Genomic DNA, 51391 nt, shown 5'->3' with positions numbered 1-51391 from the left:
CGCCGAGATCATCGCGTTCCCGCACATCACCCGGCTCGGCCCGGGAACCGTCGCGGACAGCCCGAGGCTGCGCGACGGCCTGGCGCGGGAGGAGCGCACCGGCGACTACCTCCGCTCCCCGGTCTTCAACGGCGGCAAGGAGGAGTTCTACTTCCCGGTCCTGCGCCGGATCTGGGGTGAGGACGTCCTGCGCCGCCGCGGCGACCTCGACCTGATCCTCTTCCCCGCCCTGGACCTGAGCCTGGAGAAGGCGTCCGCCCGGCCGGTTCCGGAACCGGAACTGCGCGAGCGGCTCGTCAGGTCCCTCACCGACGACCCTCCCCTTCCCGACTGGCAGCCGTTCACCACCGCCGAGGAGCTGCGGAAGGCGGTGTCGGCCGCGGCGGAGTCGCTGGCGGACAGCCGCCCGGCGGCGTACGAGGTGCACTACGGCACGAGCGCCACGGACCCCGTGGCCGCGGTGGAGGAGGTCCTGGGCCTGCGCCCTCGTCCGCGAAGTCCGTACACGTCCGGGCCCTCACTCGAAGGCGTCCGGTCGGGCACGCCCTCAACACGACAGGAGTAGCAATGGCGGAAGAAACAGGCACCAACGTCCACGGCACGTTCAAGGTGAAGCGTGGTCTCGCCGACATGCTGAAGGGCGGCGTCATCATGGACGTCGTCACGCCGGAGCAGGCCAAGATCGCTGAGGACGCCGGGGCCTCGGCGGTCATGGCGCTGGAGCGGGTGCCCGCCGACATCCGCCGGGACGGCGGCGTCGCGCGGATGAGCGACCCGCAGATGATCGAGGGCATCAAGGCCGCGGTGACGATCCCGGTCATGGCCAAGTGCCGCATCGGCCACTTCGCCGAGGCGCAGATCCTCGAGTCCCTGGGTGTCGACTTCATCGACGAGAGCGAGGTGCTGACCCCGGCCGACGAGGCGCACCACGTCGACAAGTGGGCGTTCAAGACGCCCTTCGTCTGCGGCGCCACCAACCTGGGCGAGGCGCTCCGCCGCATCAGCGAGGGCGCCGCGATGATCCGCTCGAAGGGGGAGGCGGGGACCGGCAACGTGGTCGAGGCCGTCCGGCACCTGCGGTCGATCACCGGGGACATCCGCCGGATCACGCAGGCCGACTCCGCGGAGCTGTACGACTGGGCCAAGCAGCTGCGCGCGCCGGTCGAACTGGTCCGGGAGATCGCCGAGACCGGCGCGCTGCCGGTGCCGCTGTTCTGCGCGGGCGGCCTCGCCATCCCCGCGGACGCGAGCCTGGTGCTCCAGCTCGGCGCGGAGGCGGTCTTCGTGGGCTCGGGGATCTTCAAGAGCGAGAACCCGGCCGCCCGCGCGCGGGCCATCGTCGAGGCGACCACGCACTACACCTCGGCGACCATGGTGGCCAAGGTGAGCCGCGGGCTGGGCGCGGCCATGCCGGGCCTGGAGATGGAGCAGCTCGACACCAAGCTGGCCGAACGTGGCTGGTAGACCACTCGTCGGCGTCCTGGCACTGCAGGGGGCGTTCCTCGAACACGAGGCCGTGCTGCGCGGCCTGGGCGCCGACACGGTTCAGATCCGCACCCCGACGGACCTGGCGGGCATCGAGGCTCTGGTGCTCCCGGGCGGCGAGTCGACGGTGATGTCGATGATGCTGACCTCCACCGGGCTCTGGGAGGCACTCAACGTCCTCGATCTCGGGGAGCTGCCCATCCTGGCCACCTGCGCGGGCGCGATCCTGCTCGCCAAGGACGTCCTGGACGGCCGGCCGGACCAGGGCTCGTTCGGGCTGGTGGACCTGTCGGTGCGGCGGAACGGCTACGGCCGCCAGATCGACAGCTTCGAGAGCCCGGTAGAGCTGGACGACGGGCAGCCGCCGTTCCCGGGCGTCTTCATCCGGGCCCCGATCATCGAGCGCGCCGGCCCCGGCGTGACGGTGCTGGCCCGCGTGGCCGGTCCCGCGGGACCGACCCCGGTGCTGTGCCGTGCGGGCAATGCCGTCGTGGCGACCTTCCATCCCGAGCTCACCCGCGACGGCCGGATCCACCGGCTGGCCTTCGGGTCGCTGCTCGGAGACGCGCCGCCGGCCTCCGGCGCGGCGCACGGGACGAGCGGAAGGCTGTGATCTCTTGGCCCGGTCCTTCGTCCAGTCAGAGGCCTGGTCGGCCCGCGCCGACCGGGTGATCCCCGGCGGTGGCCAGACCCTCTCCAAGGCGCCGAGCCAGTGGGCGGCGGGCGCCCCCTCGCTGCTGCGCCGGGCCGAGGGCGGCCACGTCTGGGACGTGGACGGGAACGAGTGGGTCGACTTCCCCATGGCGCTCGGCCCGGTGGTGCTGGGCCACGCCGACCCGAGGGTGGAGCAGGCCATCGTCCGGCAGCTGCGCGACGGCATCAGCTTCACGATGACGCATCCCCTCGAGGTCGAGGTCGCCGAGCGGATCGTGGAGCTGTGCCCCGGGGTGGACGCGGTCCGCTTCGCCAAGACGGGGTCGGAGGCGACCACGGCGGCCGTCCGGCTCGCCCGCGCACGCACCGGCCGCGAACGCGTGCTGGTGTGCGGGTACCACGGCTGGCACGACTGGTACGCGGCCGTGACCCCAACGGCCAAGGGGGTCCCGCGCCACGCGGCGGAGCTGGTGACCCCGTTCCCGTTCAACGACCTGCGGGCGGTGACCGAGGAGCTGCGGGCGGGCGACGTCGCGGCGGTCGTCCTCGATCCGTGCGGGCCGGGCCGTCCCCGGCCCGGGTTCCTGGAGGGGGTGGTGGAGGCGTGCCGCCGGGCCGGCGCGCTTTCGATCTTCGACGAGGTCGTCGCGGGTTTCCGCGTCGCACCGGGCGGGGCGCGCGAGAAGTACGGCGTGGTCCCCGACCTGTCGTGCTACGGGAAGGCGCTGGGCAACGGCATGCCGCTCTCGGCGGTCGCGGGCGGCCGGGAGACCATGCGGGAGTTCGGCGAGGTGCTGGTCTCGGGCACCTACGGCGGTGAGACGCTCTCGCTCGCCGCGGCGCGCACCGTCCTCGACGTGGTGTCCGAGGGTACGGTGCTGCCGCGCATCGGGCGGCTCGGCGAGCGGTTGCAGGCCGGGATGGACGGCAGCGTCCGGCGGCACGGGCTCACCGAGCTCGTCACCGTGGGCGGCGAGCCCTGCCGGCCCGTGGTCGGCTTCGGCGGCGACCAGGTCGTCAAGAGCTGGTTCCAGCAGTGCTTCACCGCCGACGGGCTGCTCTTCACCGGCACCTTCAACCTGTGCGCCGCGCACTCCGACGAGGATCTCGACCGCGCCCTCACCGCGTTCGAGCGTGCCTGCGCGGCGCTCGCCGAGGAGGGTGACGCGACACGGCTGCTCCAGGGCGCGCCGGTCACACCGGTCCGGCGGTTCGCCGGGGAACCCGCCGGAGCGGCCGAGGCCGGGGGGTCACGGCTGTGAAGGAACGGAGCCGCACGACTGTGAAGGGAGGGAGCAGCGCCGTGCCGTGCTCGGCTCGGGCGGGCCGGTCCCCGCGGGGTGCGCGGACGCGGCGAGGGGGAGCCTCCGCGCTCCGGCCCGGCCGATCGTCAGTCCTTCTCCGCGACCGGCGCCCGCCGCGCCGCCGGGACCCGGTTCGGCCGGGCGGGCTGGAACCGGTGGCCGGTCGCCGCGGAGAATCTCCGCCGCGCCCGCTGCAGGTCGTCGTAGCGTTCCATGACCTTGGCCGCGAGACCGAGGTCGCCGCGCTCCTGGTGGGCCTGCGCGATGATCCGGTACGGCCATTCGCTGAACTCGTCCACCCGGATGCCCGCGGTCGCGTGCTCGACCGCCGGCATCGCCTCGCCGGCCGCCATCATCTCCTCGGCGACGATCTGCAGGGCGGTGAAGCGCAGATGGTCCCACTGGAGCTGGGCGGCCCGGCCGGTGGCGCAGTCGCAGTCGTGATCGGACATCAAGGGCAGGGCGAACAGGCGCCAGACGGGGGCGCCCGGTGAATCCGCGCGGATGGCCCCCGACGAGACGACCGCGCGCGCCTCCGCCTCGGCCGTCTCCCAGTCCACCCTCACGTTCGGCAGCAGGGAGATGGTGAGGTCGTTGACCTCCAGCAGCGGGACCTCGGTCGCCGACCGCAATCGCCAGAGGATCTGGCGGAGGCGTTTGGTGGCGGCGGCCGCGCCGAGTCCGGGCCACAGGATCTGCGTCAGGCGGCGGCGGTCGATGGTCCGCCCGTTGACCGCCACGTGGGAAAGAAGTGAGCGCGGGATCGCGGGAATCTCGATTTCCTGCCCGCCGACCCGGAGGCTGAATATCTCGAGGATGTTGAGCGCTGGATCGTTGGTGGACGATAAGCCGCTACTCACGTCGCACTGCCCGGTGAACTCGCACTGCCCGGTGAACCGTCTGCTCGGATCGTCAAAGGCCCTGTTCGAGCCTTGGATAAGGGCACGGCCCCCGGCGAGTCGGTCAACGGACCGTGATCACCCGTGCGTGTGTTGCCATGATTCTCATTGAATCCCATTTACACTTCAACCGTTCCTAGGAATGTGCAGCTCAGCGGATCGTTTGTGGTAAATCGGAAAGGGCCCCGTGACGTTGCGTGCTGCCCCGCATACGTTGACGAAAGCATAATCGGAGCATCTACGGCTCTGTCAAGACCTCATTCAGAGATTTCGATACCTGGTCTTGACATCCTGTTAACGTCTCCTTAGTCTCAAGGTCATCTCGATCGATGGTCGATGGTTTCCCAGGTGCGCCGCCATCTGAAGCCGCCCCCGATCGGCCAACTGGGCTCGGTCAATGCATTTCTGCGACCGAATGCTGAGGACGGTGGGAACTCGGTGCCCCCGAAGGGCGCAAGGAAGACAGCTTGTCCGGTTTGTTGATCCATGTCCTGTGAACTGTGTTGAACGGGGGAAGTGTCGGCATGGAGGGAACGTTGAAGATCGCCGTGGTCGATGGTTACTCCACGGGCAGGGTGCTCTCCCGCAGGCTCAAGGAGCGTGGCGCGCGGAGCTTCCACGTGCAGAGCAGGCCGGATATTCACCCCTACTACCTGAAGGGTTTCCAGCCCTCCGACTTCGAGGCGGACCTCGGTCACGACCCGGATATCGAGTCGCTCGTCACGCGGCTCGGCGAGCTGGGAGTGGAGCGCGTGGTCCCCGGCACCGAGTCGGGAGTCCTGCTCGCCGACCGGCTCAGCGACCGTCTCGGCCTGCCCGGCAACCGCGCCGACCTGGCCGACGCCAGCTGCGACAAGACCCGCATGGCCGAGGTGGCGGCCAGCGGCGGTGTCGTCGTCCCACGTGGGAGGTCCTTCCGGGACGCGGAGGAGGCCGTCGGCTGGTACCGGTCCGCCGGGCTGGCCGGCGTGGTGGCCAAGCCCGTGGCCAGCGCGGGGTCGGACCACGTCTACTTCTGCGACGACGCCGAGAGCCTCCTTCGGGCATGCCGGTGGGTGCTCGAAACGGCCAACGTCTACGGGGACGCCAACGACAGCGTCCTGGTGCAGGAACGCGTCTTCGGCACCGAGTACTTCGTCGACACCGTTTCCTGCGAAGGCCATCACAAGATCGCGGAGGTCTGGCGTTACACCAAGACAGTGAACGCCGACGGGATTCCGCTCTACGACTATCAGGAGCCGGTCACGCCGGGGTCGCCCGAGTGGCTCCGGTTACGTGATTTCACCCGCACCGTTCTCGATGTGCTGGGCATCAGGAACAGCCCCGCGCACACCGAGGTCATGCTGACCGACTCCGGGCCCGTGCTCATCGAAACCGGTGCGCGGCTCGGCGGCGGGACGCTTCCCGATGTCGTGGACAAGCAGTGCGGATTGTCACAGACGACGATGTACGTCGATTCGCTGTTCGACCCCGGATGGCTTATCGGCTACGACGACGCGGCGGCCGAGCTCGATCGCGCCGTACGTTTCGTTGATCTAAACAACCGTTTTCCCGGGGTGGTTGCATCGCTAGAGTGGCGCAGGGCCATCGAGGCACTGCCGACGTTCGCGGGCATGGCCACCGGTGCCGTCCCGGGACACGAGTTGGGCCCGACGACGTGCCTTCTCGACTCCCCCGGCTTCGTTTATCTGGCGGCCGACGATCCGGACCAGGTCGTCGCCGACTACGACGCGCTCCGCACGTTCGAGTCGCAACCTTTCTACACCGCGTAAGGCGCACTCCCAGACGAGCCGAGCGGCCGCCGGGGCTGAATGACGAAGGTGCATGATGCTTGAGCTGACCAGTGTTTCCGAGGTCCACGGCGTCGTCGCGAAGGTACTGCAGGAATGCCAGAACGGACTCGCCGGCCGGGCCATTACGGTGACCTTTCCGGGGGTGGCCGATCGGGGTGCCGCATTGCGCGCGGCCGTCGAGGCGGCCGGCGAGCACGCCGCGGAGGTCGGCGCCTCGGCGCGGCGGCACCGCACGGGGATCGATCTCACCGTCCCCCTCGCGTTCGTCACCGTCGCCGTCGACGCCGACCGGCTCGTGATCGCCGGCCACCACCGGTCCGGCGAGGACGGCGCGCGGCAGGCGGTCCCTCTTCCCACGACGACCGGGACGACCGGGACGACCGACCAGCCCGCCGAGTTAGATGACCAGTCCGCGGAGTTATGGGACACCGCGGACTGGATCCTCGGGCTGGAGCCGCGGCGCGTCTCGCCCGCCGACGGCGACCGGCTGCGCGCCCTGCTCGACGGCGACAGCCGGCTGCTGGCCACGGCCGCGGCCGACGCGCTGAACGCGGCCGGGGACCCCGCCGTCCCGCGGTTCGTCGTCGAGCACCGGCCCGACGAGGTCCTCGGGGCCGCGCAGCCCTCCGACCGGCGCTTCAGCCAGAGCTGGGAGAGCCGGGTCAGCGTGGACGAGTACGCGCTGTTCGAGGCGACGCACCCGGCCTACGCGGCACAGATGATCATGCTGGGGAGGATGGTCCGGGCGCACTCGGCCGGCACCCCGGACCGGATCCTCGACGTCGGAAGCGGCCCTGGGCTGCCCACGGTCATGCTCGCCGAGCTCTTCCCGCACAGCAAGATCGACGCGGTGGAGCCGAGCCCGGCCGCCTACCCGTACCTGTGCCACAACGTCGCCGGATGGCCGATCAGGCCGCACCACGCGGGGATCGAGGAGTTCACCGGCGACGGCGGCTACCCGCTGGTCGTCTCCGTCGGCACCTCGCACCACCTGGACACCCGGGTGTTCCTCCGCTCGCTCGCCCGGCTGGTCGACCGGAACGGCCTGGTGATGGTCGCCGACGAGCTGATCGGGGCGTTCGAGACCGAGGAGGAACGCTCCAGCAACATCGCCCGGCACCACATGGTCTACATCGACGAGGCACTGGCCCACGTCCAGGCGGACCGGTTGCCGCAGGTGGAGAGCGCGCGCCTGCGCGCCTTGCGGAAGGCTTCGAGCCTGCCGCCGGACGCGCTCGCGGGCCTCCTCGCCGAGGTCCGGCGCGACCGGCCGGTGCACGTCGGCGCGGCCGGGGGCTGGCAGCGGGTGCGATTCGCCGTCCTGGAACTCGAAGCGCTGGTGGCGGGGATCGCCTACGACGTGGAGCGCAAGACCTATCCGGCGAACTTCGTCCGGATGGCCCGCGCCGAAGGCCTGGAACTGGTCGATCACCGCAGGGTCTACGGGACCGTCGGCACGCGCCCCGGGGATGCCGGAACGCATCTGTTCGTCCTGCGTCCCGCCGACCCGGCGTGAGACGCACCTTCCTTCACCGACAGGAGTGGAACCGCATGACGTTCGAGCCACCATCACTGGAACTGCGCTTCGGCAGCGGGGTCGAGGTCTCCGAGGAGAACCGCCGCGCGCTCGCCGGGGAGCGCATGTCCGCCGAGCTTCCGACCTGGGCGGACGTCCTCAAGTACTTCCCCGACTTCAGCGGCGCGACCTCGGCGTTCGTGGCGGGCTCCGTCGTCCTCGGGTGGGGGCACGCGGCCAGCGACCTCGACCTGTACGTCATCGTGGACGACCCGATCACCGTCAGCCCGGGGCAGGAGGCGTTCACCCGCGACGCCTCGACGGCGGATCCGACCATCAACATCGTGATCGGTGAGCTGAGCCAGTACCGCGCCGACGCCGAGGTGTGGCGGATCGTCCAGATCGACGAGATCATCGGCCGGTTCAGCGGGGAGATCCCCGACCAGGAGGCGCCCGAGCTCGGGAAGCTCGAGCAGGACATGCTGTACCGGCTGGTCAGCGGCCAGGCGCTGCACGGACGGCCGTGGTGGGAGGAACGCCGCTCGGCGATCCTGAACTCCCGGTACGGCGCCTGGCTCGCCGAGAACCGCAAGCTCAGCGCCGAGAGCTATCTGGAGGACGTGGGGGGCCTGCTCCAGTCCGGCGACCTCGAGACCGCCGTCCTCGCGGCGCGGGAGGCCTTCACCTTCGCGCTGGAGGCGCTGCTCGCGGTCAACGGGGACTTCTCGATCAACCGCAAGTGGCTCTACCGCAGGCTTGCCACCACCCCCCTCCGGGAGCTCTCCCTCGACGAGGGCTGGGCCCTGCTGAACGGGAAGGGCGCCGCCGAGGACCCGCGCGGATGGTCGGAGAGGGCCGCCCGCTCGGCGCAGCAGATGCTGCTGGTGGTGGAGGAGCGGAGCGCGTGATCGGCGACGACTGGAAGCCGCTGCGTTCGCTGGGGGTGTTCACCCGGCGGTCCGGCTCGGAGATCCTGCTGGAGTCCTACATCGACGCCTACTCGGTGAACGAGACCGGCGCGTACATCTGGTCCCTGGTCGGCGGCGGCCGGGCGGTGAAGGAGATCGTCGACGCCGTCGCCGAGCACTACTCGGTGGACCGGGCGAAGGCGGACGAGGTCGTGAAGTCCTACCTGGGCACGCTCCTCGAGCGCGGTTTCATCCAGGCCGATCCGGAATCCGGCTGAGCGCATGACGGCGGCCGCGGGACTGAGAACGGTGGTCGTCAGCGACGACCTGCTGCTGGGCCACGGCGCCGTGGCGGTGCTCGACGGGCTGCCGCCGGTGGAGTCGGCCCGGCTGGTCGCGGCGGGGGAGGAGTGCCGGTGGGCCGACGTGGTCGTGGTGATCCCTCCGGTCCGTGGCCGCCCGATCGTGCGCCGGGCCGCCGCGACGCTCGTCCTGCTGGCGGATCCCTCGTCGGCCACCGCCGGGGAAGCGCAGGAGTGGGTGAGCCGGGCCGACGCGGTCCTGCCGGTGAAGGGCCTGACCGCCGCGGATCTGGAGCGCGTCCTGAGCGAGCTCTGCTCCCTTCCGCCGAGCCGGGTGCCCGATCAGGTGCGCGCCATCCTGACACCGCGCGAGACCGAGACCCTGGGGAACCTCGCCCGGGGGCTGACCAACCGCCAGATCGCGGTCCGGATGGGGATCACCGAGCACGGCGTCAAACGCAACGTGGCCATGGTCATCGCCAAGCTCGGCTCCACGAACCGCACCTCGGCCGTCGCGGCGGCCATCCGGCTCGGGATCATCGACGCGAAGGGCAGGGTCCTCGGCAGGGGCCGGCTGGTGAACTACGGCGACCCCTCGCACAGCGGCCTGCGTGCGGAGAGCACGGTGATCACGTCGGCGGGGCGGTAGGCCGCGGGCGGGTGGTGGCCGCTGCGGGAACTCGCGGACCAGCGCGCGTGGACGGGTGCCGCCCCCGCGGCCCGGGCGCAGCCCAGGTCGGTCTCGGAGTCGCCCACGTACGCGGTCTCCGATGCGGAGACGCCCAGCAGGCGGCAGGCGTGCAGAAGGCCGTCCGGAGCGGGTTTCGGGTCGGCGACCTGGTCACCGGTCACCACGACGGGGAAGTAGCCGTCCAGGCCGCTGCCCGCCAGCATCGGGTCGGCGATCCGGCGCGTGGCGCTGGTGTAGACCGCGAGGAGGACGCCGTCGTCGCGCAGCGCCCGCAGGAGTTCCCGGACGCCGGGGAACGGGCGGGCCGACTCGACCGCGGCGGCGGCATGCTCGTAGAGGCGCTCCGTCTCATCGTCGGTGACCGCCCTGCCCAGAATGTGCGCCAGCAGCGCCGGAGCGGGGCCGAGGTGCCACATTCCGACCAGCTCGTCGACGGTCAGCTCTGGGCCGCCCAGTTCGGCGATGGCCGCCACGTAGGCTTCCGGCAGCGATGTCATGGTGTCGACGAGGGTGCCGTCCAGATCGAACACCACCGCCTGAACTCCGATGCCACCGTCGTCGTGCCGTCTCATCGAGCACCGGCGGCGTCGGGCGGGGCATGTCGTTCGGCTCGCACCCGAGCATGATTCCACACGCGCATCGGGCTGGCCCCCGCGCCGGCCGTCGCGCTCGACTTTCGGGGTAGCCATTCTGCTACTGGTAACCGCGTGCCGGCTGCGATTTGATAAAGAGCGATATCTTTCTCGGCAATCGTCTGGTCTGGATAATGCTGAACATTCTCTCGGTCGAATGGATGGCGATGGGCGCGACCCGGCTCGCGGTGGCGGCCAAGGAGCGGGGGGCGGTGCTGCATGTGTTCGCCAAGAATCCCGGTCGCTTTTCCCATGACATTCAGCTCAGCGGGCCGTGCGATGCCCTGATCCTGCACCAGGTCGACACCGGCGACCCGGAGGCGGTGAAGAAGGCCGTCGACGGGATCGGTGAGATCCATGGCCTGGTCACCGTGACCGAGCACTGCGGGTGGCCGACGTACGAGTACCTGTCCTCCCTCGGGCTGCCCGGCCAGAACGTCGACTCCATGCGTCTGCTCCGGGACAAGACGGCGCTCCGCAAGCACCTCCACCGGACCGGGCACTCGAGCAGCGCCGGCATCGGGGTCAAGGTCGCCGAGGCCGGCGGCTCGACCTTCGCGGAACTCGGCGACCGGCTCGGCCTGCCGTTCCTGGTGAAGCATTCGGCCGGGGCGGGGAGCAAATTCGTCTGGCTGATCCGCGACCGGGGCGACTTCGACGATTTCCTGCGGGAGGCCCGCGAGGGAATGCCGGACGGGGAGGTCGTCGCGGAGTCGTACTTCATCGGGACGCTCTACAGCGCGGAGACGATCACCTGGGAGGGCGAGACCAAGATGCTGGGCATCGCCAGCAGGGTGCTCTCGCCCGAACCCCACTTCCGCGAGGAGGCCTACGGGTTCCCGGTGCTGTTCCCCGAGGAACGCCAGGCGGAGATAGAGGCGTGGATCCGTGACGTCCTGGCGGCCACCGGCTACGACAACGGGCTCACCCACACCGAGTTCATCATCACCAAAGACGGTTTCGAGATCGTGGAGATCAACGCCCGCATCGCCGGGACCGGATTCGGTGACATGCTGGACGAGGTGTACGGCCTCAACATCTACGAGGACATCATCGACATGGCCCTGGGCGTACGCCCCAAGGTGATGGACACCGAGCTGGTCCCGCGCAAGGGGACGGCGATCATCTTCCTGTACCCCCTGACCACCGGCGTCTACCAGGGAACCGACGGGGCCGAGACGCTGGAGCGCCATCCGGGCGACCCCGTCCTCCACCAGGACCGCCCGGTCGGCTCCGAGATCGTCAGCGTCTACGACCAGTACGGCACCACCGGCTGGCTCCTGGCCGGCGGGGAGACGACCGAGATCGCCCTGCTGAACGCGCTGTCGGCGGCCGGGAAGCTCCACTTCCGGATGGGAGCGAACGGCTCGGGCTGAGCCCCGGCGGCGACGTTCGTGTGATGTAGGTCACACCTGATCGGCCGGTTCCATCGGCCCAGGCCACGTGATCTCCGTCACGGATTCCAACGGCTGTGGTCACACGCGGTCAGGATCGCTTGTTGACATGCGATTCTTGTGAATTTAATATCTGGATATTGAAGTGTGTTATCACTCAGGCTTAATCCGGGGGTGTGATCAACGGGGTGTAGATAGCGATGTCCTGTCCAGGCCATGCCAAGCGTCCCGGGAACTGATCGGGACGGGCCTTGTGGTGGGGCTGGGGTCCGGGCCACAGTGATCTCATTATTGGGAATCTCGATATTGGGAATCTCACTATTGAGACTTGCCGCCGACGGATGCCGTGGGGAACCACTCCGAGGGGGTAGCTCGCGGACGCCTGCGACGCGGGGCGCAGCCTTCAGGCCCTCGCGGTCCGGGCGATGCGGCGGGCGTGCGAGCGGGAGCCGGTTGCAGACCTGCCATGGTCAGGGCTTGACGTCGACGTGCCCGGTCATCATCCGGAACGGCTTGTCAGACGAACCAGGAACATCGATGACCGCTCGACAGGGAAGCGACGATGAGATTCCTGATGCTCGGCAACCTCGAGGTGTACGACAAGGACGGCCGGGGCATCCGGCTCAGCCGGACCAAGCACCGCCAGCTCCTCGGGCTCCTGCTGCTCCGGGCGAACCACGCCGTGTGCGTCGACCAGCTCGTCGACGGGATGTGGCCCGTCGACCCGCCGCGTTTCGCCAGGGGCAACATCAAGACCTATGTGTCGGCGCTGCGGCCCGTCGTGGACCAGGCGGGAGCGCTGATCGAGACCGTTCCGCGCGGCTACCAGCTGACCGTGCGGTTCGAATACGTCGACGTGCTGAAGTTCGAGGAGCTGTTCCAGGCGGCGGTCGGTCCCAGCGACCGCGACGCGGCGGAGCGGGTCGACCTGCTTCAGCAGGCGCTCGGTCTGTGGCGGGGCGAGGCGCTGCAGGACCTCAAGGGCGACGGTGGACCGCTCCGCTACGCCGCGACCCGGCTGCAGGAGAAGCGGATCGTCGCGATGCAGAACCTCGCGCGCCTGTACCTGCGGCTCGGCCACCACCACGACGCGATCGACCGCCTGCGGATGGCGTTGAGCTGGGAGCCGTTACGAGAGCCGCTCTGGCGGCTGCTCATGTTCGCCCTCTACCGGGACGGCCGCCAGGCGGAGGCGCTGTCGGCCTACCGCGAGTTCCGCGCCATCCTCGTTGAGAACATCGGCCTGGAACCCAGCGGAGAGCTGCAGGCCCTGCACTCCATGATGCTCTCCGGCGACGTGCCGCTCACCGTGTGACCTCCAGGTTCACCGCCTCCAGTTTCACCGTGCCTCCAGGTTCACCGTGATGGTCTTGGGGCGCCGGTACTCGGCGAGCGCGAGCGCGCTGAGGTCCGTTCCGGTGCCCGAGTCCGCGCGGCCGCCGTGGGGCAGCTCGGCGGTCTGCACCAGATGGCAGTTCACCCAGACCTCCCCGGCACGCAGTCCCCGGGCCGTCTTCAGCCCGGATTCGATGTCCCGGGTCCACACGCTCGCCGCCAGGGCCTGCGGGACGCTCCCGGCCATCCGGAGCGCCTCGCCGATGTCGGCGGCCGGCTGGACGGTGAGGACGGGCGCGAACACCTCCTCCCGGATCACGGGGTCATCGTCGGGGACGTCGGCGAGCACGCACGCCGGCCGCCAGAAACCGCCCGCCTCGGGCTCCTCGACGGTGACGGCGCCGGCGCTGCGCACGCCCGCCTCCGCCTTGCCCACCAGCCGGTCGTACCGCTCGGCCTGCGCGGGGTTGTTGAGCGGCCCGAAGTCGCGTCCCGCCGACCGGGTGGCGAGCGCGTCGGCCAGCCGGTCCACCGCCTCCCGGTGGCCGCCGCCGACGGTGATCACCCGGCTGGGCCCGGCGCAGCTCTGCCCGGCGTTGTAGGTGACCGCGTCGGCGAGCGCCGCCCACGTTCCGGGCGGGGCGTCGGGGAACACGATGACGGGGCAGTTGCCGCCGAGCTCCAGGCTGATCCGGCGCACCCCCGCGCGGCGCGCCACGTCCAGGCCGCCGGGCACGCTGCCGGTGAACGCGATCGCGTCGACCTCGGCGTCGACCAGGAGCCGCCCGCACTGGCGCCCACCGGTCAGGGTGCGCAGGACCCCGGGCCCGAGGATCTCCGCGGCGTCCTCCGCCAGCCGCCGCGCCGAGTCGGGGGTGGACTCGGCCGGCTTGAGCACCACGGTGTTGCCGGCGGCGAGGGCGGGAGCGCACCGCCAGGCGGCCATGAGGATCGGGTAGTTCCACGGGACGATCGCCGCGACCACCCCGCACGGCTCCCAGCGCACCCAGCTCTCGTGCCCGCCGATCAGGCCGCCGGCCGCGGGACCCGTCTCCGCCCGCGCCGCCCCGGCGTAGAAGCGGAACAGGTCGGCGGCGAGGCCGACCTCGTCCAGCGCCTGCTGCCCGGGCTTGCCCGTTCCCGCCTGTTCGAGGCGGGCGTAGGCGGGTGCCTGCTCCTCGATCCTGCCCGCCAGCCGCAGCAGGCGGTCCGCGCGTTCGCGCACCGTGAGCGCCGCCCACCGGCCGGCCGCCGCCCGGGCCTCCGCCACGGCCGCCGCGACGTCCCGGGCGTCGCCGTCCGGGCAGGACCCCCGGACGGCGCCGGTGCGCGGGTCCACCAGATCCAGCGTGCTCATCGCAGCCCCGCGCAGGTGCTGCAGGGGCAGTGCGGGCAGCCGAGATCATGCGGCATCTCGGGAGCGCCGGCCGACAGTCCGCAGATGAGGCATTCCAGGTCGCCGTCCGGGGCCAGCACCTCGGTGTAGGGCACCAGCTCCATCCGGTCGTGGGCGTCGACGGGCTTGTGCGGCGCGCCGATGGCGAGGATCAGGTGGTCGGTGATGGCGCCGACGGCGTGCGGGACATCGCCTTCGATGAGGTAGACCTGCCCCGCCCGCGTCTGGTGGATCCGGCCTCCGTAGGTGATCGTGCCCATGCCCGCGATCACCGTGAGGACGTGGTGCCCCGGATGCGTGTGCGGGGCGAACCCCGCACCGGCGGCCAGCCGGATCACATCGGCGCCGATGGCGGTCCCGGAGCGGACCATCGCCTCGCCCGTGGCGTTCACCGCGCCGGCCATCGTGACGGGGCGGGGCCGGTGCGGAACCGACAGGCGCGTCAGATCCTGACCGATCTCGCAGTCCGCCCAGTCAACGATCTTGAGATCCGGTTTCCGGACGGGGGTCGTCATGAAGCGTCCCCGGCGTTGAAGAAGTCGTTGTTCTTGGCGATGTACGACTCCCACTCGGCGGGTACCTCGCTGTCCCGGTAGATCGCGTCGACCGGGCAGACGGTCACGCAGACGTCGCAGTCGATGCAGCGCTCGGGGTCGATGAAGTACTGGTCGGCCTTGTCGGTGGTCTCGATGCAGTCCGCGGGACACACATCGACGCAGGCGCCGTCCTTGACGTTCTCGCAGGGCTGGGTGATGACGAAGGCCATCGGCGGTCACCTTCCGGGTTCGGGCAGATTCGGGCAGGCCGGTCCGCGGAGCCGCTCGCCGGTCCGGACGTCGAACGTGGCCCCGTGCCAGGCGCAGCGGAGGAACGGGCCGTTGAGGTAGGCCTGGTCGAGCGGGGCGCCAAGGTGGGGGCAGCGTTCCGGGATCTCGTACTCGCTCGTCCCGTGCCGGACCACCAGGCGGCCATCGGGCAGGCGGACTGGAGCGGCCGTCATTTGTCTCCCTCCGGCCGGGTGAGCTTCTTGCCGTAGGTGCGGTCGAACTCCAGGCCGCGGGCATAGGCGGCGTCGGCGATATGGCCGAGCCAGTCGGCGAGCCTGGAGGCCAGGGGAACGTCGGACGGCCGGAACTCCAGGTGCTCGCGGTAGAAGGTCCGGTTCAGCCTGACGTCGGCGAGCCCCTTCCAGGTGAGGCCGTTGTAGTGGATGTAGGTGGGGATGCGGCAGCTCAGCCTGATACCGGCCGCGCGGTGGCCGCCGTGGTTGGCGTCCTCGGCGACGGCGATGTCGGGGAGGTTGAACGACTGGGCCTTGAACCGCCGGAGCAGCGTGTAGTTCTGCGCCTTCTTGACCACGTTGTAGCGGAGCCGCTGGCCGATGGCGTTCTGGATGCCGATGTGGTCGAACGGCACGCCCTCGGCGTCCCGGTCGAACCCCTCGTTGAAGCCCGTGTAGCAGAACACGTCCTCGTACTCGAACTCCCACGGGGCGTCGAGCTTGACCCCGATCGGCACGGTGAAGATGGCGTAGTCGACGGGGAGCGAGGTGTCCGAGGCCGCCCAGTGCGCCAGTTCCTTGAGGACGTCCGTGGGGGTGAGGCCCGCCGCCGCCGCGCCCTCGACCGCGGTCTCCCAGACCTGCGGCCCGTCCCCGCGCAGGCGGACGTCGAACCGGTCCTGGAGCCGCTCGCGCAGGTCGTCCGGCATCCGCAGCACCGCCGAACAGGCCGAGCGCGGCACGAGGAACTCGCGGCGCTCCCAGTTGCTGCCGTCGAACTGCAGGCAGCGCAGATGGTCGCGCTCGATCCGCACGCGCAGCCGGCCGAGCAGCTGGGCCAGCTCGACCGGGGACTCGGGCGGCTCGGCCGGCGGAGCGCCCGCCGAGCCCTCGTAGTGGCGGATCCGCTGGACCACGAAGTCGAACACGAGCGGGAGGGAGATGATCGACTGGTTGAGCTCCTGGAGGCAGAACCCGGACTCCCGCCATATCCAGGCGATCGTGGCCGTGGCCAGGGCGGCCTCGTCCCACTCTTGCGGGTCGGTGCGGGCGCAGTCGTAGAGCAGCGCGGCGACCTGCCGGTTCTCCAGCAGCTCGCCCCGGACGTAGAACCTGATCTGCTCCAGGCCCTCGATCCGCTGCTTGAGTTCGAGGAGCAGGACGGGCCGTTCCTCCTCGCGGAGGCCCGTCCACGAGGACAGGACGCGTTCCCGCAGGCCGGCGTGGTAGGGCCGGGGCAGCGCGGACCGGAACGGCGCCCGGGCGAGCACGGCGTCCGCCAAGGCGTCCAGGTCGCCCTCGCGGGCCTCGCCCGCGAGACCGAACTCGGCGCTGAGGACGGCGACGGGGTCGTCCGCCGCGGCCATTCTCTGCAGGACGTCGCCGTGGAGCTCCAGCGCCTTGGCGGTGTCGCCCCCGGCCTTGCCGAACGCGAGCGCGAGCGCGTACCAGGAGTCCAGCGGCGCGTCTCCGGACGGGATCCGCAGCCGGTACCACAGGTCGTACAGCGCCGCGCGCCACTCGCCCGCCTGATCGAGAACGGTCTCGAGGGCGGGCCGGTCCAGGAGCGCGGGATCCGTCACCGGGGTGGCGGCGATACCGGTGGCGAGCAGGCCGAGCGCGACCGCGCGGTCGTCCAGCTCCGCGTCGTCGCGGATGAGGCGGAGCCGGTACTCGACGTCGGAGTCGATGGCCTGGATGGCGGGTTCCGCTTCTTCGATCACGAAGCACCTCCGACGGGCTGGGCGGCGAGCGCCCGGATGGTGGCGGCGTCGAGCTCGTAGACGTTGAACTCGCCGGGCCCGGCGACGCCGTCCGGCTCGTCCAGGTGGCCCGCACGGGCCGGGCGCAGCCCGACGCTCTGCACGACGCGGTTGATGCCGACGTTGCGGGTCCGTGTCTCCAGGACGAGCCCGTCGATCGGGTATTCGCTGAGCACGTGGTCCGCCAGCACGGGGAGGCTGTTCCAGAAGATCGCGGACAGGATGCCGCGGCGCCGCACGGACGGGTCGGTCAGATGGACGTGCAGGTACCCCTTGGGCCGGCCCAGGATATTGATATTGGTATAGCCGATGACCGCGTCGTTCAGGCGGAAGGTGAAGCCGATGGCGCCGTCCTTCGGCTCGCCCCGGTGGCACAGGCCCAGAAAGCGGCGGCGGGTGTCCTCCCGGCCGCCGAGTTTGGCCAGGTCGATGCCGAGGAAGTCGAGGTCGGCCCCGCCGTCGTGCCAGTACGAAACGAATGACTCAATGTCCGGCGGCTCCATGTCACGGACGCTCAGCCAGTCGTCGCCGAATGCGAATCGCAACAATTCCATCCCTGTCGGACGCCCCCTTCGATGGTTGGCCATGTCTCGATGGTGGGACGCCGTGGTCCGCTGCCGGTTCGTGGCCGATTCACGGGAGGTTCACGGACGGTTCATCGGTTCTGCGGATCCCGGCCGGGGTCTTGCCAGCCCCCGGCCGGGATCCGCAGAATCAGGCAGCAGCAGGGCTGTCCCAGGGCAGGTGAACCGGAGAAGAGGTCAAGTTGATCACTCTGGAAGAAGTCCTCGGAATGATCAGGAAGAAGCTGCGCAACAAGCTTCCCGAGGACGTGGAGTTGAATGGCGAGACGGAATTGGACGGGCTCGGGCTGTCCAGTCTCCAGATCGCGGATATCGTGTTCTCGCTTGAGGACAAGTACGACTTCGAGTTCGACCTGCACGAGGCGCTGGGCATCACCACGATCAGCGGGATCGTCGAGGTGGCCAATGAGGCGCTGTCCGAATATTCGGACTGAGCGGGATCGGCCGCCGGCGCCACATCTCAAACCCGGTCTCATAGCTGATAAGGGATGATGACGGTAATGTCTAACCTCGGCCCCGAGGGGCCGGAAGACCTCGTCGGCCTGGCGGGAAGCTGGGCCGTTCCGGTGGGTGGTGACGCGCTGTTCACCTGGGATTACGACCGGCGCTCCGAGCGCCTTCTCAGCCTCTACACCAAGGGGAAGCAGCGGCAGTGGGACGCCGACAAAAGGCTCGACTGGAGCCATGAGGTCGACCCCGGCGATCCGCTGGGCATGCCCGACGAGCTGATCTGGATCGCCGACTCGGAACTGTGGGACCGGCTGCCGGAGAAGGAGCGGTCCGTCGTCAGGACGCACACCGCCGGTTGGATGTACTCGCAGTTCCTGCACGGGGAGCAGGGCGCGCTCGTGTGCGCCGCGCAGGTCGTGCGGATGGTGCCGGACATCGACGCCAAGTTCTACGCCTCCACCCAGGTGATGGACGAGGCCCGGCACGTGGAGGCCTACGACCGCTACCTCCGGGAGAAGATCGGCGTCCGGTACGGCATCACCGAGTCCCTGCGGGGCCTGCTCGACACGATCGTCCGCGACGGCAGGTGGGACTTCACCTACCTCGGCATGCAGGTGCTGATCGAGGGACTCGCCCTGGCCTCCTTCAGCATCCAGCGCGACCTCATGACCGACCCGCTGGCCAAGGCGTTCAACGCGTACGTGCTGGAGGACGAGGCCCGGCACGTCGCGTTCGGCCAGCTGGCGCTGCGCCAGTACTACCAGGACCTCACCGACGCCGAACGCCGCGAGCGGGAGGAGTTCGCGGTCGAGGCGTGCCACGTGCTCAGCGAGCGGTTCGCCGGGCAGGAACTGTGGCACAACCTCGACTACGGCGCCGAGGAGTGCATAGCGCTGACGCGCCAGTCGGCGGCCTTGCGGGTGTTCCGCTACCGGCTGTTCTCCCGGATCGTCCCGGCCCTGAAGAGCATCAACCTCTTCGGCCCGCGCATGCAGCAGGGCCTGGAGACGCTGCGGCTTATGCGGTTCTCGAAGATGGACCCGGACGAGACCTCGGCGGCCGACGAGGCCAAGGCGCTCGAGATCGAGCAGGAGGAGCTGCGCCGCAGGAGCAGGCAGGTCGAGGAGGCGATCGCCGCCGGTCGCGGGGAGCCCGCATGACCGGGAACACGAACGTGCGTTCACCCCTGACGTCGCCGGAGTTCCTCGTCTTCTACGGCATCACCGGCCGGGGCACGCTGCAGCAGGACGAGCTGTTCAGGTTCATGGAGGGCACCGGCCCGCAGTGGTGGCTGCCGGTGTCGGGGATGACCCGCGAGGAGTTCTGGCGCTCGCGCATGCACGCGCTCGTCGCCCGGAGCACGATCGTGCGGATCCTGGAAGGCGGCTGCCGGCCGAGCGACAGGGTCACGGTCAACCACGTGATCAGGCACGGCCGGCGGGCACGGCCGAACCGGCGTCCCGAATTCGGATTCGTCGACTTCCTGGAGGTCGTGCGGGACTCCGACGGCGCCGTCCTGGCGGACCTGACCTCGCACACCGTCTGGGTCGACTTCAGCAGCGGGACGCCCAAGGTCGCCGAGTCGCCCCCGTCCGGGCTCGACTGCCCCCTGGAGGACCTGCCCGAGATCGATCCGCTGCCGACCCTCACCACGCCGGTGGCATCCTCGAGCTTCCGGTGGACGCCGCGGGAGTGCGACGTGACGAACAACCACGTGTCGTTCCCGAGCTACGTCGAGCGGGCCGAGAACGCGCTCGCCGACGCGGGCCTCGCGCTCCCCGAGAGGCCGGTCTGGCAGGGCTGGTACCGGCTCGAGTTCCGCTGCGACGAGCGCACCACGGTCAGGATCTGCGAGGAGGAGGACGGCGGGCTGCTCTTCGGGTTCTGCAACGAGGACGAGCGCCGGGCGCGGACCTTCGTCCGGCTGAGCGAAGCCGGCCCGTGACCGGGTACGAGGCGCCGGCCCGGCCCGACGAGCGGCTGGACCCGACGATCAGGGCGATCCTGGCGCTGGGCGGCGGGTTCGGCAACGGGGCCGCGGGCTTCGACGCCGGGCGGGCCCGGGCGGGGTTCCGCGCGCTCACCGTCGAGGCGCGGTCGCCGCGCGCGGTGGCGCCGGTGCGCGGGACGGAGGACCGGGTCGTCCCCGCCACCCCGGAGGGCCTGCCCGTCCGCATCTACCGGCCGGAGCGGGACGCGCCCGTCGCGACCGTCGTCTTCTTCCACGGGGGCGGGTTCGTCACCGGGGATCTGGACACCCACGACAACCACTGCCGGTGGCTGTGCCGCGAGACGGGCGCGGTGGTCGTCAGCGTGTCCTACCGACGCGCGCCCGAGCATCCGTTCCCCGCGGCGGTCGAGGACTGCCTCGGCGCCGTCCGCTGGGCCGAAGCCGAGCTGGACGCGCTCGGCGGCCGCGCGGCGGGACTCGCGGTCGCCGGGGACAGCGCGGGCGGCGCTCTGGCCGCCGCCGTCACCCAGCTCTGCAGAGACTCCGGGGGTCCGGAGCTGCGGGCCCAGCTTCTCGTCTATCCCGTGACGGACCTCGCCGCCGAGGACGAGTACCCGTCCCGGGTGGAGTACGGCTCGGGCTACCTGCTGACCGCCGACGCGATGCGCTGGTTCCGCTCCTGCTACCTGCCGGGCGGCACGGACCCCGCCGCGCCCGCGGCCTCGCCGATCCGGGGCCGCCTGGACGGCCTGCCCCCGGCGGTGGTCGTGACCATGGAGTACGACCCGCTCCGGGACGAGGGGGAGGCCTACGCCGCCGCCCTCGCCGCGGCGGGCGTGCCGACCCGCGCCCACCGGTTCGCCGGCCTGATCCACGGCTCGTTCGAGCTGCCCATAGTGACCGGCGGCAGCGCGGCCGCGATGCGCGAGGCGTTCGGCGCGTTCCGCGACCTGCTCGCCGAGGAATCCGGAGGCACGCCATGAAGCTGTTCCGCGGCAGGGACACCCGGGGCCGGGTGCTGTCGCTGCTGGCCAAGTCGCAGCCGGGGCTCTCCGCCTCCGGGCTGCGCGGGGACCAGCGGCTGCAGGAGGACCTCGGCCTGGACTCGCTGTCGGTCGTGGCGGTCGCGGTGCGGCTCCACGAGGAGCTGGGAGTCGACCTCGCCGCGCTGGCCGAGCGCGCCCCGTCCGTCGTCACCGTCGACGACCTCGTGAAGACAGTGGAGAGCCTGACCGATGGTGCTGAGTGAGAGCCGGACGGCCCTCGGGCCGCAGACCCTCCAGGATCTGGTTCCCCGCCTGCAGAGCCTGGAAGACGCCGCACTTTTCCATCTCGACGGCTCGAAGCTGGTCCGAACGCCCTACCCGGAGCTGCACGCCGACGTGCGCCGCGTCCAGGAGCGCCTCAAGGCGTGGGGGGCGGGCGAGGGCGTCCGGGTCGGTATCTGGGGTGCGAACTCCTACGCGTGGATCGTCCACGAGCTCGCCCTGCTCGACCTCGGATGCGTCACGGTGACGTTGCCGGTGGTGGAGCTTGCGGGCAGCACGCCGGTCTCCCTCGCGGAACGGTACGGCCTGGAGCTCCTCCTGGCGGACGAGGGCCTGCTCTCGGAGGAGGGCGGCCCGGGGGAGGGCGCCGAAGCGGCGGAGTGGGCGGCGCCCATGACCATGGAGGGCACCGACCGGGAGATCCGCCCGCGCGAGCGTCCGGAGCCGCTGGACCCGGACGTCTTCTCGATCGTGTTCTCCTCCGGCACCACCGGGACGGTGAAGGCCATCCGCATCAGCCGGGTCGCCACCGAGGACTGCCTCGCCGAGTTCGGCGGACACCACACCTTCCGGTCCGACGACCGGATCCTCGTCGGCCTGCCGCTGTCGACGTTCCAGCAGCGGATCATGATGTACTGCGCGATCTGGTACGGCTTCGACGCGGTCGTCGTCGAGCCGTCGCCGCTGATGTTCGCGGTGCTGAAGGAGGCCCAGCCCACGATCATGGGCGGCCCGCCCGCGTTCTACGAGATCCTGGAGAGCCGGTTCAGCGGCCGCCCGGCCGCGCTCAGGACGGCGCTGCGCGCGGTGTCCTGGACGATCCGGCACACCCTGCCGGGCTCGCTGCGGGACGCGGCGCTCCGCCGCGTCTTCGCCCAGGCGCACGACGCCTACGGCGGACGGATGCGGCTCATGCTGAGCGGCTCGGCCCCGCTCCGCCGGTCCACCTCGGCGGTCTTCCGGACGGTCGGGCTGCCGCTCTTCCAGCTCTACGGCCTCACCGAGTCGGGCTTCATCGCCTGGAACCGCCCGGACGCCAACCGGATCGGGTCCGTCGGGCGGCCGGTGTTCCCCGGCTCGGTGCGGATCTCGTCCGAGGGCGAGATCCAGGTGCGGTGGCCGCGCCCCCAGAGCCCGGGCTACCTGGGCGAGCCGCCCGAGGTCGAGCAGGCCGTGTACCTCCCGGACGGCTGGATCGCGACAGGCGATCTCGGACGGCTGGACGACGACGGCTTCCTCTACATCGTCGGCCGGAAGAAGGACCTGATCATCACCCGCGGCGGGGTCAAGATACCCCCCTCCCCCTGGGAGCAGCAGATCCTGGCCGACCCGGCCGTGGCGCAGGCGGTCATGGTGGGCGGGGAGGACCTGGCCTACGTCGGAGCCGTGATCGCGCTGCGCGACCACGCCGCGGACGCCGCGGCCGAGTCGATCCGGCGCCGGATCGAGGAGATCAACCGCGACACGCCCGCGTCCGGCCGGGTCACGCGCGTGGTCTTCACCCGGGAGCGGTTCACGAGGGAGAACGGGCTCATGACGACCACCCTGAAGATCAACCGCAGGGCGGTGGCCGCGCGGTTCCAGGCGGCGCTCGACGCCGGGAAGACCTGGTCGTCATGACGATCCCACGGGCGCCGCGGGGCTCGCTGTTCCGGACGATGCGCCGCCACCTGCCGCCGTCCCTCGCGATCGCCTACCAGCTCGCCGGCGGCGGCGCGCACGAGGCGTCCGCCTCCGGCGCGACGGTCACCCTGTCCGACGGCAGGGAGGTGGTGGACTTCGGCTCGTACGGCGTCACCCTGCTCGGCCACCGGTGCCCGCCGGTCGTGGACGCCGCCGTCACCCAGCTCCGCACGATGCCGACCGCCACCCGCGCCCTCGCCAACCCCGCGGTCGTGACGTTCGCGGCGGACCTGCTCGGGCGGTGCGGCCTCGACCGGGTCTGGCTCGGCAGCGACGGCGCCGACGCCGTCGAGGTCGCGGTGAAGCTGGCGCGGCGCGCCACGGGGCGGCCTCGGGTCCTCGCCGTCGAGGGAGCGTTCCACGGCAAGACGCTCGGCGCGCTGGCCCTGACCCACTCCCCGGTCTTCCACGAAGGGCTCGAGCCGCTGCTGGGCGGGGTCACCCATCTGGCGGCCGGTGACGCGGAGGCCGTGAGCCGGGAGGCGGCGCGCGGAGACGTCGCGGCGCTGATCGTCGAACCGATCCGCGGCGAGGGCGGGGTCCGGCCGCTGGACCCGGACGTCCTGCGGCGGTGGGCGCGGGACGCGCGCGACGCCGGGGCGTTCGTCATCAGCGACGAGATCCAGGTGGGCCTGCGCCGGTGCGGAGAGTTCTCCCTCGCCCTCGCCCAGGGCTGGCAGCCGGACGCCGTCCTCTTCGGCAAGGCGCTCGGCGGGGGAGTGGTCCCGCTGTCGGCGATGGCCGCCACGACCGAGCTGTACGAGCCTCTCATGGAGAATCCGGCGTTCCACTCGTCCACCTTCGGTGGCAACCCGGTGGCGTGCGCGGCGGGTTCGGCGGCGCTGGCGGCCATCGACGAGCTCGCCGGGCAGGGCCGCGAGCTGGGCGCGGTGATGGACAAGAGGCTGCGCGCGCTCGCCGAGGACCACCCCGAGCTGGTGACCGAGGTGCGTGGTGCGGGCCTGCTGTGGGGGCTCGAGCTCCGCCCGCAGGCCGCCGCGCCGGTCATCGCCGACCTGGCGGTCCGCGGCCTCCTCGTGTCGCCCTGCCTCAGCTCTCCGGACACGATCAGGCTCCTGCCGCCGATGACCTCGACCGGGCCGGAGCTGGACAGGGCGTTCGACGCGCTCGGCGCCGCCTTCACCGCGTACCGGCCGGACGCGGCGGAGGATTGACCCATGGAATCCACCACACGCATCTCGGAACCGGCCACCCGCGCGTCCGGAGGCATACCGGCCCCTGCCCTGGCCGTCGGCGCGGCGTTCCTCGCCATGTTCGACGCGACCGTCGTCAACCTGGCGATACCCGACCTCGCCACGGACCATCCGGCCGCGTCGGTCGCGGACCTGACCTGGGTCATCACCCTCTACGTCGTGATGCTGGCGGCCTTCCTCGCGCCGGCCGGACGGCTGGCCGACGTGCTGGGCCACCGGAGCGTGTATCTGGCCGGAACGGGACTGTTCACCCTCGCCTCGCTGGCGTGCACCGTCGCCCCCGACCTCACCACCCTCATCGTCGCCAGGGGAGTCCAGGGCGTCGGCGCCGCCGCCATGCTCCCGGCCTCCCTCGCGCTGCTGCTCCGGAACACGCCGCCCGCCCGCCAGGCGCGGGCCATCGGCCTCTGGAGCGCGGCGAGCGCCGTGGCCGCGGCCGTGGGCCCGAGCGGCGGCGGGTTCCTGGTCGACGCGTTCGGCTGGCGCGCCATGTTCGCCATCAACCTGCCTCTCGGCCTCCTCCTGGTGTTCGGTGCCTGGCGGGCCCCGAAACTCGCGGGCGGCGGCGGGCGATGGCCGGACGCGCTCGGGACCGGCATGCTCGCCCTCGGGATCGGCGGCGTCGTCCTCGGACTGACCCAGGGGCAGGACTGGGGCTGGAGCGGAGCGCGGACCATCGGCGCCCTGGTCATCGGCACCGCCGCCGTCACCATCGCCCTCATGCGGTCGGCGCGGCACCCGGTGCCCGCGGTGGAGATCTCGCTCTGGCGCGGCCGCAGGTTCGCCGCGGCCAACGTGATCTCCTTCGGCTACGGCATGGCCATGCTGCCCTGGCTGCTCGTCGGCGTCCTGTACCTCACCGAGGTCTGGCACTACTCCGAACTGGAGGCCGGGCTGGCGCAGAGCCCGGGCGCGGTCACCGCCGCGGCCAGCGCGCTGCTCTTCCCGCGCCTGTTCGGCCGGTACGGACCCAGGGTGCCGATCGTCGCCGGCGCCTCGGCCATGGTGGCGACGGCCGTGTGGATCTATCTCGGGCTGACCGCCGAACCGAACTTCCTCGGCTTCTGGCTGCCGACCGGGCTGCTGGTCGGCATCGGCATGGGGGCCCTGGCGACGGGCTCGGCGAGCGCCGCCGCCCTCGCCGTCGAGCCGGTGCGGTTCGCCGGGGCGATCGGCCTCAACACGGCCGCCCGCCAGGTGGGCGGCGCGCTCGGCGTCGCCTCGCTGGCGGCGATCCTGCCGCAGACCGGCGCCGCGAGCGTGCCGGACTACGTGCACGTCTACGTGTTCTGCGGGGCGGTGGCGCTGCTCGTCGCGGTCATCGGCGTCGTGCCGAACCTCAGCGCGGCGAGCCCGGCGCGGGCCCGGGAATCGCTGGCGGACACCGGCACCTGATCTCGACCGGCCCGAGCGTACGGAGGCCCCATGGATGGCAAACAGCACCGCCTGTTCATCATCGGCGTGTCGGTCGGGCCGGTCGCCGGTCTGGTGGTCGCGATGACGCTGCTCTGGAACAGGGCCTTCGGGCTGAGCGACCTCGTCAGCCTGGTCGTGATGTACGCGGTCGCCGGGATCGGCATCAGCACCGGTTTCCACCGGCTCCTGGCCCACAGGTCGTTCAAGACCCACCGTCCGGTCCGCGACGCGCTGGCCGTCGCCGGGACGGTCGCCGGCCAGGGCCCGGCGATCATCTGGGCGGCGCACCACCGCCGCCACCACCGGATGTCCGACCGGGAGGGCGACCCGCACAGCCCGTACTTCTACGGCGGGCACGGCAGGATCGCGGTGCTGAGGGGGCTCTGGCACGCCCACCTCGGCTGGCTGCTGGACGAGAACCTGTCGTCCGACCCGATCCGCTACTGCCCCGACCTGGTCCGCGACCGGCATCTGCGCTGGATCAGCGAGCACTTCGTCCTCATCATGCTGCTCGGGCTGGTCGCCCCGGCCGGGATCGGCTTCGCGGTGAGCGGCGGCGAACCGATGGCCGCGTTCACCGGCTTCGTGTGGGGCGGCCTGGTCCGGCTGTTCCTGCTCAGCCACCTCACCTACGCGGTGAACTCCATCGGCCACTTCGCGGGCCGCAGGCGGTTCAGCACCGCCGACGAGTCCCGCAACATCGGGTGGCTCGCGATCCCGTCGTTCGGCGACTCCTGGCACAACAACCACCACGCCTTCCCGCGGTCGGCGAGCCACGGTTTCCGCTGGTACGAGGCCGACCTGAGCGCGCTGTTCATCAGGCTCCTCGTCCGCACCGGCCTCGCCTGGGACCCCGTGCGGATCGACCGGGACCGGATCGAGTTGCGCGCGGCGGGCCTGTCACGGGTCGGCGGTGGACGGCACGCCCCGGCGCAGCCGCCGGCGCCGCTCGCCGAACGCCGGCGCACCAGGGCGGCGGCGAACGCCGACCCCGGCGACATCGAATAGGAGCCCTGTGGAATCGCTCTGGGAGTCGTTGCTGAACGCCCGGCGCAGCCGGATCCACTGCTGGACCGGTGAGCGCTTCACCGACGCGCGCTGGGACGAGGTCGCCGCCGACGCCGCCCGCATGGCCGGCGGGCTGCGTGCCCGCGGCGTCGGGCCGGGAAGGACCGTCGCCACCGTCCTGACCAACAGCCCGCTCGCGGTGCGCGGCGTCCTCGCCGTCTGGCTGGCGGGCGGCACGGTCGCCTCGCTGCCGGTCCCGGCCCGCGGGATGAGCACGGCGGAGTACACCGAGCAGATCACCGGGATATGCCGGCGCACCGGATCGCCGCTGCTGCTCGGCGACGGAGCCGTGCTGGCGTACCTCCCCGAGGAGGCGCGCGCGGCCACCGGATGCCTCGCCTGGGAGTCGGTCGGGCGGGGATCTCCGGTCAGCGAGCCGCCCGGCGACGAGGACATCGCGTTCATCCAGTACTCGTCCGGCAGCACCGGCAGCCCCAAGGGCTGCATGCTCACCCCCCGCGCCATCGCCGCGCAGCTCGCGATGATCCTCGACATGAGCGACGCGGACCCCGCGCGGGAGAAGGTCGTCTCCTGGCTGCCGCTCTCCCACGACATGGGGATGTTCGGCTGCCTGATGTTCCCCTGGGCGTACGACATGCCGCTCGCGCTGTCCACGCCCGAGCGGTTCATGATGGGCGGCCGCAGCTGGTTCGGCGACCTCGCCGAGTTCGGCGGCACCATGACCGCGGGCACCAACACCGCGCTGCACGTCGCGTCCCGGGCCCAGCGCGGACGGCCGCTCGGCAGGCCCCTGGCCCTGCGGACGGCGATCATCGGCGCGGAGCGGGTGGAGCGGGCGACCCTCCAGGCGGCCGTGACGGCGTTCGAGGGCAGCGGGCTGTCGCTCGACAGGTTCATGCCCGCCTACGGGATGGCCGAGGCGACGCTGGCGATCTCCGCGACCGCGCCGCTCGCCGAGCCGCGGTTCCTCGCCGTGGACGGCACCGAGCTCGCCGACGGGCGGATCGCCGAGACCGCGCCGGACGACCCGGCCGCGACGTGGCTCGTCGGCTGCGGATCCCCCTGCCGCGGAGTCGGCGTGCTGGAGTCGCGTCCGGGCACCGTGAGCGAGCTGCTGGTCCGCTCGCCCAGCCTCGCCGCCGGCTACCACGGCGATCCCGAGCGGACCGCGAGCCGGTTCACGGCGCGGGGGCTGCGTACCGGCGATCTGGGGTTCGTCCACGACGGCGAGGTGTTCCTCGCCGGCCGGGCCGACGACGTGATCTCCGTCGGCGGGCGCAACGTGAACCTGCGCGAGGTCGAGCTGGCGGTCGACGCCCTCGAACCCGTGCAGAGCGGCTGCAGCGCGGTCCTCGACGTCGGCGGCGGGCGGGCCGCCCGCCTGGTCCTGGTGACCGAGCTGCGGCGCAGGCGCGCCGACGTCACCGCGATCGCCGGTGCCGCCGCCGGCATGGCCCAGGCCAAGGCCGGGATCGTGCTCGACGAGTGCGTGTTCGTGGAGCGCGGAAGCGTCCCGAAGACGCCCAGCGGGAAGGTCCAGCGCTTCCGCGCCCGCCGGCTCCTGCTCGCGGGCGAGCTGCCGACGATCGCCACCGTCGATCTGGAAACCGACTGACAGAGGAGCCTGCGATGACCACCATTTCGGACCCGTCCTACAGGGGCGCCTCCGGCGAGGCGATCCGGCACCACTACGACCTGGGAAACGAGTTCTACTACCTGTGGCTGGACCGCAGCCGCACCTACTCGTGCGCGCTCTGGGACGGCGAGGACGACGACCTGTACAGCGCCCAGCAGCGCAAGCTCGCCTACATGGCGACGGGCGCGCGCGCCACCGGCCGCAAGCGCGTGCTCGACATCGGCTGCGGCTGGGGCAGCATGCTGCGGCACCTGGTCGAGGTCCAGAACGTCGAGCGGGTGGTCGGCCTGACCCTGAGCCCCGCCCAGCTGGAGTCGATGAAGGAATGGACGGACGAGCGCTACGACGTCCGCGTCCAGAACTGGCTGGACCACGAGGACACCGAGTACGACGCGATCGTCTCGCTGGGGGCGTTCGAGCACTTCGCCCGGCACGGGATGAGCCGGGACGAGCGGATCGACGCCTATCGCACGTTCTTCGGCCGCTGCCGCGACTGGCTGGCACCGGGCGGCCGGCTGGCGCTCCAGACGAACGTGGCGGGCCGGGCGCGGCCGGTGGACCGGCGGACGGTCAAGGAGATGCTCTTCGTCATCGAGCGCATCTTCCCCGAGTCGGTGATGCCGCCGCTCAGCGACATCATCGAGGCCAGCGAGCGCACCTTCGACGTCGTCACCGTCCGCAACGACCCCGACCACTACGTGCGGACCTGCCGCACCTGGGCGGAGACCCTCGCCGCCAAACGCGAGGAGGCGGAGGCGGTCGTGGGCGCCCAGACCGTCGACGACTACCTCCACTACCTCGCGTCATGCGCGCGCCAGTTCGAGCGCCGGAACCTCGGTCTCGCGCGGATCATCCTCGAGCGGGTCTGAGTGGACGGAGGCGCGGGCATGCCCGTTCCGATGGGCCAGCGGGCGGTGACCCACCCGACCATCATCACGGACGCGACGATGATCCTCCGGGGGCCGTACGACCTCGACCGCCTGGAGGAGGCGGCCCGCGCGGTCTGCCGCCGCCACGAGGCGCTCCGAACAACCGTCGACCTCGACGCCGACGAGCAGACGGTCCACCCGTACACGCCGGAGACCGTGGCCTTCCACCGCCGCTCCGCCGCCCCGGGCCGGTTGATCGAGACGCTGGACGGGTGGGCGCGCAGGCCCCTGGACCCGGCGGAGCTGCCCGTCTTCCGGATCGAGACGGTCGCGGAGTCCTCCCGGCTGCTGGGCGTCCACGTGGCCGTGCCGCACGCGGTCGCCGACATCGCCGCGATCGAGATCGTCGTCCGCGAGCTCGTCCTCGCCTACCGCGACCTGCTGTCCGGCGGCCCGATCACCCTCCCGGAGGTGCCCGCCCAGTTCACCGACCACCAGCGCAGTCGCGCCGAACTGATGGAACGGGAGGAACTCTGGTCACCGGGTGGCGCGGGCCGCCGCGCGGCGGACTTCTGGTCCCGCCGCCTGGAAGGCGCCGAGCCTCCGCCGTTCGGACGTCCGGCCCGCGGTCAGGCGGAAGGCCCCCGAACGGCCTTCCTCAACGGCCGGCTCGACGCGGACCTGGTCAAGCTCCTGGACGAGGTGTGCACCACGGCACGCTGCTCGACCTTCCACGCCGTCCTCGCCGCCTACGAGGAGGCGGTGAGCGTCCTGACCGGCTGCACCGAGGTCACCAGCACCTGCGTGGTCCACGGCCGGGGGCGTCCGGAGTTCCGCGAGACCGTGGGCCTCCTCACCGGCGAGATCGCCTTCCGCCGCGAGGTGGCGGCCCCGACCCGCCGCGCCTACCTCTCCGTGGTGGCCACCGACGTGTACACCACCTATGTCCATCAGGAGTATCCGCTGTCGGTGGTGGCCGCCCACTCGAAACAGGCGGCGAACTGGCTGGACAAGAACCGCTTCCGCGGCATCTTCCTCCAGTACCGGACCGAGAAGTACGGAGCCGGACTGAAATCCGCCCTGGACGGCGTGGACCTGGACTTCCCCCAAGCCTCCCGGGCGATGCTGGACTGCGTCATGCCAGGAAAGGCCCTCCTCAGCGTCGACCGAGACGGCCCCGAACTCTCCATAGAGCTCATGTACGACAAACGCCGCTGGCAGGCCACAGACATGACCGCCCTGCACGAGGCCCTCCTGACCGCCCTGAAGAACTACGCCGAGACCCCCGACTCCCAGGTCCCATAACGGTGGGCGCCGCGGTCAGCGAAAGAAGAACTGACGTATTGGGGTGCCGAGGGCTGCGTCGGGCTTCTTCCAGGCCGCGGCACGGTTCCCCGGGTCAGCAGGTGGGGCGATAGGCCGCGGTCTTGACGTGGTCATTCCACTCGTCGCGCTCCAGTCCGCGGTCGACCATCGCGCAGGCCCTTTGGAATGCCCTGGTGGTCGAGGCGGTGAAGCTGGTCAGATCCCAAAGCTGGACGAGCGGTTGATCGCCGCCGAGGAGGTGGGGAACCTCGTCGTTCCGAACTCGGGCCCGGCCACGCGCTCGACCGCCGTCGGCCACCTGACCATCCTCCTATGCATTGTAGGAGATGGTGGGCAAGTCCTTGATCGCCGCAGTCGGCCGGATCGACGGCGTGCGAGGCAGGCGTGGTCGTCACGCGTCAGGCTGCGAAGGAACCGCCGGTCCGTGAACGACGCTGATCCCTGCACCCTTCCGGCTGCGGGTCGTGAATAGCGCGCCGTCAGGGCGCCGATGTGGTCGGTTCGAGTGAGGATCTCTACATCCGAAAAGCGGGATTCATGGATGATCTTTCCATCACTCCGTGACCTGGCAGGTTGTGCACCTTCTGGATGGTTTTAATAAACATTGAAAATCGCTCACTCCGACTTGCTGGAGTGGAATGGATTTCCGGGGCTAGCATCACGGGATTGTGGAACTCGCGACACGACCTGGGCGGAGTCGCAGGCGCCTCGACGGGCGCCTGTTCGGCTTCCTGATCGTCGCGGTCTTCCTCGCCTACGGCTCGCCATGCGTGCCGCTGGGGCACTGCCACGGCGAGCATGTGGTTTCCAGCGCCGCGGATCGTCCAGAGCCGCTGGTGAGCGCGGTGGCCTGCCTGTTCTCCGGGGTGAAGGCGGTAGCCGAAGCGTGCCATGTGGATCCGCCGCATGGCGTGATGCCCGACTCGCAAGCCAACGGCCCGCTCGTTTCCGCGCCCGCCCTTGTGGCGGATGTCCCTCTCGTCGCCGTGGAGTTGAGCCCGCACAGGGGAATTCTGCCCCTGCCGGGCGAGCCATTAGACGGCTTCGGCCTGGCGGGGTGCCGCACCGGTGCCGCCGCCCTGGCCACGCTCTGCATTCTCCGAACCTGATCAGTCGCGCGCGCCGACACCTCATGTCGGCGCATACATGCCCCATGTCATGCTTCGCGACTGAAAAGGATCGTCCAGCCCATGAAGCCGACACGTCGTGTCCGCGTGCCCCAAATCCTGGATGTCATCGGCGAAACGCCCGTCGTTGGCCTGCGCAATCTCACGAACGCCGACGAGGCGCAACTCGTCGTCAAGCTCGAAAACGCCAACCCCGCGGGCAGCCTCAAGGACCGGCCCGCCTGGTACATCGTCGAGCACGCCGAACGGACCGGGCGGTTGCGCCCGGGCGGAACGCTCATCGAGTCCTCGTCGGGGAACTTCTCCATCGCGCTCGCGATGATCGGCGCCTCCCGCGGCTACCGGGTGGTGGCCGTCGTGGACCCGAAGATCACCCCCACCAACCGCGGCCTGCTGGAGGCGTTCGGCGCGGAGATCATCGTCGTGGACGAACCCGACGACTCCGGCTCCTACCACAAGACGCGCATCGAGCTGGCGAACCGGCTGCACCGCCAGACACCGGGCTCCTTCCGTCCGGACCAGTGCTTCAACCCGCTCAACAGCCAGGCGCACTACAACGCCACCGCCCGCGAACTGCTCGCGCAGACCCGCAACCTGGCCGCGGTGGTCTGCACCGTCTCCACCGGAGGCCAGCTCGGCGGCATCGCCCGGGCGGTCAAGGAGCACGCACCGCATGTCGAGGTGATCGGCGTCGACGTGTACGGCTCCACCGTCTTCGGCGGTGAACCGCGCCCGTACCTGACTCCGGGGGTGGGGTTGAGCTGGACTCCGTCCAACCTGCCGGACCTGTCGCTGCTGGACGAGGTGTACATGGTCACCGACCAGGACGCCTTCCAGGCATGCCGCACCCTGGTGCGCTCGGAGGGGCTGCTCGCCGGCGTGTCCACCGGCGCGGCCCTCACCGTCGCACTCGCCAAGGCGATGCGGGCCAAGCCGAAACAACAGGTGGCCTTCCTCGCCGCAGACCGCGGCGAGCGATATCTGGCCACCGCGTTCAGCGACGACTGGTTGAAAGAACACGGTCTCAGCGCCACCGCCGACCCGGAAGACCTGCGGGAACGCGCTCGGCACCTCACCGCGCACTCCACCCGGCCGGCCGAGGAATGCGCGAACTACCTGCCGGACCTGGCCGCCGAACTGGGCTCTCCCACGCTCGTGCTGGCCCGCTCAGAGTGGCGGTGAAGCGATGCTGACGCTTCTCCGTGAACGCCCGTTCCGGCGACTGTGGCTGAGCTACTCCGCCTCGGCCGCCGCGACCGCGATGATGCCGACGGCGCTGACCCTCGCCGTCCTGGACGGACCCCACGGCCTGTCCGCGCTCGGTCTCGTCCTCGGGGCGCGGACGCTCGGGTTCGTCGCCGGGTCCCTACCCGGCGGGGTCATCGCCGACCGCTACCCGCGCACACGGGTGCTGGCGGTCTCCAGCGCCGTCCGAGGCGGCGCGACGGCGGTCGTGGGCCTCGCCGCGGGCCTTCCCGTCCTGGCCGTCTGCGTCGCGATCGGCTGCGCGGGCGCGGGCGAGGGCACCTTCCGCAGCGCCTACCAGGCCCTCGTCGCCGACCACGTCGGCAAGGACCGGCTCCAGGAGGCCAACGCCGCCACCACCCTCAGCCTTCGGATCTGGCTGGTCGGCGGACCCACCGCGGCGGTGGCGCTGTACGCCGAGTTCGGCCGGGGCGTCAGCCTCACGGCCGCGGCCGCGCTGTGGTTCGGCTCCGCGCTGCTCGCCGCCGCCGTCCCGGCGAAGGGCACCGCGACATCACCGGAGGCGAACACCGGCATGCTGACCGAGTTCCGCCAGGGACTGGTCGAAGCGCGCCGTCACCGCTGGTTCCTCGCGGGCCTTGCCGCGCTGATCGCCTGGCTCGCCCTCGGCGAGGCGGCCAAGTACGTGATGCTGCCCGTGGTGAGCCAGGAGAAGTTCGGCTCCACCGCGCTCATCGGCCTCGCCCTCGGCGGCTACTCGGCCGGAGCGATCGTCGGCGCGATGCTGATGAGCCGGTGGCGGCCGCGGCGCGTCGGCATCCCCGCCATGATCATGCTGGGGAGCTACGGGCTCGTCCCGCTCTCCCTCGCCTACGCCTCCCACAGCTGGATGATCATCGCAGCCTGCGCCATCGGAGGGATCGGGATCGAGGTCTTCAACATCCCCTGGTTCACCGCGATCCAGCGCGAAGTGCCCGGCCGTCTGCAGGCCCGGATCTCATCGCTGGACTTCCTGGTCTCCTACGGGATGAGCCCGGTCGGCTTCGCGCTCATCCCGCCCTTGGTGAGTGCCGCCGGAGCCCAGAGCGTCCTCACCATTGCGGGCCTCCTTGTCATGGGCAGCGCACTCGCCACCCTGCTCGTCCCAGGCATGACCAGGTTCAGTGATCCGAACAACAGGGAAACGGAGCGGCCCATGGTGGCTGCCGCCGGATAGCCACCGGCGCAGGCGGCCGATCCTGGCCCGGTGGGCGCGGTGAGAGTGCCGCGCCCACCGGCTGGGCTCGGTGGTCGGCCACTCGCGATCCTCCGGTTGTAGAGGCACCCGTGGCGCCGAGCACGAGCTGCCCAGGGCGCGTCCCCGTCACCGGGGGCGGGTGACGGGGACGCGGGACTGTGGGCGGTCGCGGCGTTGGTCAGGCGACGCGGACGCCCCCGGCGAACGGCCGGCCGGAGATCGAGCTGATCTTGACGACGTCGCCGGTCTGCGGGGCGTGCACCATCGTGCCGCCGCCGATGTACAGGCCCATGTGGTGCAGGTCGCTGTGGAAGAAGACCAGGTCGCCGGGCCTGAGCCGGCTCTGCGAGACGCGGGTCCCGGCGGTGAACTGGCTGCCGGTGTAGTGGGGGAGGCTGATGCCGACCTGGGCGTAGGCGTAGAGCGTCAGCCCTGAGCAGTCGAAGCCCTTGATGTTGGCGCCCTGCGCGGTGCCGTAGGTCGGGCCGGACGCGCTTCCACCGCCCCACGAGTACGGGACGCCGCGCTGGCTCAAGGCGGCCCGGACCGCGCCCATGGCCTTGGCCGAGGCGCCGCCTGGATCGACGTTCACGGCCGGACCCGCGCCGGTGCGAGCGCCTGGACCGAAGCCCAGCTTGGCCTCGACCTTCTTCAGCTTGGTCTGCAGTTCCTTGCGCTTTCTGTTCGCCTCGTCGGTGAGTTCGCGGACCTGGCGCGTCCGGGCTTCGGCGGACTTGCGGGCGTGCTCCGCCGCCTGCATCGTCTGCAGCAACTGGGCGACGCGCGTGCTCTCCTGGCGGGCGAAGTAGTTGAGGGTGGCCGACTTGTCCAGGACGGCCTGCGGGTCACCAGAGGAGGCGAACGCGACCGCCGGGTCCACCGGACCGTTCTTGTAGCTGTCGGCGGCGAGCCTGACGATGTGGGCCCGGGCCTCGTCGAGGGCCTTCTGCTGGCGCGCGGCGTTGCCTTGGGCCACCTTGGCGGCACGCTGGGCCTGCGCCAGACGAACCCGCAGCCCGTTGTACTGCTCGCTGAGCTTCTCCGCGTCGTCGGCGAGCTTCTTTTGTCGCGCGGTGAGTTCCCTGCGGGTGGGCTGCGGCTCGGCCCGGGCCGGCGCGGGAGACACGAGACTCGCGGACAGGGCGATCGACGCTGCCCAGGCCGTGGCCGTGACGATCCGGCGGCGGGCCGACGTGCGGTGTCCGGCAGCTCGTCGCTGCATGCGTTTCCTCTCCTGTGCCGCCTACCGGGTGAGCTGCCGGGTTCGGGCCGGAGTCGCCCTACCGCTCGCGGGAGCGGATTCACCCCAGGTGGAGAAACGGTTCCCCGGTTCCCCGGACCACGTTGGCCCGGGAGATTCGGCGCGGCCGCCGCCGTCCCCGGCGGGGACGCGTCGCGCCGACCTCCTACAGAGCGTAGGAGATAACAGCCTCATTCGCCACCCAAGTGGTCGATTACGACAAACAGCCCCAGCAGTCTCAGCAGATGTGGGACAGCTCCGCGATCGTCGCGGTCGCGACCGCGAGCGGGGCGGCGACGGCGAGCGTGACGAAGACGGAAGCGACCGCCCTGCCGGCCCGGCGCGGTCCCCCCACCTCGGCGGCCTCCAGCCGCCTTACGCGCTCCGCCAACGCCTCCGTGGACGGGCCCGCGGCGCCGAGAGCGCCGGCGACGCCCGGTGTCGCGGCGAACCGGCGCAGGGCGTCGACCAGCGTTCCCCTGCCGCACTCCCGCGCCGCCGCGTCGTCGGCCGCCATCTCCAGCAGCAGCGGAAGGCTCCTCTTCGCTCGCCGGACGGTGGGCGGCCACGGCAGGAGTGCGTGAGCGGCATCGAGCGTGAGCAGCAGCGTGTGATGACGCTGGCGCAGGTGAGCTCGCTCATGGACGAGGACCGCGTCGAACTCCTCAGCGCTGAGGACGTCCTGCGTGCCGGTGCTGACCACGATCGCGTGCCGCCGCGAAGGGAGCGAGTAGGCCACGGGAACGGGGTGATCGAGGACGAGAACGTCCGCATGCCGCTCGTGCTCTGTGGCGACGAGCCGGAGCATCTCCCGATGTCGGCGCCGGCGCCGCACCGCACGCCGGAGCCGGGGCAGGCCGCGCGCCAGCCTGGAACCGCAGGCCGTCAGCAGGGCCAGGCTGGCGGCCGCCGCCATGATGATCGCCCCGTCCCGGTGATGCGGCAGGCAGTTGCGCAACCACTCCAGCAGGCCGTGGCCGGGCGCCGGCGGCGCCAGCAACGCCACCACGACGACTCCGAGAACAGCGATGAAAGTGCCGGCCAGCGCCGCGACCCAGCACGCGATGGCGATCCCCGGATGCGCGGCCGGACGCCCGACCCGATCGAGGGCCGGCCCCGCCAGGCAGCCCAGCAAGACCCCGGTGGAGATCAGGCTGATCACGAGGTAGATCACGCCGTCACCCGTCCTCGGCGCCGGACGTGCGGCGGCGCAGGGCGTCCAGCAGGTGACGCGCGTCCTCCGGCGGGACGCTCTCGGCGAACCGGGCGAGGATGCTCCCGTGATCGGGAGACTCGGTGAGCGCGTCGAGCATCAGCTCGACCGCGTACTCCTCCCGCGCGCGCGTGGGTGAATAGCGGAAGGCCAACCCGTCCTGGGTGCGCTGCAGCAGTCCCTTCTGCGCCAGCCGCTCGGCGACGGTCTGGACGGTGTTGTAAGCGAGCGCCTTGTCACTGTTCTCATTCAGCTTCGCCAGCAGCTCACGAACCCGAAGCGGACCGGGCGCCTCCCAGAGCACGTCCATGATGGACCGCTCAAGCGATCCACCCAATCCGGCCACGTAGCCCACCTCCATCCCGCAGACATTGTGCCGGAGAACCCGCTCTCTCAGGGACGCTCTCAATGGTGGTACTGGTGGACGACGGCGTGCCCCTTGCCCCGTCCGATCATCCAGCGGTTCAGCGGCGTCGTGGCGCTCAGTTCCGCGGCGGGCGATCCCGGCGATCCCCGAACTGCGCGGATAGCCCTGGACCGCCTGGCGGGACCGGTCGACCCGTGCCTGGTTGACCCTGGCCAGGGCCACCCGCCGTTGGGCGCTGCAATGAGCTCTGCGGCCAGCCGGTCGCAGAACCCGCCGGAGGCGGGAGCCGTTGCGGTGAACGCGTCTCGCTTGTGCGAGGGGCGCGGGGCGAGTCAGTCGAGCAGACCTGCTTGGTGAGCAAGGATTGCGGCTTGGACGCGGTTGGTAAGGGACAGTTTGGTCAGGATCCGGCTGACGTGGGTTTTGGCTGTCGCCTCGCTCATGTGCAGGCTGGTGGCGATGTCGGTGTTGGAGAGGCCGTTGCCCAGTGCGATGAGCACTTCGCGTTCTTTTGTGGTCAGGACTTTCAGGCGGTGTTCGGCCTGGGTCCGTCCCGATGCCGCCTTGGTGAAGTGCTGGAGCAGGCGCCGGGTCACTTTGGGGGAGAGCATCGCCTCGCCGCGCGCCGCGCTGCGGACCGCGGTGATCATGTCGCCGGCCGTCGCGTCCTTGAGCAGGAAGCCGACCGCTCCGTGGGCCAGCGCGGTCCGGACGTACTCGTCGAGGTCGAAGGTGGTCAGGACGACCACGCTCGGCGGGCGGGGCGACCGCACGAGGCGTTCGGTGGCGGTCAGGCCGTCGGCGCGGGGCATCCGGATGTCCATGAGCACGACGTCGGGGTGCAGGCTCTGGGCCATGGTCACCGCTTCGGCCCCGTCGCCGGCCTCGCCGACCACGGTGATGTCCGGGGCCGACTCCATGATGGTGCGCAGCATGGACCGCACCATCCACTCGTCGTCGGCGATCAGCACCCGGACCGGTTCGCTCATGAGGCGTGCTGCCGTGCCAGGGGGACCTCGGCGGTGATGTCGAACCCGCCCTCGGCCGTCGGCCGTGCGGTCAGCTCGCCGCCCACCAGCCGGACCCGCTCGGCGACGCCGAGCAGGCCGTGCCCGCCGGCGGGCAGCTCGGCGCGGCCGGCGCTCGGCGCGCGGCCGTTGGTCACGCGCACGTGAAGGGCGTCGTGCGTGTGGTGGACGCGGACGTGGGTCGGCGCGGTGGCGGCATGCTTGTGCACGTTGGTCAGGGCCTCCTGGACGACACGGTAGGCGGCGTGCTCGACGAGCGCGGGCAGCGCGGTGTCGCAGTCGTCGACCATCTCCAAGGTGACCGGCATACCGAGACGGCGGGACGCCTCGACCAGGTCGCCGAGATCGGCCAGGGTCGGCTGCGGCGCGAGCGGCATGGCGTTGTCGCCGTCGGCGCGCAGGACCTCCACCAGCGAACGCAGTTCGTCCAGTGTCTCGCGTCCGATGACGCCGATCTGCGTGCCGATGGCGGTGGCGTCCTGGTCCCGCGCCACCTCCAGCGCGGTGGCGTGCAGCACCATCAGCGACACCCGGTGCGTGACCACGTCGTGCATGTCCCGGGCGATCTGTGCCCGTTCGGCGGTGCGCGCCTGCAGAACCCGCTGGTGCTGCTCGCGTTCGGCGCGCTCCGCCCGTTCGCGCATCCTGGCGATCAGCTCGCTCTGAGCGCCGACATAGAGCCCGAGCAGGGCGGGGAGCCCGCAGATCACGGCGGCGATCGACGTCGCGGCGTCGGCGCCGGCGGCCCGCCAGATCGGGATGCCGATCACCAGCACCGTTGCCGCCAGCACGCCGATCCGCGCCGCGCGCTGTGATCGCGTACGCTGCGACGCCATCTGCCGCGCCAGGGTGTACTGCGCGACCATGACGGCCACGTAGGCCGACAGCACCACCCAGCCGGCCAGAGCGGCCAGGACGAACAGCACCGGGTGGAGCCGGCGCCACCAGGCGGCGGCGCCCACCGCCAGACCCAGCGGGAGCGCGATCCACAGCGCGGGCCGCCAATCGAAGTAGGTGATCCCGACCTCGCCCATGGAACGGCCGGACCCGCCGTCACCGGACGGCGTGCTCGCCGCGAGGGCGATGGCCACCACAGCGTCGATGACCCGATGACGCCGTCCCCGGACCGCGGCCCAGGCCGTCGCCCACCCCGCCGCGGCGCGCCGAACGGCTGGTCTTGGCGGCCTCATGAGTCGCACGCTATCCGCGCCGCGCCCCCAGGGCATCGATAGAAAGTTGTACTCGGGCCCGGGAAGAACTCCGACTTTCCGCCGAGCCGGCAGACCGACAATGGCGGATGCCCCGGTCACCGTGGGCCGGTGAGGCTGTTCCCATGCCGTCGCAGACCACGCACACCCAGGCTCCGCTGCTCTCCGGGACCGACCTTACGAAGGGTTACGGGCGCACCACCGCGTTGCGTCATGCCTCGCTCGCGGTCGACCGCGGTGAGTCGGTCGCCGTGATGGGTCCGAGCGGATCGGGCAAGTCCACGCTGCTCTACTGCCTTTCCGGCGTCGTGATACCTGACGGCGGGGAAGTGCTGTTCGACGGCGTCCGGGTCGATGAACTCCCCGAGGCCCGGCGCACCGATCTGCGGCGGTCGGACTTCGGCTTCGTCTTCCAGTTCCCCGGCCTGCTGCCGGAACTGCCGGCGGCCGAGAACGCGGCGCTGCCGCTGATGCTGGAGGGTGTCGGCCGTCGAGACGCGGTCGCCCGGGCGCGGGAGCTGTTCCCGACGCTCGGTCTTGAGGGCCTGGAGCGGCGGCGTCCGGGCGAGCTGTCGGGCGGCGAGGCCCAGCGCGTCGGGATCGCCCGCGCGCTGGTGCTCGAACCGGCGGTCGTGTTCGCCGACGAGCCGACGGGCTCGCTCGACACACGGACCGGCGACGAGGTCATGTCCCTGCTGGTGTCGACGGTACGCGACCGGCGCGCGGCGCTGGTGCTGGTCACCCATGACGAGCGGGTGGCCGAGCGCTGCGACCGGATCGTCCACGTCGTGGACGGCCGGACCGTGACCGAGCCGAGGACGGCGCGGTGATGGGTGGGTTGTGGCTGCGCCTGCTGCGCGGCGGCGGGCGGTCCGCTCGTCTTGAGGTCGGCCTTCCTCTGGTGGCGGGCGCCGTCATCACCTTGGTCCTCCTGCTGTTGCTCGGGTTGCAGCAGGGCCTGGACAACAGGGCGGAGCGGACGGCGTGGCGGACCCCCGAGGCGGCGACGAACGAGCCGACCGCGATCCAGTCGGGCTTCACCGACTACGTCGAGGAGCGTCCGCTCGCGGTCGTCGAACTGGCCGCCTTGGGTCAGGACCCGCCCGCTGTACCGGGCATGGGCAGGTTCCCGGCGCCGGGTGAGGTGTGGGCCTCTCCACGGCTGGCCGAGCTGATGGCGGACCTGCCGGCCGACCGGCTCGCCGGCAGGTTCCCCGGCCCGGTCACCGCCGAACTCTCCCGGGACACCCTGGAGCGTCCGGACGAACTCGTCGCGGTGATCGGCCGGCGTCCGGCCGATCCCTCGATGCGCGACCGGCGGCCGCGGCATCAGTGGAACGCGGTCTCGTCGGTGACGCCGACCAGGATCGACGGATGGTCGGCCACCCCGGATCTCTACCAGACCACCTACCGGGACATCGCGCTGCTCGCCGTCGTCCTGACCGCGCTTCCGCTCGCCGGACTGGGCGGCCTGGCCTCCCGGCTGATGGCGGGACGCCGGCAGCGGCGGCTGGCCACCCTGCGGCTGCTGGGCGCCCGCACCTCGCAGGTGGTCCGGCTGACCATCGCCGAACTGGCGACGTTCGCGGGCATCGGGGCGGTGTTCGGGGCCGTCCTGCACCGGGTCCTCGTGCCGCTGACCGCCCGGGTGCCCATCAAGGGCGGGGAATGGTTTCCCGCGGACGTGCGGCCGGGGGTGCCGCTCACCCTCGTCACCGTGGCCGCGGTGGTGGGCGTGCTGACATTGGGCGCCCTGACCGGGCTCCGGGCGGCGGTCCGCGACCCGCTGGCCACCTACCGCCGAGCTCGCCCCGACCCTGCGCGCGTGCGGCTGTGGTCCGTGGTGTTCATCGGCGCGGCGGTCGCGCTGTTCTGGCTGCGCAGCAGCAACCCCTTCGTCGGCGTCGCCTTCACCGCCGTGGTGATCCTGGGCTGGGGCCTGGTGTCGACGGGACCGTGGATCGTCGCGGGACTCGGCAGGCTGCTGGCCTGGCGCGCCCGCCGTCCGGCGACCTTCCTCGCCGGACGGCGCCTGTCGGACAGCCCGCGCAGCGCCTGGCGGACGGTCGGGGGCCTGACACTGGCCTGCTTCATCGCCGGGTTCGTCGCCATCAGCCTCCCGGCCGGGCTCGGCAACGCCGGCGCCTACGCCTCCCGGACCGAGCGGCCCGAGGCCGTCGTCCCCGCCGCCTCCCTGGACGCCGCCGTCCGCAAAGCCGAGGCCGTGCTGCGAGCCGAGGGCATCCGCGCCGACGTCGAGACGGCCGCGGCGCCGTCCTGGCTCGAGGAGAGCGAGTGGGCCACGCTCTCCCTGGACACGCGAGGCCCCGAAACGGAACGGGACCGCGCCCGTACCGCGATGATCGAGAACGGCCTCTGGGGTCCGGAGATGAGCCTGGCCGAGGATCTTCCGAACATGTGGCTCCTGCGGGACGGGGTCGTCATGGGCTTCCTGGTGCTCCCGACCGCGGTCCTGGTCGCGCTCGCCTCGATGATCATCGGCGCGGTCGCGCGCATCTTCGATCAACGGGACACCTTCATCGCGCTCAGGCTGGCCGGCACCCCCCAGGCGGTCCTGCTCGCGGCGCAGCGCCGCGAGATGATCCTGCCGTCGGTCCTGCTCGGCGGTGTCGCCGCGATCGCGGGACTGGCGAGCGGCGCGACGCTCGGTTCGGCCGGCCTGCTCAACCCCTACAGCGCCGGCGTCTTCACCGGCCTCCTCGCGCTCGGCGCGAGCGCACTGCTGCTCGCCGACCGCACCGCGCGCCCCGTCCTGGAACGCGTCGGCGCCGATCTCTCCGAACGCGAATAGGGAGGTCACGAAGGTCGGCGGCGTGCCATCGCCCGCCCCCACGACCGCTCGCGAAACGGCCGTCGGAACAGGAGTTACCGCTGCATCAGGGTGCGGGCGCGGGCGTGGCGGGCCGGGGGAACAGGCGCCGCAGGACGTCGGTGATGGTGACGACACCCATGACCTGGCCGTCCTTGGCCACGAGGGTGAGTTGTTCGCCGGTCTCACGCATGCGCGCCAGCGCGGTGTAGACCGGGGTGTCCGCCGGAAGGAGGAGAACGGGACGGGCCAGGTGGGCGATTCCGGACGTCTCATGTCGGGTCAGCGTGTCGCGGACGTGCACCACGCCCCATGCGGTGCCGGGCCCGGTCACCAGGATGCGCAGGTGCCCGGATGCTCGGCTGGCCGCCTGGACATCGGCCACGGTCGCCTCGGGGGCGACCGATGTCGGTGTGGAGCCGCGTTCGACCAGGTCGCCGATGCGCAGGTTGCGCAGGTCCAGCGCCTCGGACAGTTGTGCGGAGTAGGCCGCGTCCAGCGCTCCGACGTTGGCGGAGTGCTCGACCAGATGGCGCAGGGCGTCGGGGTCCTGGCCCGAGCCGACCTGGTCGGCCGCCTGGACGCCGACCCTGCGCAGGCACCAGTTGGCCGACTCGTTCAGGACCCGCAGCAGCGGACGGGTCAGCCACATGAAGCCGCGCATCGGCAGGGCCAGCATCGTGGCCGATCGCTCCGGGTGGGCGATGGCCCATGACTTGGGCGCCATCTCGCCGATCACCAGGTGCAGGAATGTGACGATCACCAGCGCGAGCACGAACGCCGCCGGGTCGGCCAGCCACAGCGGCGCGCCCCAGGACTTCAGCAGCGGGGTGAGCCAGTGGTGGACGGCCGGTTTGGTGAGCGCCCCCAGGGCCAGCGTGCAGAAGGTGATGCCCAGTTGCGCCCCGGCCAGCAGCAGCGTCAGCTCGGAGGCGCTACGCAAGGCCGCCCGCGCCGAGCGGCTGGACGGCGCGGCGTCCTCCAGACGGTGCCGCTTGGCCGCGATGAGAGCGAATTCCACGGCGACGAAGAACGCGCTCAGCGCGATGATGGCGGCGGTGGCGGCAAGGACCGCCCACGGATCGCTCATCGGCCCGTCCCCTCGCCGTCGTCCGTGGTCTCGCCGCCGCCCGGGTCCTCGGCGGCCTCGCCGGACGTCACCACTTGGACCCGTACCGAGGACGGCACATGGTGGTCGCCGATCTCCAGGACCTTGAGACGCAGGAGCCGTCTGGGCGGATGGTCGGTGTGCGCGAGGTCGGCGGGCTCGGTCGGCAGCTCGACATCGAGTTCGGCTCCCACCTCGGGCAGTGCCCCGTAGGCGGCGATCACCAGTCCGGCGATGGTCTCGTAGTCGCCTTCGGGCAGCCGGTGGTCGATGACGTGTTCGACCTCGTCGATGTGGAAGCCGCCGGGGATGGCCCAGGCGTCTCCGGTCCGGGTCGCTCCGGGTTCCGCGGCGACGTCGTGCTCGTCGGTGATCTCGCCGATCAGCTCCTCGGCCAGGTCCTCCAACGTCACGATGCCGACGAAGCCGCCGAACTCGTCCACGACGCAGGCCAGCTGGTCGCGGTCGCCGGTGAGCCGGTCCAGGGCCGCGGGCAGTGCCATCAGCGTCGGCAGCAGGGTGGCGGGTCGCATGATCGAGGCGATGGGTGCGGTGGGGTCGGGTGCGGTGAGCACATCGTCCAGGTGAGCCACCCCGGCGACGCGGTCGGACTCGTCCAGCACCGGGTAGCGGGAGTGGCCCGTGCTCATCAGCTCCCTGACCTCGTCGACGGTCGTGGCGGCATCGACGGCGCCGACGCGCGTGCGGGGGATCATCGCGTGTTCGACGTCGCGACGCGGGAAGTCCAGGATGCGGTCCAGCAGGATCGACAGATCCGGCGGCAGGTCCCCGCTACGGCGCGACTCGGTCACGATGTGCGCCAGGTCGCGCTCGCTGGCCGCATGCTCCACATCGTGCACCGGCTCGATGCGCAACAGCCGCAGCAGCAGATTCGACGCCTGGTCGAAAACCCAGATCAGCCACCCGAGCGCCTTGAGATAGACCAGCGTCGACCGCGACAGCCACCGCGCGACCGGTCCAGGACGGGCGATCGCCAGATTCTTGGGGAACAGCTCGCCGAACAGCATCTGCACCAACGTCGAGAACACCAGCGCGAGCGCCGTGCCGACCGCGATCCCGGTGCCCTCGGGCACCCCGGCGCCGCCGATCAGGTCACCGAAGGCCTCGCCGATCAGCGGCTCGGCGACGTACCCCACCAGGAGTCCGGTCACCGTGATGCCCAGCTGCGCGCCCGACAGCATGAACGAGGTGCGCCGTGTCACCGCCAGCGCCCGCGCGGCGCCCCGGTCACCGCTCCCGGCGCTCGCGGCCAGCCCGGACCGGTCGACGGCCATGAAAGCGAATTCCTGCGCGACGAAGTATCCCGTCAACGCGGTGATCAGCAGGACGACCACGACCCCGGCGAGCAAGGACAGTGCGGTGATCAAAGCCGTCCCGCCCCGTAATCGTCAGCGGAGCGGTCGGCGGATCGGTGGCGGTCCATTGGCCTCTCTGGTCGGATGGATCATCACTCCCAACGACAAATCACCTGGTCAGGTTCCCAGTCATCGGCAAGGGACTCGTGGACGGCGGCGTGGCGTGTCCTGAGCGCCCAACCCGGCGCGACGACCACCCGGCGCCTGCTACAACTGTAGTAAAAGATCCGCGAGAGGAGCATTTCATGGGTGTCAGCCTGTCCAAGGGCGGCAACGTGTCACTGACCAAGGAGGCCCCGGGCCTGACGGCGATCACGGTGGGCCTGGGCTGGGACGTGCGCACGACCACCGGGACCGACTTCGACCTGGATGCCAGCGCGCTGCTGCTGAACGAAGCGGGCAAGGTCCCCTCTGACCAGCACTTCGTGTTCTTCAACAACCTGCGCAGCCCGGACGGTGCGGTCGAGCACACCGGTGACAACCTCACCGGGGAGGGTGAGGGCGACGACGAGCAGATCAAGGTGAACTTGGCGTCGGTGCCCGCCGAGATCGACCGCGTCACCTTCCCGGTGTCGATCCACGACGCCGACTCCCGCGGGCAGAGTTTCGGGCAGGTCCGCAACGCCTTCATCCGCGTGGTCAACCAGGCCGACAACTCCGAACTCGCCCGCTACGACCTCACCGAGGACGCCTCCACCGAGACGGCCATGGTGTTCGGCGAGCTGTACCGCAGCGGCGCCGAATGGAAGTTCCGCGCCGTCGGCCAGGGATACGCCTCCGGCCTCTCGGGGGTGGTGAAGGACTTCGGCGTCAACGCCTGACGGCCGTCCGCGTGGACGGGGCCGCCCGGCCCCGTCCACGCGCCCCGGTCCGCGGACCATCCTCGGGAATCCACGCTGCGGTTTCGTGATCGGCGCCCGGCCCGGTCGTTGCGGGCCGGTGCCGGGCGGCACGCAGTGGCGGTCAGCGCCCTTCACGCGGGCCCGCCGGTTGAGGCGCGCCCGCGTGTTCCGCAGTCGGTGATCATGGTGCGGGCGGTCCGGGCCTCCCGATCGTCCGGGTGCTCGCGTGGGTCTGGGCGGTGACGGCCGGCGTGGTGGGCTGGTCGTGGAGGCGGACGGCGATCCGGGGCAGGCCGTCGGGGCCCAGGGTGATGTCGGCGTCGACCTGGTAGACGGTGCGGAGCAGGTCGGCGGTGACCACGTCGGCGGGGGAGCCGTCGGCGACGATGCGGCCCTCGTCGAGCACGACGAGGCGATGGCAGGCCGCGGCGGCCAGTTGCAGGTCGTGCAGGGCGATGAGGACGGTGACGCCGAGGCCCCGCAGGAGCCGGAGCAGTTCGACCTGGTGGTGAAGGTCGAGGTGGTTGGTGGGTTCGTCCAGGATGAGCAGGCGCGGTTGCTGGACCAGCGCCCGGGCGAGCTGGACGCGCTGGCGTTCCCCGCCGGACAGGGTGGCCATGGAGCGGTGTGCGAGGTCGGCGATGTCGCAGCGGCGCATGGCGCCGTCGATGAGGCGGTGCTCGGCGGGCGACAGTCCGCCCAGGGGGCCCTGGTGGGGGATGCGGCCGAGGGCGACGATCTGCTCGACGGTGTTCTCCAGGTCGGCGGGGGCGTCCTGGGTGAGGACGGCGACCTTGCGGGCGACGGCGCGGGCCGGTGTGCGCCACACGTCGGCGCCGTCGACGCGGACGGTGCCGGTGTCGGGGCGCAGGCTGCGGTAGACGCAGCGCAGCAGGCTGGACTTGCCGCTGCCGTTGGGGCCGAGGAGCCCGGCGATCTGGCCGGGCGGCACGTGCAGGGTGATGTCCGACAGGCGGGCGGGGGCCCAGCTCAGGCCGTCGATCTCCACGGAGACGGGGGTCATCGCCACCTCCGGTGGTCCGCGCGGCGCAGCAGGACGAGGAAGAACGGCGCGCCGAGCACGGCGGTGATCACTCCGATCGGGATCTCGTCGGGCTGGTTGAGCATGCGGGCGCCGACGTCCACCCAGACCAGCAGGATCGCGCCGGTCAGGGCGGCCAGCGGCAGGACGCGGCGGTTGTCGCCGCCGACCACCAGGCGGACCGCGTGCGGGACCATCAGGGCGACGAAGCCGATGCCGCCGCTGACGGCCACGACGGCGCCGATGACCAGGGCGCAGCCGATGATCAGCCGCCGCCGGACACGGTCGACCTCCAGGCCGAGGCTGGTGGCGCCCTCCTCGCCGAGGACGAGCGCGTTCAGCCGCCCGCTCTGCGTCCAGAACCACAGGGCGCCCGCGATGACGACGGCGATCGGGACGCCGATGTCGCGCCACTGGGTGCCGCCGAGCCCGCCGAGCATCCAGAACATCGCCGAGCGGACGTCCTTTTCCGGGGAGGTCAGCACCAGGTAGTGGGTGATGGCCTCGGTGAACGCGGCGACCGCGACCCCGGCGAGGATGAGCCGGGTCGGCGCGAGCAGCCCGCGGCCGCCGGCCAGCAGCATGACCAGGGAGAACGTCGCCATCGCGCCGAGGAAGGCGGCGACCGGGAGGGAGAGCGTCCCGAACGGGGCGAGGCCGGCGATGATGACCAGGACCGCGCCGAAGGAGGCGCCCGAGCTGGCGCCGATGAGGTAGGGGTCGGCGAGCGGGTTGCGCAGCACCGCCTGGAGCACGGTGCCCACGGCCGCCAGCCCGGCGCCGACGGCGGCGCCGAGCAGCACCCGCGGCAGCCGGATGTCCAGCACGATCACCGAGCGCGGTCCGGTGGGGGCCGTGTCCACCAGGCCGGGCAGGTAGCGGTGGCCGATCACCTGGGCGACGTCGCCGAAGGGGATGGACACCGGCCCCAGCCCGACGGCCGCGATCATCGACAGCGCCAGGACGGCCGTCAGGCCGCCGACCAGGGCGGGCAGCGCGGCGCGCCGGACCGCCGGTGGCCGGGGGGCCTGGTGCCGCGGGCCCCGCCGGGCGTCGGGGGCCTTGACCGTCACCGGGCGAGCCCCTCGGTGAGGGTCTTCAGCGCGCGTCCACTGCGTACGCCCGGCTGGGTGTCGTTGACCGGGACGATGATGAAGCGGTTCTCCTTGACCGCGGTCACGTTCTTGATGGGGCCGTAGGTCTTCATCCAGGCGATGGCCTTGTCGGCAGGCTCGAACGCCTGGTCCTCGACGAGGATGGCGTCGGGGTTCCGCTTGACGACCTCCTCCCAGCTCACCTGCTTGAAGGAGGTGACCTCGGGGAAGATTCCGGTGCCGCCGGCGCGGCGGATCAGGTCGTCGACCAGCGCCGAGGAGCCGGCCGTGGTGGGCTTCTCCTTGCCGCCCGCGTAGTCGAAGACCTTCGGGGCCCCCGGGACCGCCTTGACGGCGTTGATCTCGCCTTGGAGTTTGGTCACCAGGGCTTCGCCGCGGTCCTGGACGCCGAACACCTTGGCGAGCGCGCGCACGTCGGCGTAAACGTCCTCGATCTTGGCCTTGTGGCCGGGGCAGTTGGCCGACAGCAGGTAGGTGTTGACGCCCTCCTTGCGCAGGACGGCACGGTCGCCCATGGCCTTGGGGCCGTAGTCGTCGGGATAGCCGCTGACCACGAGGTCGGGGTCGGCCGCGTAGACGACCTCCTTGGACGGCGGCGGGAACGCGCTCTCGGCGATGACCTTGACGCCCCGCAGATCGTCGGCGTACTCGGGGACGATGTCCTTGGCGGCCACGGTGCCCGCCAGCCTGTCGCGAAGGCCGAGCGCCAGCAGGACCTCGGTGGCCGGTGTGCTGGAGGCGACCACCCGCTGGGGCGCGGCGGCGAAGGTGTAGTCGGCGCCGCAGTTGCGGGCGGTGACCGGCGCGGAGGAGGCGGCGGCGTTCGTGCCGTCCGCGCCGCCGCACCCGGTCACCAGCGGGGTCATCAGCAGGACGGCCACGGCGGCGGGCGCGAAGGAGGCGATTTTCCTCATCGGGGGTTTCCTTCTCTGTTGCTCAGACATGGGGGATCGGCAGCCGTTCGGGGTCGGCGGGCAGGGGTTCGGCGCCGTCTCCGAGGAAGGGGAAGGCGGCGGGGCCGGTGGAGCGCAGCCCCGGTACGACGACGCGGGCGACGGCGAGGCCGAGCCGCTCCAGGTCGGGAGGGGTGAGGTCGACGGTCACGATCGGCAGGCCGCGGGCGGCCAGTGCGGCGTCGAGGTCGATCCGCCCGGGCAGCCACCGGCCGCCGGGCCGCCCGCCGGTCAGCCGTGCGACGACCCGTCCGGCGATCCGGCGATCGGCCAGCAGTTGCAGGGTGCAGACCAGGTCGGTGGCGTCGGACAGGTCGGGCCGGTACGCGTCCGCGTAGCGCCGGTCGTCGCGGTGGGGTTTGAGCACCCCGGACCATTCGGGAATCCCGTCGATCACCGCGTCGAGCGTGTCCAGCGACACCAGCGCCTCGGCGGCCGCCTTCGCCCCAGCGGCGGCGACCGGGTCATCGGCGTCCGGGACGAGGGCGCAGCCCGCGCCCAACCTGTCGCCGTCACGCTGCGCGACGCACAGGACGACCGGTGCGCCCAGCAGGTTCGGCACCTGGAACCAGCGGAGCCGCACACCGTCCGGGACGGGCAACGGCGGTGCCGCCAGCGGGGGGAACGCCCGGCGCCCGTGCCAGGCGGTGGCCAGCGCGTGCCGTTCGACCACCTCGGCGAGAGCGGCCGAGCGGGCGGCCTCCAGGGTCGGCCCGGCGGCGATGCCCGCCGCCACCGGCAGGTGCGCCGGACGCCCGCCGATCTCGGCGTGCTCGCCGGGGGCCAGCCATACCAGCGACGCCGGGACCAGGCAGCCGGTGCCGGCGGCGGTCCGGCCGGCGACCCAGCCGGTCGGGGCGTCGCGGGACAGCCCGGCGAACGGAAACCCGGGCCGCTCGTGCTGGCCGGACGAGTACAGCGCCAGCGCCGAGGGATCGACGGCGTCGGGCCCGAGCCGGCGCCAGGTGGAGCGCACCAGGCGTCCGGGTGAAACCAGATGGCCCGCGTAGCGTTCGGCGGCCTCGCCCAGCGCGCGGCGGGCGGCCTCGTCCGGGCTCGTCCACGAGGTGCCGCCGACCACCGGGTTGCCGAGCGGCAGCGCGAACGCGCCGGTGGCGGCGAGCTCGGCGGTCGCCGTGTGCAGCACGCCGTGGCTGCGGCCGGTGTCGAGGGCCCGCACCGGCCCGCAGCGCGGGTCCAGCAGCGGGTCCGGCAGCGCGGCGCTCATGTGTGCGGAAGCGGGACGAGGTTGATCTCGTCCTCGCGGATCGGGTCCCGCCGCAGGCCGAGACCGACCGGATCGGTGTACAGCCGCGTGCCGCCGAGGAAGGGGAACGCGGCGGGAGCGTTCGAGTACGCGCCGGGCACCACCACGCGCGCCGCGCGGAATCCGGCGGCGGCCGCGTCGGGGGTGGTCACGTCCACCGCGTGGGCGGTCAGGCCGGCGGCGGCGAGCCTTTCGAGGTACACGTCGTACGGGTCGCCGGCGGGTGACGGCAGGTCCTCCAGGCCGATGGGCGCGTGATCGCCGGTGATGGGTTCCAGGTGCGGGCGCATCCGGGGGTCCAGCCAGATTTGGCTGTGGCAGCCCAGGTCGGTCACGTCCCGGTAGTCGGCGCGGTAGGAGTCGGCGTACCGGCGGTCGGCCCGGTGCGGGTGGAAGAACTCGATCGGGATGGTGCCCTCGCGCGCGGACGTCCAGATGTCGCCGTCCGGATCGAGCAGACCGAGCGCGTAGCGGCGCAGCGTGACCGCCTCGGCCAGCGCCTTGTGCACGGCGGCGGCCGGGTCGGGCCGCGCCGCCACCCCGAACACCGCCAGCTCGTGCTCGGGGTCCTCCAGCAGGACGCCGAGGACGGCGACGTCGAACACGGTCGGCAGCGCCACGACCCGGTACCGGCACGGCCCGCGCGCACCGGCCGCCCGCGCCCAGCCCGGCCCGGCCTCGGGGTCGGGGGTCAGGATCGGGGCGAGGCGCGGATGGTCGACGTGGACGGGACGGGCGGGCAGCCGGTTCGCCCACCAGATGACGGTGGCGTCGCGCTCGATGACCTCTTCGAGGGCGGCGGTGCGGGCCATCCGGTCGCCGGTGCCCGCGGCGATCCCGGCGAGCATCACGAAGTTGGTGACGGGCTCGTCCGTCCGGGGCGGCTGGTGGTAGTTGATGTAGACGAGCGAGGCGGGCACCCACACCGGCTCCTGGGACGGCAGCGTCACGCCCCGTGTCCACAGCACCGGCAGGTCGCCGGTGAAGGGGGTGAACGGGCAGCCGGGGTCGGCGTACTGGTCCGCCGAGTACAGCGCGAGACCGGCCGGGTCCACCGCGTTCTCGCCCGCCGCGACCAGCTCGCGGTGAGCGGCCCGGCGCAGGCCGGCGGGCACGAAGTTGCCGCAGTACCGCTCCACCGCCTCGCCGATGGAGCGGAGCCGGGCGCGGCCCGGGTCGCCGAACGCGGTGCCGGTGGAGACCCGGTCGGCGGGCCAGGGCAGCAGGCTCACGATGTCGGCGACATGGGTGGCGCACACGTCCAGGCCGCGGGGCCACCAGGGCTCGGGGCCGACGTGCAGGATCTGGGTGATCACACCGGTGCGCGGGTCGACCAGCGCTTCGGGATTCATCGTGGCTCCTCGGCGGCGGGCTGCGGCAGGCGCAGCGGGCCGTGCTCGATCTCGTACCGGGCGGCCTCGCGCGGGGCCGGGCGGCGCGGGACGCGACCGGCGGTCAGCTCGACGTGCAGGCGGTCGGCGGCGGGCAGCTCGGCCGCGAGCGGCGGCAGCAGCAACTCGGCCCGGCCGATGCCCTCGGGTAAGGCGGCGGTGCCGTCGCCGAGGCGGACGCGGACACCGTCGGCCCGCTCGTGGACGAGGGTGGCCACCAGCTGCACGGGCCGTCCGGCGCGGACGGTCACGGCCAGCCGGGCCGAGCCGTGCCAGCGCAGCGGGCACTTGGCGGTCAGCCGGACGACGTCGTCCCGGCCGGCGACGGCGGCCAGGTCGGCCG

General features: G+C 71.7%; 51 protein-coding genes and 1 riboswitch. Of the genes, 29 read left to right on the top strand and 22 right to left on the bottom strand.

What is annotated here, in order from left to right:
- The 4 genes from E1264_RS43130 to E1264_RS05540 form a co-directional block, all read left to right on the top strand.
- A partial coding sequence (locus tag E1264_RS43130; RefSeq protein ID WP_165964020.1) for a hypothetical protein occupies positions 1–565 on the top strand: 565 nt, incomplete at its 5' end.
- A gap of 2 nt (positions 566–567) precedes the next feature.
- Complete coding sequence (gene pdxS / locus E1264_RS05550) at positions 568–1464, top strand: pyridoxal 5'-phosphate synthase lyase subunit PdxS (protein WP_132170219.1); 897 nt, start codon at positions 568–570, stop codon at positions 1462–1464.
- Positions 1454–2098 (top strand): pyridoxal 5'-phosphate synthase glutaminase subunit PdxT, encoded by a 645-nt coding sequence (gene pdxT / locus E1264_RS05545; protein WP_132170217.1) that lies wholly within the window; start codon positions 1454–1456, stop codon positions 2096–2098. Before pdxS ends, pdxT begins: the two co-directional genes overlap by 11 nt.
- A 4-nt stretch (positions 2099–2102) precedes the next feature.
- Entirely contained in the window at positions 2103–3401 is a 1299-nt protein-coding gene (locus E1264_RS05540) for an aminotransferase class III-fold pyridoxal phosphate-dependent enzyme (RefSeq protein WP_165964019.1), read from the top strand.
- A gap of 128 nt (positions 3402–3529) precedes the next feature.
- On the opposite strand, the gene E1264_RS05535 is transcribed toward E1264_RS05540, so the two are convergent.
- Positions 3530–4303 carry a hypothetical protein gene (locus tag E1264_RS05535; protein WP_132170213.1) on the bottom strand — a complete coding sequence of 258 codons (774 nt, stop codon included), beginning with the start codon at positions 4301–4303 and terminating at the stop codon, positions 3530–3532.
- Between the two features lie 563 nt (positions 4304–4866).
- On the opposite strand from E1264_RS05535, the gene E1264_RS05530 reads away from it, so the two are divergent.
- From E1264_RS05530 to E1264_RS05510, 5 genes are read left to right on the top strand one after another with little or no spacing between them, the layout of a single operon-like run.
- On the top strand, positions 4867–6114 hold the full coding sequence (locus E1264_RS05530) for an ATP-grasp domain-containing protein (protein WP_207935730.1): 1248 nt from the start codon (positions 4867–4869) through the stop codon (positions 6112–6114).
- A 52-nt stretch (positions 6115–6166) separates the two neighbouring features.
- On the top strand, positions 6167–7651 hold the full coding sequence (locus tag E1264_RS05525) for a class I SAM-dependent methyltransferase (RefSeq protein WP_132170211.1): 1485 nt from the start codon (positions 6167–6169) through the stop codon (positions 7649–7651).
- A 35-nt stretch (positions 7652–7686) separates the two neighbouring features.
- Positions 7687–8559 (top strand): hypothetical protein, encoded by an 873-nt coding sequence (locus E1264_RS05520; protein ID WP_132170209.1) that lies wholly within the window; start codon positions 7687–7689, stop codon positions 8557–8559.
- Positions 8556–8837 (top strand): PqqD family protein, encoded by a 282-nt coding sequence (locus E1264_RS05515; RefSeq protein ID WP_165964018.1) that lies wholly within the window; start codon positions 8556–8558, stop codon positions 8835–8837. Before E1264_RS05520 ends, E1264_RS05515 begins: the two co-directional genes overlap by 4 nt.
- A 4-nt stretch (positions 8838–8841) precedes the next feature.
- Positions 8842–9510 (top strand): helix-turn-helix transcriptional regulator, encoded by a 669-nt coding sequence (locus E1264_RS05510; protein WP_132170205.1) that lies wholly within the window; start codon positions 8842–8844, stop codon positions 9508–9510.
- On the opposite strand, the gene E1264_RS05505 is transcribed toward E1264_RS05510, so the two are convergent.
- Complete coding sequence (locus tag E1264_RS05505; RefSeq protein WP_165964017.1) at positions 9444–10124, bottom strand: HAD family hydrolase; 681 nt, start codon at positions 10122–10124, stop codon at positions 9444–9446. The two genes, E1264_RS05510 and E1264_RS05505, sit on opposite strands and share 67 nt — an antisense overlap.
- Before the next feature lie 194 nt (positions 10125–10318).
- Between E1264_RS05505 and E1264_RS05500 the strand changes: the two genes are divergently transcribed.
- Positions 10319–11560 (top strand): ATP-grasp domain-containing protein, encoded by a 1242-nt coding sequence (locus E1264_RS05500; protein WP_132170201.1) that lies wholly within the window; start codon positions 10319–10321, stop codon positions 11558–11560.
- A gap of 580 nt (positions 11561–12140) precedes the next feature.
- Positions 12141–12893, top strand: a complete 753-nt coding sequence (locus E1264_RS05495) for an AfsR/SARP family transcriptional regulator (protein ID WP_132170199.1) — start codon at positions 12141–12143, stop codon at positions 12891–12893.
- A 24-nt stretch (positions 12894–12917) separates the two neighbouring features.
- On the opposite strand, the gene E1264_RS05490 is transcribed toward E1264_RS05495, so the two are convergent.
- The 6 genes from E1264_RS05490 to E1264_RS05470 are packed head-to-tail and all read right to left on the bottom strand — an operon-like array spanning position 12918 to position 17617.
- Entirely contained in the window at positions 12918–14270 is a 1353-nt protein-coding gene (locus E1264_RS05490) for an aldehyde dehydrogenase family protein (RefSeq protein WP_132170197.1), read from the bottom strand.
- Positions 14267–14824 carry a cupin domain-containing protein gene (locus tag E1264_RS05485; protein ID WP_132170195.1) on the bottom strand — a complete coding sequence of 186 codons (558 nt, stop codon included), beginning with the start codon at positions 14822–14824 and terminating at the stop codon, positions 14267–14269. The genes E1264_RS05490 and E1264_RS05485 overlap by 4 nt, the downstream gene beginning before the upstream one ends.
- The gene (locus E1264_RS05480) at positions 14821–15075 is read right to left on the bottom strand and encodes a 4Fe-4S binding protein (RefSeq protein ID WP_132170193.1); all 255 of its coding nucleotides are present in this window, start codon (positions 15073–15075) and stop codon (positions 14821–14823) included. The genes E1264_RS05485 and E1264_RS05480 overlap by 4 nt, the downstream gene beginning before the upstream one ends.
- A 6-nt stretch (positions 15076–15081) precedes the next feature.
- Entirely contained in the window at positions 15082–15309 is a 228-nt protein-coding gene (locus E1264_RS43125; protein ID WP_165964016.1) for a Rieske (2Fe-2S) protein, read from the bottom strand.
- Positions 15306–17033 (bottom strand): hypothetical protein, encoded by a 1728-nt coding sequence (locus tag E1264_RS43120; RefSeq protein ID WP_165964015.1) that lies wholly within the window; start codon positions 17031–17033, stop codon positions 15306–15308. Before E1264_RS43120 ends, E1264_RS43125 begins: the two co-directional genes overlap by 4 nt.
- Entirely contained in the window at positions 17030–17617 is a 588-nt protein-coding gene (locus tag E1264_RS05470; protein ID WP_132170191.1) for a hypothetical protein, read from the bottom strand. The genes E1264_RS43120 and E1264_RS05470 overlap by 4 nt, the downstream gene beginning before the upstream one ends.
- 248 nt (positions 17618–17865) lie before the next feature.
- On the opposite strand from E1264_RS05470, the gene E1264_RS05465 reads away from it, so the two are divergent.
- From E1264_RS05465 to E1264_RS05415, 12 genes are all read left to right on the top strand, one after another.
- On the top strand, positions 17866–18090 hold the full coding sequence (locus E1264_RS05465; RefSeq protein ID WP_207935729.1) for a phosphopantetheine-binding protein: 225 nt from the start codon (positions 17866–17868) through the stop codon (positions 18088–18090).
- A 66-nt stretch (positions 18091–18156) separates the two neighbouring features.
- On the top strand, positions 18157–19266 hold the full coding sequence (locus tag E1264_RS05460; protein WP_132170187.1) for a ferritin-like domain-containing protein: 1110 nt from the start codon (positions 18157–18159) through the stop codon (positions 19264–19266).
- Positions 19263–20051, top strand: a complete 789-nt coding sequence (locus E1264_RS43115) for a hypothetical protein (protein ID WP_165964014.1) — start codon at positions 19263–19265, stop codon at positions 20049–20051. The genes E1264_RS05460 and E1264_RS43115 overlap by 4 nt, the downstream gene beginning before the upstream one ends.
- The gene (locus E1264_RS43110; RefSeq protein ID WP_165964013.1) at positions 20048–21040 is read left to right on the top strand and encodes an alpha/beta hydrolase; all 993 of its coding nucleotides are present in this window, start codon (positions 20048–20050) and stop codon (positions 21038–21040) included. Before E1264_RS43115 ends, E1264_RS43110 begins: the two co-directional genes overlap by 4 nt.
- Positions 21037–21306: a phosphopantetheine-binding protein gene (locus E1264_RS05450; RefSeq protein ID WP_132170183.1), complete on the top strand. Its 270-nt coding sequence runs from the start codon at positions 21037–21039 to the stop codon at positions 21304–21306. Before E1264_RS43110 ends, E1264_RS05450 begins: the two co-directional genes overlap by 4 nt.
- On the top strand, positions 21293–22945 hold the full coding sequence (locus E1264_RS05445; RefSeq protein ID WP_132170181.1) for an AMP-binding protein: 1653 nt from the start codon (positions 21293–21295) through the stop codon (positions 22943–22945). Before E1264_RS05450 ends, E1264_RS05445 begins: the two co-directional genes overlap by 14 nt.
- Positions 22942–24183 carry an aspartate aminotransferase family protein gene (locus tag E1264_RS05440; RefSeq protein ID WP_132170179.1) on the top strand — a complete coding sequence of 414 codons (1242 nt, stop codon included), beginning with the start codon at positions 22942–22944 and terminating at the stop codon, positions 24181–24183. The genes E1264_RS05445 and E1264_RS05440 overlap by 4 nt, the downstream gene beginning before the upstream one ends.
- 3 nt (positions 24184–24186) lie before the next feature.
- On the top strand, positions 24187–25617 hold the full coding sequence (locus E1264_RS05435; protein ID WP_132170177.1) for an MFS transporter: 1431 nt from the start codon (positions 24187–24189) through the stop codon (positions 25615–25617).
- A 30-nt stretch (positions 25618–25647) separates the two neighbouring features.
- Positions 25648–26646, top strand: coding sequence for a fatty acid desaturase (locus E1264_RS05430; protein ID WP_132170175.1), 999 nt, complete (start codon positions 25648–25650; stop codon positions 26644–26646).
- A 7-nt stretch (positions 26647–26653) separates the two neighbouring features.
- Positions 26654–28282, top strand: coding sequence for an AMP-binding protein (locus tag E1264_RS05425; RefSeq protein ID WP_132170173.1), 1629 nt, complete (start codon positions 26654–26656; stop codon positions 28280–28282).
- Positions 28283–28296: 14 nt separating this feature from the next.
- Positions 28297–29172 carry a cyclopropane-fatty-acyl-phospholipid synthase family protein gene (locus tag E1264_RS05420; protein ID WP_132170171.1) on the top strand — a complete coding sequence of 292 codons (876 nt, stop codon included), beginning with the start codon at positions 28297–28299 and terminating at the stop codon, positions 29170–29172.
- A gap of 18 nt (positions 29173–29190) precedes the next feature.
- Positions 29191–30477, top strand: a complete 1287-nt coding sequence (locus E1264_RS05415; RefSeq protein WP_132170169.1) for a condensation domain-containing protein — start codon at positions 29191–29193, stop codon at positions 30475–30477.
- Positions 30478–30571: 94 nt separating this feature from the next.
- Here E1264_RS05415 and E1264_RS05410 read toward each other — a convergent pair whose 3' ends face one another.
- On the bottom strand, positions 30572–30796 hold the full coding sequence (locus E1264_RS05410; RefSeq protein WP_132170167.1) for a hypothetical protein: 225 nt from the start codon (positions 30794–30796) through the stop codon (positions 30572–30574).
- Between the two features lie 370 nt (positions 30797–31166).
- Here E1264_RS05410 and E1264_RS05405 point away from each other — a divergent pair, with 370 nt between their 5' ends.
- The 3 genes from E1264_RS05405 (at position 31167) to E1264_RS05395 (ending at position 34047) form a co-directional block, all read left to right on the top strand.
- Entirely contained in the window at positions 31167–31607 is a 441-nt protein-coding gene (locus tag E1264_RS05405; protein WP_132170165.1) for a hypothetical protein, read from the top strand.
- Positions 31608–31688: 81 nt separating this feature from the next.
- A complete protein-coding gene (locus E1264_RS05400) occupies positions 31689–32807 on the top strand; it encodes a cysteine synthase family protein (RefSeq protein ID WP_207935728.1) in 1119 nt (372 codons plus the stop codon).
- A 4-nt stretch (positions 32808–32811) separates the two neighbouring features.
- Entirely contained in the window at positions 32812–34047 is a 1236-nt protein-coding gene (locus tag E1264_RS05395) for an MFS transporter (protein WP_132170164.1), read from the top strand.
- 199 nt (positions 34048–34246) lie between these two features.
- Here the strand turns inward: E1264_RS05395 and E1264_RS05390 are convergent, their stop codons facing one another.
- The 5 genes from E1264_RS05390 to E1264_RS05370 all read right to left on the bottom strand — a co-directional run bounded on the left by E1264_RS05390 (position 34247) and on the right by E1264_RS05370 (position 39007).
- Positions 34247–35290, bottom strand: a complete 1044-nt coding sequence (locus E1264_RS05390) for an NlpC/P60 family protein (RefSeq protein ID WP_132170163.1) — start codon at positions 35288–35290, stop codon at positions 34247–34249.
- A gap of 2 nt (positions 35291–35292) precedes the next feature.
- A riboswitch (cyclic di-AMP (ydaO/yuaA leader) is annotated at positions 35293–35442 on the bottom strand.
- A 104-nt stretch (positions 35443–35546) separates the two neighbouring features.
- Positions 35547–36482, bottom strand: a complete 936-nt coding sequence (locus E1264_RS05385) for a M56 family metallopeptidase (RefSeq protein ID WP_132170162.1) — start codon at positions 36480–36482, stop codon at positions 35547–35549.
- 4 nt (positions 36483–36486) lie between these two features.
- Positions 36487–36882 carry a BlaI/MecI/CopY family transcriptional regulator gene (locus E1264_RS05380; protein ID WP_132170161.1) on the bottom strand — a complete coding sequence of 132 codons (396 nt, stop codon included), beginning with the start codon at positions 36880–36882 and terminating at the stop codon, positions 36487–36489.
- Positions 36883–37220: 338 nt separating this feature from the next.
- Positions 37221–37877 (bottom strand): response regulator transcription factor, encoded by a 657-nt coding sequence (locus E1264_RS05375; RefSeq protein WP_132170160.1) that lies wholly within the window; start codon positions 37875–37877, stop codon positions 37221–37223.
- A complete protein-coding gene (locus tag E1264_RS05370; protein WP_207935727.1) occupies positions 37874–39007 on the bottom strand; it encodes a histidine kinase in 1134 nt (377 codons plus the stop codon). The genes E1264_RS05375 and E1264_RS05370 overlap by 4 nt, the downstream gene beginning before the upstream one ends.
- A gap of 242 nt (positions 39008–39249) precedes the next feature.
- Here E1264_RS05370 and E1264_RS05365 point away from each other — a divergent pair, with 242 nt between their 5' ends.
- Positions 39250–39954, top strand: a complete 705-nt coding sequence (locus tag E1264_RS05365) for an ABC transporter ATP-binding protein (protein ID WP_132170158.1) — start codon at positions 39250–39252, stop codon at positions 39952–39954.
- Positions 39954–41936 (top strand): FtsX-like permease family protein, encoded by a 1983-nt coding sequence (locus E1264_RS05360; RefSeq protein WP_347813364.1) that lies wholly within the window; start codon positions 39954–39956, stop codon positions 41934–41936. Before E1264_RS05365 ends, E1264_RS05360 begins: the two co-directional genes overlap by 1 nt.
- A gap of 85 nt (positions 41937–42021) precedes the next feature.
- Here E1264_RS05360 and E1264_RS05355 read toward each other — a convergent pair whose 3' ends face one another.
- Together E1264_RS05355 and E1264_RS05350 are read right to left on the bottom strand one after the other, a co-directional pair.
- A complete protein-coding gene (locus E1264_RS05355; RefSeq protein WP_132170156.1) occupies positions 42022–43044 on the bottom strand; it encodes a hemolysin family protein in 1023 nt (340 codons plus the stop codon).
- Positions 43041–44450 carry a hemolysin family protein gene (locus E1264_RS05350; RefSeq protein ID WP_132170155.1) on the bottom strand — a complete coding sequence of 470 codons (1410 nt, stop codon included), beginning with the start codon at positions 44448–44450 and terminating at the stop codon, positions 43041–43043. The genes E1264_RS05355 and E1264_RS05350 overlap by 4 nt, the downstream gene beginning before the upstream one ends.
- A 233-nt stretch (positions 44451–44683) precedes the next feature.
- Here E1264_RS05350 and E1264_RS05345 point away from each other — a divergent pair, with 233 nt between their 5' ends.
- Positions 44684–45259 carry a TerD family protein gene (locus E1264_RS05345; RefSeq protein ID WP_132170153.1) on the top strand — a complete coding sequence of 192 codons (576 nt, stop codon included), beginning with the start codon at positions 44684–44686 and terminating at the stop codon, positions 45257–45259.
- 202 nt (positions 45260–45461) lie between these two features.
- Here E1264_RS05345 and E1264_RS05340 read toward each other — a convergent pair whose 3' ends face one another.
- The 6 genes from E1264_RS05340 to E1264_RS43105 all read right to left on the bottom strand — a co-directional run.
- On the bottom strand, positions 45462–46304 hold the full coding sequence (locus tag E1264_RS05340; protein ID WP_132170151.1) for an ABC transporter ATP-binding protein: 843 nt from the start codon (positions 46302–46304) through the stop codon (positions 45462–45464).
- The gene (locus E1264_RS05335; RefSeq protein ID WP_243710764.1) at positions 46301–47395 is read right to left on the bottom strand and encodes an iron ABC transporter permease; all 1095 of its coding nucleotides are present in this window, start codon (positions 47393–47395) and stop codon (positions 46301–46303) included. The genes E1264_RS05340 and E1264_RS05335 overlap by 4 nt, the downstream gene beginning before the upstream one ends.
- Positions 47392–48351 (bottom strand): ABC transporter substrate-binding protein, encoded by a 960-nt coding sequence (locus tag E1264_RS05330; protein WP_207935726.1) that lies wholly within the window; start codon positions 48349–48351, stop codon positions 47392–47394. The genes E1264_RS05335 and E1264_RS05330 overlap by 4 nt, the downstream gene beginning before the upstream one ends.
- A 22-nt stretch (positions 48352–48373) precedes the next feature.
- Positions 48374–49618 carry a YcaO-like family protein gene (locus E1264_RS05325; protein ID WP_132170149.1) on the bottom strand — a complete coding sequence of 415 codons (1245 nt, stop codon included), beginning with the start codon at positions 49616–49618 and terminating at the stop codon, positions 48374–48376.
- Positions 49615–51009, bottom strand: a complete 1395-nt coding sequence (locus tag E1264_RS05320; protein ID WP_132170147.1) for a YcaO-like family protein — start codon at positions 51007–51009, stop codon at positions 49615–49617. Before E1264_RS05320 ends, E1264_RS05325 begins: the two co-directional genes overlap by 4 nt.
- A partial coding sequence (locus E1264_RS43105) for a hypothetical protein (RefSeq protein WP_207935725.1) occupies positions 51006–51391 on the bottom strand: 386 nt, incomplete at its 5' end. The genes E1264_RS43105 and E1264_RS05320, both read right to left, overlap by 4 nt.

Source organism: Actinomadura sp. KC216 (genome assembly GCF_004348535.1).
In the GTDB taxonomy this organism is placed as follows: Bacteria; Actinomycetota; Actinomycetes; order Streptosporangiales; family Streptosporangiaceae; genus Spirillospora.
Note: the sequence above shows the minus strand (reverse complement) of the source record. Positions and strands in the feature narration are given on the sequence as shown.

Bases quoted from the DNA above. Each gene is read 5' to 3' on its own strand.
- E1264_RS05450 (WP_132170183.1), top strand. From the start codon at position 21,037: ATGAAGCTGTTCCGCGGCAGGGACACCCGGGGCCGGGTGCTGTCGCTG.
- E1264_RS05340 (WP_132170151.1), bottom strand. From the start codon at position 46,304: ATGACCCCCGTCTCCGTGGAGATCGACGGCCTGAGCTGGGCCCCCGCC.
- E1264_RS05530 (WP_207935730.1), top strand. From the start codon at position 4,867: ATGGAGGGAACGTTGAAGATCGCCGTGGTCGATGGTTACTCCACGGGC.
- E1264_RS05510 (WP_132170205.1), top strand. From the start codon at position 8,842: ATGACGGCGGCCGCGGGACTGAGAACGGTGGTCGTCAGCGACGACCTG.
- E1264_RS05520 (WP_132170209.1), top strand. From the start codon at position 7,687: ATGACGTTCGAGCCACCATCACTGGAACTGCGCTTCGGCAGCGGGGTC.
- E1264_RS05320 (WP_132170147.1), bottom strand. From the start codon at position 51,009: ATGAATCCCGAAGCGCTGGTCGACCCGCGCACCGGTGTGATCACCCAG.
- E1264_RS05330 (WP_207935726.1), bottom strand. From the start codon at position 48,351: ATGAGGAAAATCGCCTCCTTCGCGCCCGCCGCCGTGGCCGTCCTGCTG.
- E1264_RS05495 (WP_132170199.1), top strand. From the start codon at position 12,141: ATGAGATTCCTGATGCTCGGCAACCTCGAGGTGTACGACAAGGACGGC.
- E1264_RS05480 (WP_132170193.1), bottom strand. From the start codon at position 15,075: ATGGCCTTCGTCATCACCCAGCCCTGCGAGAACGTCAAGGACGGCGCC.
- E1264_RS05365 (WP_132170158.1), top strand. From the start codon at position 39,250: ATGCCGTCGCAGACCACGCACACCCAGGCTCCGCTGCTCTCCGGGACC.
- E1264_RS05415 (WP_132170169.1), top strand. From the start codon at position 29,191: ATGCCCGTTCCGATGGGCCAGCGGGCGGTGACCCACCCGACCATCATC.
- E1264_RS05445 (WP_132170181.1), top strand. From the start codon at position 21,293: ATGGTGCTGAGTGAGAGCCGGACGGCCCTCGGGCCGCAGACCCTCCAG.
- E1264_RS05325 (WP_132170149.1), bottom strand. From the start codon at position 49,618: ATGAGCGCCGCGCTGCCGGACCCGCTGCTGGACCCGCGCTGCGGGCCG.
- E1264_RS05400 (WP_207935728.1), top strand. From the start codon at position 31,689: ATGAAGCCGACACGTCGTGTCCGCGTGCCCCAAATCCTGGATGTCATC.
- E1264_RS05435 (WP_132170177.1), top strand. From the start codon at position 24,187: ATGGAATCCACCACACGCATCTCGGAACCGGCCACCCGCGCGTCCGGA.
- E1264_RS05395 (WP_132170164.1), top strand. From the start codon at position 32,812: ATGCTGACGCTTCTCCGTGAACGCCCGTTCCGGCGACTGTGGCTGAGC.
- E1264_RS05430 (WP_132170175.1), top strand. From the start codon at position 25,648: ATGGATGGCAAACAGCACCGCCTGTTCATCATCGGCGTGTCGGTCGGG.
- E1264_RS05380 (WP_132170161.1), bottom strand. From the start codon at position 36,882: ATGGAGGTGGGCTACGTGGCCGGATTGGGTGGATCGCTTGAGCGGTCC.
- E1264_RS05375 (WP_132170160.1), bottom strand. From the start codon at position 37,877: ATGAGCGAACCGGTCCGGGTGCTGATCGCCGACGACGAGTGGATGGTG.
- E1264_RS05490 (WP_132170197.1), bottom strand. From the start codon at position 14,270: ATGAGCACGCTGGATCTGGTGGACCCGCGCACCGGCGCCGTCCGGGGG.
- E1264_RS05420 (WP_132170171.1), top strand. From the start codon at position 28,297: ATGACCACCATTTCGGACCCGTCCTACAGGGGCGCCTCCGGCGAGGCG.
- pdxS (WP_132170219.1), top strand. From the start codon at position 568: ATGGCGGAAGAAACAGGCACCAACGTCCACGGCACGTTCAAGGTGAAG.
- E1264_RS05500 (WP_132170201.1), top strand. From the start codon at position 10,319: ATGCTGAACATTCTCTCGGTCGAATGGATGGCGATGGGCGCGACCCGG.
- E1264_RS05440 (WP_132170179.1), top strand. From the start codon at position 22,942: ATGACGATCCCACGGGCGCCGCGGGGCTCGCTGTTCCGGACGATGCGC.
- E1264_RS05390 (WP_132170163.1), bottom strand. From the start codon at position 35,290: ATGCAGCGACGAGCTGCCGGACACCGCACGTCGGCCCGCCGCCGGATC.
- E1264_RS05460 (WP_132170187.1), top strand. From the start codon at position 18,157: ATGTCTAACCTCGGCCCCGAGGGGCCGGAAGACCTCGTCGGCCTGGCG.
- E1264_RS05485 (WP_132170195.1), bottom strand. From the start codon at position 14,824: ATGACGACCCCCGTCCGGAAACCGGATCTCAAGATCGTTGACTGGGCG.
- E1264_RS05355 (WP_132170156.1), bottom strand. From the start codon at position 43,044: ATGAGCGATCCGTGGGCGGTCCTTGCCGCCACCGCCGCCATCATCGCG.
- E1264_RS43115 (WP_165964014.1), top strand. From the start codon at position 19,263: ATGACCGGGAACACGAACGTGCGTTCACCCCTGACGTCGCCGGAGTTC.
- E1264_RS05525 (WP_132170211.1), top strand. From the start codon at position 6,167: ATGATGCTTGAGCTGACCAGTGTTTCCGAGGTCCACGGCGTCGTCGCG.
- E1264_RS05345 (WP_132170153.1), top strand. From the start codon at position 44,684: ATGGGTGTCAGCCTGTCCAAGGGCGGCAACGTGTCACTGACCAAGGAG.
- E1264_RS05465 (WP_207935729.1), top strand. From the start codon at position 17,866: ATGATCAGGAAGAAGCTGCGCAACAAGCTTCCCGAGGACGTGGAGTTG.
- E1264_RS05360 (WP_347813364.1), top strand. From the start codon at position 39,954: ATGGGTGGGTTGTGGCTGCGCCTGCTGCGCGGCGGCGGGCGGTCCGCT.
- E1264_RS43125 (WP_165964016.1), bottom strand. From the start codon at position 15,309: ATGACGGCCGCTCCAGTCCGCCTGCCCGATGGCCGCCTGGTGGTCCGG.
- E1264_RS05505 (WP_165964017.1), bottom strand. From the start codon at position 10,124: ATGAGACGGCACGACGACGGTGGCATCGGAGTTCAGGCGGTGGTGTTC.